Below are 55795 nucleotides of genomic sequence, written 5' to 3'. Positions count from 1 at the left end.
GTCCCGCCTGTTCAGGAGCGCGTGAGGCGTCGCAGCGCGGCGTGGGCGGGTGGGCCCCAGGTGCGCTTGCCGCCCGGACGGCCGTGGACGCCCGCCTCTCCGATGAGGATGCAGACGAGGGCCTTCAGCACCGCCCAGCCGCGGGCGCGGCGCCGGGTCGCCGCGTCCGGGGTCGGCTCATAGGCGTCGTAGAAGCGGTCGACGGCGCCGTCCGGCAACAGCATCCACCCGGCGGCGAGATCGCAGGCCGGATCGCCCGCACAGAGGTCGCCGAAGTCGATCACGCCGCAGAAGGTGCCGTCCTCGGTGAGGACGTTGGCCGGATGCAGATCGGCGTGCAGCCACAGTGCCGGACCCGTCCAGTGGGGCGCGGCGAGGGCGTCTTCCCAGACGGCGCGGACGGCGTCCGGGTCGGGGATCAGCCCCGACTCGGTGGCCGAGGCCAAAGACCGGGCGAACCCCTCGGCATGGTCGGTCAGCGGCCCTCCACGGTCGCGGCCGGTCGGCGCCCCGTCGGGGGCGGGCCGGTGAAGAGCGGTCAGGAACGCGGCCAGGGTGTCGGCCGCCTCCGCGGCGCGCGTGGCGGGGGCGCGGTCGGCGGGCGTTCCCGGCACCCAGGTGGTGACGATCCAGGGCCGCGGAAACCGCCCGGAGGGCTCGCCCAGGCGCTGCGGTACGGGGACGGGCAGGGGAAGGCGCGGGGCGAGAGCGGGAAGCCAGGCGTGCTCTTTGCGCAGCAGCGCGTCCGCGGACAGCGTCGCCCAGGGCAGCCGGACGGCGAGTTCGCCGCCGAGCCGCCACAATTGGTTGTCCCAGCCACGCGCGCCGAGCCGCACGGGGTGATCGGCCAGGTCGGGGTGCTGGTCGTGCAGCAGATCTCGAACCAGCTCCGCGGTGATCTCGATCTCGCTGTGCGTCATGCGGAGCCACGTTAGCCGACGGTGGCCTGCCCGTTTCCTCAGCCGGTGGCGGTCGGCGGTTCCGCGATGCCGACAAAGTGCCCGGCCATGGTCCGGATACGGGCCGACCACCCCAGAGCGGTGAGGTCGGCCGCGAGGGTCTGGGCATCGTGGAACACCTTCACGATGCGGTACTGGCTGCCGTCATCGAGTCGGCGCAGCGCCGCCGGGGCCGGTTGGTTCGGGAGGACTTCCTCATACGCGGCCGCTTCGGGGCCGTCGTCGATGAAGATCGCTTTGCCGCCCGGGGCGAGCGCGGCGGCGACGGTGTTCCAGAAGTCGGGCAACCGCGCCGGCGGGACATGGGAGAGCCAGAAGGCGAAGAACACGGTGTCGTAGCGGCGCGGCGGCCGCCACTCGAACAGGTCGGCCTCGACGAACCGGACGGAGGGGGATGCGGTGCGCGCCCGGGCGAGGGCCAGCACTTCGGTTGCCGCGTCGACGGCCGTCACCGAACGTGCCCGTGCGGCAAGCCTCGCGGTCCACTGGCCCGTGCCGCAGGCCAACTCCAGCACATCCCCGGTGATCGGGAGGTCATCGACGACAGTCAGCAATTCCCGCAGGGCTTCGTGCTCCCCGTAGGGCCGGTCGTATTCGGCCGCGCCGGCGCTGTAGTAGGCCCTCTGCTCTGCCAGGAGAGCGTCGTCGTCCATGCGGGGTCCGTACCTTTCCTCTCGTCCGAGGCCGGTCGCGGCGCAGCACGCCCAGCTCGCCGGCTTGGTTGCCGCGGACACCGTCGGCCTTCCCCTTTGGGCAAGGTCAAGAGCCGGCCCGTCAGGCGGCGTTCGTCGTCACTCGTCCGTGATGACCACCTTCCCGAAGTGCCCCCGCCCCGCGAAGTACCGGTACGCGGCGGGCGCCTCGGCGAAGGGGAAGGCGCGGTCGACGACGGGGCGCAGACGGTGGTGCTCGATCGCGCGGTTCATCTGCTCGAACATCTCCCGGCTGCCCACGAACATCCCCTGCAGCGTGACGCCCTTGAGCAGTACGGAGGACGGGTCGGCCCCGCCGCCCCGGGCCAGTACGCCGATGAGGCTGATCCGCCCGCCGACGCGTACGGCCTCCAGCGACTGCGGCAGGGTGCCCGCGCCGCCCACCTCCACCACGTGGTCGACGCCGCCGCCGGTCGCCTCGGCCACCAGGCGGCCCCAGTCGGGGGTGCGGGCGTAGTTGACGCCGTCCGTGGCGCCGAGCGAGCGCAGCCGCTCCAGCTTGGCGTCGTCGCTGGAGGTGGCGAGCACCCTCGCCCCACCGAGCGCGGCGAACTGGAGGGCGAACAGGGACACTCCGCCGCTGCCCAGGGTCAGCACCGTCTGGCCGGGGGCGAGTCCGCCGGTGACCGCCACCGCGTGCCAGGCGGTCACGGCGGCGCAGGGCAGCGTCGCGGTCTCGGTGAAGTCCAGATGGGCGGGGGCTGCGACCAGGGCCTCCTCGTCGAAGAGGACGTACTCCGCGAGCACCCCGTCCGCCGGGCCGCCCAGCGCGCCCGCCGTCTTCCGCGCGGCGGGCGGCCCGGAGAGCCAGCCGGGCATGAAGATCCCGGCGACCCGGTCGCCCTCCCGCCACCGGGTGACCTCGGAACCGGCGTCCACCACCTCGCCCGCGCCGTCGGACAGCGGTACGACATCGGGCTTCAGAGCACGTCCGTAGGCGTCCGACGCGATCATCAGATCCCGGTAGTTGAGCGACCAGGCCCGCATCCGGACCAGCACCTCGCGCGGCCCGGGGGCGGGCACCTCGCGCTCGTCCAGCCGGAGGGCGTCCACGCCGGTCAGGTGCGGCAGATGGTAGTAGCGCGTCTTCATCGCACCGTTCCTCTTCCTTTGCTCACGAGGTGCTCACGCGGTCCGCGGGTTCGGTCATCGTCCGGTCCGCGGGATCGGGACGGCCTGGCCGCTGACCCGCGCCCGGGGGTCGTCGGGCGTGACGTCGAGCAGGAGGTCGCTGGGGCGGCCCATGTCCTCTCCCTGGCGGATACGGACCCTGGTCCGGCCGTCGACCAGGCCGAGTACCCGCAGATAGCCGCCGAAGGCGGCGGCCGCGGCGCCGGTGGCCGGGTCCTCGACCACCCCGCCGACGGGGAACGGATCGCGGGCGTGGAAGACCACGTTCTCGGCGGAGTCCTCCGGGGACGGATCCGCGGTCTCGCGCCACACCAGGTGCACCGTCGTCCAGCCGCGCCGCCGCATCACCGCATCGAGCGCGTCGAAGTCGTAGTCGAGGTCCGCCAGCCGCTCGCGGGTGGCCGCGGCGAGGACGAGGTGGTCGTTGCCCGCGAAGGCGACATGCGGGGGCAGGGCCGGGTCCAGGTCGTCCGCGGACCAGCCCAGCGCCGCCAGCGTCGGCTCGATCTCCGTGCCCGGGTCGGCGGGGCGCGACCGGGTGGGAACGCTGGTGAGCGTGGCGCGGGGCGGACCGTCGCCGTCGGCCGTGGTCTCGACGCGGATCTCGCCCGAGGCCGTGTCGAAGACCAGCTCACCGGGGCCGTCGCGCTCGGCGAGGGCCACGGCCGTGGCGATGGTGGCGTGTCCGCAGAACGCGACCTCGGCGAGCGGGCTGAAGTACCGCAGCCGGTAGCGGCGCGCGGCCTCGTCGCGCTCGGTGATGAACGCGGTCTCCGAGTAGCCGACCCGCGCGGCGACGGCGGTCATGGCCGCGTCGTCGTCCGCGAGGGCGGCGGCGTCCAGGACCACACCGGCGGGATTGCCGCCGTCGGGGCGGGTGGTGAAGGCGGCGTAGTGCAGAACGTCGACGTCGGTGGTGGAGGTGGTGGTGGTGAGTGCGGCGGACGCGGTGGGCGTCGGGGGTGTGGTGGACGCGGTGGGCGTCGGGGATGTGGTGGACGCGGTGGCGGACGCTGTGGGTTCGATGGGTGCCGTCATGCCGTCCACGGTTCCACCGGCCCCGGTATCGCGTCCAACGATTCCTTTCGCTCGGGTCGATCGAGAAACCCAATGAGGGCAGGTCGGAGGCCGCCTATCCTGACCGTCGTGGACACACGACTCCTGAAGACGTTCGCGGCCCTGGCGAGAACCGGCAGCTTCACCGCGACCGCCACCGAACTCCATCTCGCCCAGTCCACCGTGACCGTCCAGATACGCACCCTGGAACGGGAGCTGGGCACCCGCCTCTTCGACCGGCTGCCCTCGGGCGCCCTGCCGACCAGCGCCGGCCGCCGGCTGCTGACGGAGGCCGAGGAGGTCCTGGACGCCGAGGCCCGGCTGCGCGCGGTGGCGGCGGCCGGAAACGGCGACGGCGCGGACGGCCCGGCAGAGGGCCCGGTCGCCCTCGGCGCGGGCGAGTCCCTGTGCGCCTCGCACCTCCCCCGCGTGATCGCCTCGCTGCGCCGCAGCCACCCCGGTATCGACGTCCACCTCCACCCCGCGGGCAGCGCGGCGGCGGTCGAGGGGCTGCGTACGGGACGGCTCGACCTCGTCCTGCTCCTCGAAGCGGACGTGACCGACGCCGACCTGGTGGCCCGCACCATCGCCCGCGAACCCCTGGCCTACGTCGCCGCCCCCGGCCACCCGCTGGCCGGACGCGAGGCGGGCTGGGACGAACTGGCCGGGCAGAGCTTCTTCGTCCACGAACAGGGCTGCTCCTACAGCGACCACCTCGTCCGCACCCTCCTCGCCCTCCCCGGCCCGGCGCCGCGCCTGACCCGCTTCGGCAGCATCGAGGCCGCCCGCGCCTGCGTCGCGGCGGGGCTCGGCCTGACGCTGCTCCCCCGCGCCACGGTGGAGCGGCAGCTCGCCGAGGGCTATCTCGCTGAGGTCCACGGCCCGGCCATCCCCCCGGTTCCCGTCCAGCTCACCCGCCACCGCCGACGCTGGACCAGCCCGGCGGCGCGGGCGGTGGCGGACGAGCTGACGCGGCTGCTCGCGGCGTGAGCCGTACGCCAAACGACCGTCGGACGACCGTCAAACGACCGTCGGACGAGCTTCGGACGACCGTCGGACGAGCTTCGGACGGCGAGCCGTACGTCAGACGAGCGTGACGCCGTCGTGGGCGCGGACCGCCGGTGGGGTGGCGGTGTCGAGGGCATCCAGGACGCGCACGGCGTACGCCTCGTCGGCGAGGTCGGGGACCTCGGCGCGGGTGGCCCAGCGCCAGGCCCGGGTGCGGGGGCCGGTGGCGGGGGTGCCGTCGAGGGCCGCGCAGCGGAAGACGAGGGAGACGGTGAGGTCGTTCATGTCCTTGTAGACCCCCGTGAGCGCGGCCGGGAGCGCGATCTTGACACCCGTCTCCTCGAGGATCTCGCGCTGGAGGGCGTCGGGGACGGTGGCGTCGGGGTCGAGCGCACCGCCCGGCGGTTCCCAGGTGCTGCCGTCGCGCCGCTTGATCAGCAGCGCCCGGCCGCGCTCGTCCACGATGACTCCGGCGACGCTGACGCGGTGCGGGCGGTCAGTGGTCACGTTCCTCGGCCCTCTCGGCTGGCTGGGGGTTTCTCACGGTAGCAACGCCCGGACGGGGCCGGGGCCATGACCGAGGAGCCGACCCCACCACGACCGCTGCACGGCAGGGGCTTCGCCCCTGGCCCCGGGGTCTGGGGCGGAGCCCAGCGCCTTCGCGGCCCGCCGTCGTCCGCCCGCCGATTCGGCTTTACGGCTGCTGCGTGGCGGGGGCTTTGCTCCTGGGCCCCTGGGGTCTGGGGCGCGGCCCCGTTTCCTCCGGGGTCTGGGGCGGAGCCCCAGTTTCGGGAAGGGGCGGGGAGGGGGCAGCATCGATATGCGGCTCCGCCGCGTGGCCCGCCGCAGGCGTCACGATCCCTTGGCCCCCTAACGCCCCGCCACCCCCTAACGCCCCGCCAGCCCCCTAACGCTCCGCCGGCCCCCTAACGCTCCGCGCCCGGCGCGCCCATGTCGCGCCGCACCGCGTCCAGGATGGTCAGCCCCTGGCCGACCAGGCCCGCCGCGATCTCGCCCAGCCCGTCCGCCCCGTTGAGGACGTTGATGTTCGCCCCGGACAGCCCGGAGGCGGCCTCCTTGACGATCTGCGGCAGTTGGTCGATCAGCATGCGGTCGAGCGCGACCCGGCCGTGTGAGGCCGCCGCCTCGGCCTGGATCTTCATCCGCTCCGCCTCGGCCAGCGCCACCACCCGGATCCGCTCGGCCTCCGCCTCCGCCGGTTTCACGATCTCGGCCACCAACTGCTGTTGCCGCAGATCGGCCGCCCGCTGGGCCAACTCCGTCCGCGCGGACAGCACTTCCTGCTGTGCGTGCGCCTCCGCCAGCGGTCCGGCCTGGGCGGCCTGCGCCTGGGCGCGGTCCACCTCGGCGTTGTACTGGGCCTGCACCACCGCCGTCTGCCGGGCGTACTCGGCCTGGTTGCGCGCCGCCTCCTGTTCCGCCTCGGCCGCCGCCTGGCTGGCCTGCGCCTGGGCGATCTGGGCCTGCCGCTGGATAGCGGCCTTGTGCGGGGCGGACATCGCGTCGATATAGCCGGTGTCGCCGTCGTCGATCGACTGGATCTGCAACGAGTCCACGATCAAACCGATCTTCGCCATCTCCGCCTTGGACGTGTCCAGCACCTCGGTGGCCAGCTTCTGCCGCTCGGTGATGAGCTCCTCGACCGTCATCGAGCCGATGATGGCCCGCAGATGACCCGCGAAGATCCGCCCCGTCAGCACCGCCATCTGGTCCTGGTCGGAGAGGAACCGCTGCCCCGCGTTGACGATGGACTCGGTGTCATTGCCCACCTTGAACGCGATCACCGCGCGCACCGTCAGCGTGATGCCCTGTCGGCTGACGCACTTCTCCGCGACCTCGGCCTCACACATCGCCAGCGTCAGGAAGCGGACCTTGCGGAAGACCGGGAGCACGAACTTGCCGTGCCCGGTCACCACGCGAAACGGCGCACCCCCATGTCCACGCCTGCCACCCGAGATCAGCATCGCCTGGTCGGGTGCGGGCACGCGGTAACCGAACATCCTTCGTCTCCTCAGCCGGCGCCGCCGGCCCCGCCGGACGACGCGTTCAATGGATCGGTCCACTCGATGACGTCGACCTGGCGGGAGCCGCGGGAGTCGATCACGAGGACGGACGCGCCTTGTGGCAGCGGGTCGGAGGACCAGGCGAGGAACGTCTCCGAGCCGCCTCGGACGCGCACCAGGACCTCGCCGGGACCACTGGCACCACGGGTGCCGAGAAGCAGCACCCCGGTGCGACCGATCACAGGATCATCCGGTGTCATGCGGCAGCCGCCCCCCGTCGTTCCGCTGCTGAAACCCGACATTAGACCGTTTTCACGGCGCCGGATACGGTTGTGCGCAGCGGGGATCGGGCGAACCGCCACCCGCGTGGGCGGCCGCTACGAGGTGGCGTCCTTGGCGTCGGTGTTCTCGGCGTCAGTGTCCTTGGCTTCGTCGCTCTTGGCCTCGGCCTCGGCCCCGCCGTCCTCCGAGTCCTCGAAATACGCGTCGAGCACCGCGTCCAGCTCCGCCGTCCATTCCTTGAGGAGCTTGCGGGCCGGTGCCTCGACATCGGCGGTGTACCAGCGCTGGTTGGTCGTATAGACGGTGATCCCGAAGCGCTTCCCGAACCGCGGGGTGTCGACCTCCACCGCGCCGATCTCGTCCCACCCGAACTCGGCCTTCTCGCCGTCGAGCTCGAACGTGACCCCTCGGCGCCCGGCCCGTATCGCACCGCGCCGGTCGGACACCTCGAAAACGGCCCCGCCGTCCTCCTCGTTGTCCTCGTCCGCGTCGGCGTCCTCCTCGTCGTCCGCTTCCCCGTCGGACGCGACGACGTCCTTCGACGCGCCGGTTTCGCCGTCGGACTCCGCCTCGGCCTCGACGCCCCCGTCCTCGTCGGGCTCCGGCTCGTCCTCGGCGGTGACTTCCTCCGGCGGCCGCTCCGCCGCTGCCTTGTCCGGGGCGTCCTCCTCCACATCGGCAGGGCGCGGGGACGTCAGGCCGGGGATGTACCCCGGATCCGTCCCGGCGGTGTGCATGGGCGGGATGATCGGTCCAGTGCTCTGCTCCACGGCCGGAAGTATTGCCGATAAACCTGTGCTGACGACAGGCAACCCGGGGGCCAATCGAGCCGACGCGGGAAAGCCGCAGGTGACGCGGAGCCGATTTCGGTGCGGGCCCTGGCGGTGGCCCGGCGGGAGCGTAGCTTTACCATCCCTTTACTATGGGTGTGGGCACACTTGACCTACTAGCGCCCTCCCAGCACTTCCCAGCGACGTAAGGAGCACCGGACCCGCAATGGGCGAACCTCCCAGTACCACCCGTGCCACACCCCGCCCGCCCCTCGGCGGAGCACCCGTTATCGGGCACACGGGGGTGGCACGGTGACCGAGATCCTGCTGCTTCTCCTCGCCCTGGCCCTCACCCTCGCCTGCGCGCTCTTCGTGGCCGCCGAGTTCTCCCTCACCACCGTCGAACGCGGCGCCCTGGAGCGCGCCGCCGAAGCCGGTGAGCGCGGGGCCGACAGCGCGCTCACGGCGGTGCGCCGGCTGACGTTCCAGCTCTCCGGGGCCCAGCTCGGCATCACCGTCACCTCCCTGGTGATCGGCATGCTCGCCGAGCCCTCGCTGGCCGCCCTGCTCGAAACCCCGCTCACCGCGATCGGCCTGCCCGAGGGCGCGGCGTCGACGACCGCCGTGGTGCTGGGCGTGGCCCTCTCCACGGTGGTGCTGATGGTCGCCGGGGAGCTGGTGCCCAAGAACTGGGCCATCTCCCGCCCCCTGCACGTGGCCAAGGCGGTCGCCTCCCCGCAGCGCGCCTTCACCGCCGCCTTCGCCCCGCTGATCCACCACCTCAACAACACGGCGAACCGCCTGGTGCGCCGCATGGGCCTGGAGCCCGCCGAGGAGCTGGCCTCCGCCCGTACGCCGGACGAGCTGGTGGCGCTGGCCCGCCACTCGGCCGCCGAGGGCGCGCTGGAGCAGGACGCGGCCGAGCTGTTCGTCCGTACGCTCCACCTGGGCGAGCTGACCGCCGAGAACGTGATGACTCCGCGCGTGGACGTCCAGGCGCTGGAGGCCCACGCCACCGCCGCCGACGCGGCCAACCTCACCCTGGCCACCGGGCGGTCCCGCTTCCCCATCTACCGCGACTCCCTGGACGAGGTGGTCGGCACCGTGCACATCCGCGACGTCCTCGCCCTGGACGCCGCCCGCCGCGCCACCACCCCCGTCACCGACCTGGCCACGCCCCCGCTCCTGGTGCCCGACAGCCTCCCGGTGGACCGGCTGCTGGACCGGCTGCGCACCGCGCACACCATGGCCGTCGTCATCGACGAGTACGGGGGCACCGCGGGCATCGCCACCCTGGAGGACATCGTCGAGGAGATCGTCGGCGACGTCCGCGACGAACACGACCCCGACGAGACGCCGGGCCTGGTGCCCCTCGGCCCCGGCGCCTGGGAGGCGGACGGCGGCGTACGGCTGGACGAGCTCACCGGCATCGGCCTGACCGCCCCCGAGGGCCCGTACGAAACCGTCGCGGGCCTCCTGGCCACGGCCCTGGGGCGCATCCCGGCGGCCGGGGACACCTTCGAGACCGACGACGGCTGGCAGCTCACGGTCCTGAAGGTGGACCACCACCGCGCCGACCGCGTACGGATCACGGAAGCCACCGAGACCGCCGAGACCACCGAAGCCGCCGAGACCACCGAAGCCACTCAGTCCCCTGAGTACCCTGAGTCCCCCGAGGCCACCCGATGACCGTCGTCCAACTCACCATCGGCGCCCTCACCCTCCTCACCAACGCCTTCTTCGTGGGCGCCGAATTCGCCCTGATCTCCGTGCGCCGCAGCCAGATCGAACCGCGCGCGCAGGCGGGGGAGAAGCGGGCGCGCGGTGTGCTGTGGGCGCTGGAGCACCTGTCCGCGCTGATGGCCACCGCCCAGCTCGGCATCACCATCTCCTCCCTCGTGCTGGGCGCGGTCGCCGAACCGGCCATCGCCCACCTGCTGGAGCCCGGCTTCGACGCCGTTCACGTGCCGGACGCCCTGGTGCATCCGATCGCCTTCGTCATCGCGCTCACGGCGGCCACGTATCTCCACATGCTCATCGGCGAGATGGTCCCCAAGAACATCGCCCTCGCCGCGCCCGAGCGCACCGCGCTCCTCCTCGGCCCGCCGCTGGTGGCCCTGACCCGCCTCCTGCGCCCCGTCGTCTTCGGCGTCAACGCGTTCGCCAACGCGCTGCTGCGGCTGCTGAAGGTCGAGCCGAAGGACGAGGTCGAGTCGGTCTTCACCGACGACGAACTCATCCGGCTGGTACGGGACTCCAGCGACGCCGGACTGCTCGACAAGTCCGGCGGCGAGCGGCTGCGCGACGCCCTGGAGCTGGGCACCCGGCGGGTCGGCGACATCCTCGTCCCCCTCGACGAGATGGTCACCGTCGGCCACCGCGTCACCCCCGCGCAACTGGAGCGCGCGGCGGCCGCATCCGGCTACAGCCGCCTCCCGGTCACCGGCCCCGGCGGCGCCATCCTGGGCTATCTGCACATCAAGGACACCCTCGGCATCGCCGACCGGGACCGCCCCTTTCCCGGCGCCGCCGTCCACACCGTCCCCCGCGTGCGCGCCGACACCCCGCTGGACGACACCCTCACCACCATGCGCGCCACCGGCGCCCACCTGGCCGCCGTGACGGCCGACACCGGCGCGGTCCTGGGCTTCGTCACGATGACGGACGTCCTGGACGAACTCGTGGGCCCGGCCACCCCGGCGTAGCCGGGAACGCAGCCGCGCCGCTCAGGACGACGGCCGGGCCGACGGGTGAACCGACGGATGGACCGACGGATGGACCGACGGATGGACCGACGGATGGACCGACGGTCGGTCCGGCCGTACGGAGAACGCCGTGTCCCCGGCCGTCGCCACGATCGCGTCCTTGACGAGCACCACACTCGGCTCCGCATCCTCCGCCGAGGTCCCGGGGTCGTTCAGCGCGGCCGTGCGCCACGCCTCCTTGCCGTCGTCCACGTCCAGCGCCAGCAGACGGCCGAAGCGGTTGGCGAAGTACAGCTGCCCGTACCGCCGGGACAGCACCGGCTCGGACAGGCTCTCCGTTTCCGTCGCCCGCTGCCACAGCTCCCGCCCGCTGTCCGCCGCCACCGCGGTGACCGTTCCGTTGGGACGGACCAAGTAGACGGTGCCGTGCAGCAGGGTCGGCTTGCCGAGCACGGGGCGCTTCAGCGGGATCCGCGTGATCTCGCCGGTGCGCGGATCCACCCGCACCATGGCCTTGTACGGGCGCTCGTACCCCGAGTCGTACACGTCCTTCGCGGTCTGCGGGATCAGGAACAGCGGCTTGCCATGGACCGCGCCGAGCGTCAGCGCCTTCCGCGGGAGGGTGGTGAGGTGCCGCCGCGTGCCGTCGGAGGGGTGGAACGCCAGCAGGTCGTACGGGCCCTCGGCGGCCAGGCCGTCGGAGCCGGTGGGCGCGCACAGGGCGTACGGCGCGCCGCCCAGCGCCGTCGGCTCGCAGAACCTCCCCTCGGGCGCCGGCGACTGCCACAGCCGCGCGCCGGACGGCCCGTAGGCGACGAGCTGCCGGTCGTCCGGCGACAGCGTCAGCACCCCGCCGCGGAACATGCGCACCGAGGCGGAGCCGCTGATGCTCCGCTCCCACCGCTGCTTCCGGGTGACGACGTCCAGGGCCACGACGGACCGCCCGCCCCCCTCCGCGTCCCGGTAGGTGTAGACGATTCCGTCCCGCACCCCGATGGGCCGCGCCAGCTGGGGGCGGGTGCCCCACCGCCACTGGACCCGGCCGGTGGCGGCGTCGACCCTGGCGACCGTGAACCCGTTGCCGCCGCAGTACAGGGTCCGGCCGTCCTCCGGGGCGCATCCGGACTCGTCGTAGACGAGGGGCGGCCCCTCGGCCCCGACCCGCAGCTCCGTCCGCCACGGCTGCCAGCCCTTGGGGAGCGAGGCGGGCTGCTGGGAGTGCGCGGCGTCGGCGGTGGCGGACGTGTCGCCCGACGAGTCCGTTATGTCCGGGGCGAAGACCGCTGCCGCGACGGTCAGCCCGGTGAACGCCAGGGCCACCCCGGCGGTGGTGACGACGAGCCGCCGCCGGGCGCCTCGCCGCGGTGCGGTCCGCTGGGCGGCGGGTGGTTGGGGGCCGCCGTGGGCCGGGTCCGGGGCTGGTGCTGCGTCCGGGGCCGGGGCTGGGTCCGGCGCGACGGGGGGACGTCCAGCGGCGGACGCCGCGGTGCCGCGGGGCGTTGCGGTGCCGTGGACCGCTGCTGGGCCGTGGGCCGCCCGTGAGTCGTGGGCGGCTCCAGGCCCGTCGACCGTCGCGGAGCTGTCGGTCGCCGCCGGGGCCTCGGCCGGGGCCCCGGCCGCCGCCGGGGCCGGGGCCGGGGAACCCGCCGGGAAATCCGACAGCTCGCGCAACATGCGATGCAGCTCGTCCAGCTCCGGCCGGGCCTCCGGCTCCTTGGCCAGACAGCGCTCGGCGATGGGCCGCAGCGGTTCCGGGACCCCCTCCAGCGTCGGATGCTCGTACATCACCTGGTAGCCCGACAGATAGGGGCTGTCGGACTCGAACGGACTGCTGCCCCGCGCCGCGTACACCAGCAGCGAGCCCAGCGAGAAGACGTCCGACGCCGCCGTGACGCCCCGCGGACTGCGCAGCTGCTCCGGCGACATGAACGGCGGGGTGCCGAGTACGCGTCCGATGGTGACGGTGAGCGTCTGGCTGTCGACGGCGCGGGAGATGCCGAAGTCGATGACGCGCGGACCGTCCTCGGCCATCAGGATGTTGGCGGGTTTGAGGTCCCGGTGCACCACCCCGGCCCGGTGGATGTCGCGCAGCGCCTCGACCAGCCCGAGGCCGAGCGTCCGCAACTCCCGCCCGTTCAGGGGGCCGTTCCTCCGTACGACCTCGGAGAGGGTTCGCCCCGGTACGTACAGGGTGGCCATCCACGGCCGGTCGGCCTCCGGGTCGGCGTCCACGACGGGGGCGGTGAACGCCCCGCTCACCCGGCGCGCCGCCACGACCTCCTGCCGGAAGCGGGTGCGGAACTCCTCGTCCTGGGCGTACTGCTCATGGACCAGCTTGATCGCGACCTGTCGCCCCGAGGCCGCGCGCCCGAGATAGACGACCCCCATGCCGCCCGCGCCGAGCCGGTCGAGCAGGGCGTAGCCGCCTATGGATTCCGGATCCCCGGTGGCCAGCGGCATCGCCGATCCCCTCTCCCGCGCCTCTCCCGCGCTGCATTTTTTCGCGTCTCGAACGGCCCTACCGGAGACCTAGATTAGGTCGGCGGGGGGCCCGGCGGACCATGCGGCCCAGGACGTGGCGGAACGGTGATGTGAGCCGCGGTGACGCGCGAGGGCGAACGGGCCGGTGTGGACGGGGAGTTCCGTTAGCGGCGCGTTAGCGGGACGGCGCCGGGACGGCAGCTTTACGCCAGCGGGACACGGAAGGCTCATAGCCAGACCGAGGGCCGGTGCGGAACACCGGCCGGACCGCCGACCCATAGGGGGAGCCCGCCATGAACGTCACCGCTTACCGTCGCGGCCGCACCGTCCGTACGATCGCCGCCTCCATGCTGGCCGTCGCCGCCCTGAGCGTGACCGCGGCGTGCAGCGGGGGCGGGGACGGAGGCTCCGACAACGCGGGCAAGGCGAACTCGTCGGCCTCGGCCCCCGCGTCCAAGGACAACCAGGGCGGCAAGGACAACCAGGGCGGCAAGGAGGAGGTCACGGGGGGCGCCGCGGGCGACGCGGGGGTCAAGGACGCGAAGTCGCAGACCCAGAAGTCCGGGGGCGGCTCCGAGTCCGAGCCGGTCGGCGACTGCGACATCAACAAGACGGCCATCTCCCTCCAGAACGTCAAGAGCCCCGTCAACCACATGCTGCTCAAGGCGACCAACAAGGCCGGCGTGGACTGCAAGCTGGTCGGTTACCCGGGCCTGAAGTTCGGCGCCGAGGCGCAGGCCGCCACCCCGGTGAACGAGGACAGCAAGCCGCAGGCCGTGGTCATGCTCGCGCCGGGCGAGAGCGCCTACGCGGGCATCACCACCTCCGCGGCGGACGGCTCGGGCGCCGAGGGCGGCGAGGTCGACTCGCTCGAGGTCTTCATCGACGGCAGCGAGGACCCCAAGCCGGTCGAACTGCCCGGCGGCTCGGTCTACGTCGACAGCGCGGCGAAGGTCACGTACTGGCAGACGGACGCGCAGACCGCCCTGACCTGGTAACGCCACGCACCACGCACAAGCACCCCTGTGCCGGAAGTTCACTCACCTGAACACTGTCTTGCATAGAAGACAGCCTCCTTGGAGGATGAAGCGGCGCCGCCGACGCGGCGCACAGGGCACGGGCACAGGGGTGGGGAACGGATGGGCATCGGCTCCGCGGCGCTGCTGGTGTCGGCCGGTGTGGCCTCCGGGCTCGCCGGTTCGATCGCGGGGCTGGCCTCGCTGTTCAGCTATCCGGCGCTGCTTGCGGTAGGACTGCCGCCGGTGGCCGCGAACGTGACCAACACGGTGGCGCTGTTCTCCAACACCGTCGGTACCGCGGCCGGCTCCCGCGCCGAACTCCGCGGCCAGCGCGACCGCCTCCTCCGGCTCGCCGCCATCGCGGCGCTGGGCGGCGCGGTCGGTGCCGCCCTGCTGCTGGGCACCCCGTCCTCCGCCTTCGAGGCCGTCGTCCCGTGGCTGATCGCCCTCGGCTCGGTGCTGATCCTGGTCCGCGATCCGCTCCGCCGGCTCATGGCCTCCCGCTCCCGCCCCCTCGCCCACACCGCCCGCCCCACCCTCCCGCTGGCGTGCGCGGTCCTGCTGGTCGGCCTCTACGGCGGCTACTTCGGCGCGGCCTCGGGCGTCCTGATGCTGGCAGTGCTCTCACTGACGGCCACGGAACCCCTCCCGGTCACCAACGCCGTCAAGAACATCGCCACCGGCGCGGCCAACGTCACGGCGGCAGTCGCCTACGTGGCCGTCGCCCCCGTCAACTGGCCCGCCGCCGTCACCCTCGGCCTGGGCGCCCTCGTGGGCAGCTGGCTGGGCCCCCTGGCCGTCCGCCACCTCCCCGAAACCCCCCTCCGCATCGCCATAGCCCTGGCCGGCCTGGGCCTGGCCATCTCCCTGTGGCGCTGACCCCGCTGACGGGCCGACGGCATTACCTCTCACGTCATCGCACCGAGCCGCTGCGCTGGGCAACATGGTGATCGCTTCCCGCAAGGTTTCCGATCGGAGGGATCACCATGTCCTTGGCCGCGCCCGTGACCACCCGCGACCTGGTGGCTGAACTGCTGCGCCGCATCGGTGAGGGCGACCCCGAACGGATCGCCGAGCTGTACGCCGAGCGCAGTGACTGGAAGCTGGACTGGCCGGAGGGTGAGCACGGCCGCGCGGACACCCCGTGGATTCGGCACCGGGCCACTCGCGCGGATGTGGTGGACCACTTCCGGGAGTTGGCCCGGCACCATGTGCCCGAGGAGGCGGCCACCGAGGTCGAGCGGATCCTCGTCGACGGCGACGACGCGGTCGTGCTGGGCGAGATCCGCCAGACCGCCCGGTCCACCGGGCGCGCCTATCGTGCGCGGTTCGCCCTGCACCTCACGTTCGAGGGCGGCCTCGTCACCCGGCACCACGTCTACGAGGACAGCCTCGCGGTAGCGCAGGCATTCAGCCCGTCCCAGCCGCAGCCATGACGCCGGACCACTGAGCGATCAGCGCGCGAGCAGCGGCTCCACTCGGGACAGGGTGTCCAGGATGTTCGCCTCCGTGATCGCCATCCGCGCCTCGTCCGGCGTCAGCCAGCGCAGCGGCGCGTCCGGGTTCTCCGGCCGTACCGCCTCGGGAGCGCTGGTGGCCAGCACGAAGCGCACGTCGGCGTGTTCATGCGCCGGCTCCCGGCTGTTCGCGGGGACCGGAACGATCACCAGATGCCGCACCTCCGCATCCGGCCACGGCGTCAGATCGGGCAGCCCCGTCTCCTCCCGCCCCTCCCGCAGCGCGATGGCGAGCGGGTCGTACTCACCCGGGTCACCATGCCCGCCGACCAGCAGCCACGACTGGTGGCGCTGGTGCCAGCGCAGCAGCACACGGCCGCTGTCGGGGTGCACGATCAGGGCGGAGGCGGTGATGTGAAGGGGACTCGTCCGGTCCCAGGGCGCCCCCGCCTCGATGGCGCCGCGCACCCGCTCGACGTCGGCGCATTCCGCGGTGGTCTTCGGCCGGTAGCCCGTAAGGACATGGAGGACTGAGTGATTGGCTGTGGCCATGCGCGGATCCTAACGACGCGAGGCCGCCCACGGCGCGGGGTTTTCCAAGGCCCAGGTCGGAGACCTGGGCCCGAGTGGCGATCCTAGTTCTCCGCTACGTATGTCTGATAGGTGGGGGTTGCCGGATTGCTGGATGTCCATCCCTTGAGCAGCGTCGGCATACATGCCAAAACTACCCAGAGAAACGTCACTGCGAGAAGCCAACCAGTAAGGGTTTTCAATTTCGCACGGATCCTCGGGGTGAATTCGCTGGAGCGTCAAGATCAACGCCTCACGAGCCTAGCGTCGATCACCTCGAAGATCCAAACTGAAGGATGGTAGACAAGCGTTCGATGCCCGAAGCGAACGCTACCGTCGATTAACTTACTGGCGAGTCGTGAATTCTGTTTCTCCTTGATCGATTCTGGTCAGGATTTTGTGCAGTCTGTTCGCTTCTCGTTCGTCCAGCCCGCGCAGCGTGGAAAGCGCCTGCCGCAGTAGTTCCCGGGCTTCCGCGACGTCACCCGCCGTCGCCCGCACCTCGGCGAGGATCGCCCGCGCCCTGGCTCCCTCGTCGCGGGCGTTGGCCTTGTCCGCGGCGGCTATGGCCGCCTCCAGGTGCTCGGCAGCGGCCTCGAGTCGGCCATTGGCGAGTTCGCTTTGACCCAACCCGCGCAGGGCGCGCGTAATTTCCTGAGTTGTGCCGATGTCGCGGGCGATGTCCAAGGCCTTCGCGTGGTTCTCGACGGATGCGTCAACAGAGCCCTCCTTGAAGTACGCTTCCCCGAGCCCGTTGTACGCTGTCGCCTGACTCTTTCTGTCGCCTAGTATGCGAAAGTCCGTCAACGCTTGCTGGTGGAGTGCCAGTGCCCGGTCGATTTCTCCGGTTTCAGCGAGATTCGCGGCCAAGTTGGTGCGTACCATTGCCTGGGCGTAGGCATTTCCGGCGGACTCCGTCAGGGGAAGTAATTCCTCGAAGGTCTTCCGGGCTTGTGCGTGGTCCCCTCGGCGTGTGTACAGGTCGCCAACATTGTTGAGTGTTCTCACGGCGCTGGCCTCGTCGCCCGCGCTCCGGAAACCCGATATCGCGTTCTGGAAGTGGTCAAGCGCACGATCCAGCTCCCCGAGGGCGAGCAGAGATATCGCGGTGTTGTTTCGAGACCTGGCCTGGTTCAGGACGTTGCCCGACGCCACACCGATCGCCAAAGCCCTCTGGTGCAGCACCACCGCGGTCTCGTTCTCGCCCATATGCCAATGAATCACCCCGAGGATCCGGTACGCCTCCCACTCCGCGTCCCGGTCCCCGGTCCTCCGCGCGATCTCCAGTGCCCGCTCGCCCGCCTCCACGGCCTGCGCGTAGCGGCCCGTGTTGGCGTGGTTGGAGCTGAGGTGGAGCAGGGCGTGGCACAGGGCCGGTTGGTCGCCGGTGCGGGACCAGTGGTCGGTGGTGTGCTGGAGGATGTCGGCGGCGTCCTGCCAATGGCACTCGGCCTCCAGGAAACCGGCCAGCGCATGGGCGAGTCGGGCCGCGGACTCCGGCGAGTCGTGGGTGCGGGCGTGGCGCTCGGCGGCCAGCAGGTTGCCACGTTCGGTGGCGAACCACGCGCGGGCCTCATCGGCGTTCCGCATGCGGGGAAGGGCCGCAAGCTGGTCCGCGCCGTCCGCGGCGAGCCGGATCCTCCGCGGGTATGCCACGCGGTCGGCCTGCTCCGCGGCCCGCAGATAGAAGGTGATCAGCCGGGCCAGAGCCTGCTCGCGCTCGCGCTCATCGTCTTCCGAAAAAGCGAGCATTCGGGCGTACTCGCCCAGAAGGTCATGAAACCGATATCGGTCAGGTGTCGGTTCCCGGAGGAGATGACACTCCAGCAGGGATTCAATCAGCCGCTCGGTTTCCTTGGCCGGGAGGTCGAGCAGCGCGGCGGCCGACTCGGACGTGAAGTCGGTCCCCGGATGCAGACCCAAGCGCCGGAACGTGGTGCGCTGCGCCGCGTCGAGGGCCCGGTAGGAGAGGGCGAAAGCGCGCAGAATCTCCTGGTCCGCGTTGCGGATCTCGCCCAGGGGGCCGGGGCTGCGCGCCAGGCGCTCGCCCAGGGTGGTCAGGCTCCAGGAGGGTCGGGAACGGAAGCGGTTGGCCACCAATTCGATGGCGAGCGGCAGATGGCCGCACAAGCGCACGATGCGGGTGGTCTCCGTGATGTCCTGGGTCCGTGCCGCACCCGCGAAACTCCGGAAGAGAGTGATCGCGTCATCGGTCGGCAGTACCTCCAGGGCAAGCGGCACCGCATGCGGAAGCCCCGTCAGATGGCGGCGGCTGGTGACGATGGTCAGGGCGGGCGAATGGCCGGGCAGCAGCGGTGCGACTTGATCGGGGCCCGCCGCGTCGTCCAGCACGATCACCGCTCGGCGGTCGGCGATGGTGGTCCGCCACAGGGCGATCAACTCGTCCAATCGGACGGGGATGGTATCGGCGGGCGCCCCGAACAGCCGCAGGAGCGTGGCGAGGGCCGCGCTCGGGCTCAGCGGTTCCTGGGAGGAGGAGTGGCCGCGCAAGTCCAGGAAGACCTGGCCGGCGGGGAATCGGGGAGCCAGAGTCCGAGCCATGTCCACCGCGACCGCGGTCTTGCCGACCCCGGCCATTCCGCTGACCGTTTCCACCGTCAGCACTGCCCCTTCGCTCGACTCCGTGCCGATGGACGCCATCAAGACGTCGAGCTCGGAGCGCCTGCCGATGAGCGGGGGCTGGTACGGAAGATTCCGTGGCGGAGGCTGAGCGGCGGAATACCCTCCGGAGGAAGGCTCGGAGGACGCCCCGGCCGCGGTGGTCCGGACGAGCCTGTCCATGGGTGTCCGGTCGAGAACACTCTGGTGGATCCGCTCCAGTTCGGTCCCGGGGCGCGAGCCGAATTCCGACATCAGCAGGTGGCGGGCCTGCTGGTACACCCGTAAGGCGTCCGTGTAGCGGCCACTGCCGTAGTACGCCAGCATCAACTGGCCCGCCAGCGTCTCGTCCTCCGGGTGGTCGCGCACCATGGCCGACAGCTCGCCGATCGAGCCCGCGAAACGGCCGAGCCGGTGCAGAGCCGCGATACGGGAAATGGTCGCGTGGAGACGGCGTTCGGCGAGCATCGCGCGCACGGTTTCGGCCCAGGCGCCGGGGAGCCCGGCGAGGGCCTCTCCCTGCCAGAGGTCCTCGGCTCGGGTGAGGAGGTCCACGACCCGTTCGTCTTCGCCGCTCGCCGCCGCCGCTCCGGCCAGGTCGGTGAGGCGCTGGAAGCGGTTCAAGTCGACCGAGTCGGGGTCGGTCTCCAGCACGTAGGTGTGGGCCCGGCTGGTGATGCGCGGGGCGCTGGGCCCCGTGCCCGCGAGGCGTAGGTGTTTACGCACTCGCGAGATGTACGTGTGCGCGTTCTCGCGGGCGCGCGGTGGAGCCTTGCCGTCCCAGAGCCGGTCCATGAGCGCGTTCATGGAGACGGGGCGGCCCACTTCCAGGGCCAAGGCGGCCAGCAGGGATCGTTCCTTGTCCGAGCCGAGCTTCAGTCGCCGACCCTCCAGCCGAAGCTCCACCGGCCCGAGTAAGTGGATGTCCACCAGCGTCCTCCCGCTGGTCTGTCCGTTTTTCAGCGAGCATGGCACGGGGTGTGGGAGGCCGCCATACGTCGTTCCGGGCGCACTGGCCGATTCACGTCATCGGGCGTTCCCGGGTGCATCGGCGATGCCCCGTTGCGGGTAGGACCGGACTGATCCACACAAACGGCGACCGACTGACCGGGGGGGCAGACGGATGGGCCAGGTACCCGGGGATGCTCATGAGAACCTGATCGGTGGCCGGGCCCGGATTCACGGTCCCGCGGTACAGGCGCGCGATGTGCACGGCGGCATCCATGTGCACACCGGCGCGGCCCCCGCGGTGCCGCCACCTCGGCAGCTCCTTCCGGTCCCCGCCCACTTCACCGGCCGTGGCGACGACCTGGCGGTGCTGGACGGACTGTTGCCCGGCCGTGGGCGGGGCACCACATCCCGCTCGCTCGTCGTGGTCAGCGGCCCGGCCGGCATCGGCAAGACGACATTGGTGTGCAGCTGGCTCCACTCACTCGCGCCCGAATTCCCCGACGGACAGCTTTACGCCGACCTGCGGGGGCACTCGACCGAGGGCCCCGCGAGCCCTGGCGAGATCCTGGGCCAGTTCCTGCGGGCGCTCGGTGCCGGCTCGGTGCCCGCTGATATGGCCGAAAAGGCGTCGCTGTGGCGGTCTTGGACCGCTGATGCCCGGATCGCGGTACTACTGGACAACGCGTTCACGGCCGCGCAGGTCCGCCCGCTGCTGCACGCGGGACCCGGTGGCCTCACCGTGGTCACCAGCCGCCGCAGGCTGACCGGCCTCCGTATGGACGGAGCGGCGACGCACCAGCTGGAGCCGCTGGAACCGGACGCCGGGGCCGAGTTGCTCAGCCGCGCCATCGGTGACGACCGCGTCGCAAACGAGCCGCACGCCGCGCGCCAGGTCGTCGCGCTGTGTGCCGGATTGCCCCTCGCCGTCTGCCTGGCCTCCGCGCGCCTGGCGTCGAGGCCACGACAGTCCGTGAAGACACTGGCCGATGCCCTGACCCGGGACGCGGAACGTCTGGCCGTGCTGCAAGTGGAGGGTGAGACCACGGTGAGCAACGCGCTGGACGCTTCCTACGCCGTACTGACCGAGGGCGCCGCCCTCCTGTACCGCAGGCTCGGCCCACTTCCCTTGCGCACCTTCGACGCGAGAAGCGCGGCAGCGGCCTGTGCCAAGTCGCTGACCTGGGCGGAAGCCCGGCTGGATGAGCTCGTCGAAGCCAACCTGATGGAGGACATCGGCCCGGGCGTCTGCCGCTTCCACGACCTCGTGCGGGTCCACGCCCACGGCCGGGCGACCGCCGAGGAGAGCGCTACGACGCGCGCGGAGGCGCTGCGGCGGGTCTGCGACTGGTACCTGGAGACGGCCACCGAGGCGGAGAAGCTGATCACACCCGCGCAGTTCACCCTCGGCAGGGACCTGGCCCACCCCGCCGGGCTACCCGCCCCCTTCACCGACGACGCGGGCGCGGTCGCCTGGCTGGATACCCACCGTATGAACCTCATGGCGGTGATACGCGCCGCGGCGGCATCCGAGTGGCATGCGATGACCTGGCAACTCGTGGACGCCATGTGGCCGGTTTTCCTCCGGCTGCGCTACTACGACCTGTGGATCGAGGCCCACGAGATCGGCCTGGAGGCGGCCCGAAGAGACGGCGACGCCGAGGCCGAGCGCCAGATGCTCAACTCCGGCGCCATCGGCCTGAGCGCCGCCGGCCGCGTGGACGACGCGGCCGAGTGGTACGAGGAGTCCCGCCGGGCGGCACGCGAGGCGGGCGACGTACGGGATGAGGGGCAGGCGTTGCTGGGCCTCGGCGGCTGCCACCGCGAGGCCGGGCGAATGACGCGTGCCGTGGAGTATCTGCACCAGGCCATCGCCTTATGGGAGGCATGCGGCTATTCACGCGGCGTGGCCCTGGCCAGGATCGTCCTCGGTGAGATCGCACTCGTCCAGGACGACACCGGCCGGGCCGTCGAGTACTTCACACAGGCGCGCGCCGGCCTGCTGGCCGTCAACGACCCCCATGACGCGGCACGTGCCTTGGTCTTCCTGGGGCGCGCCCGTGCGCGCGCCGGCGAGCACCTTGAGGGTGTGGCGGCGATGGAAGAGGCGCTCGCGGTGTTCACCTCGTCCGGCGCCGCCCACTGGCAGGCGCGTGCCCTCGAAATGCTCGGAGACAGCGCCCGGGACCGCGGCGAAGAGGCGGCGGCACGCGACTACCGCGCCCGGGCGCTTGCGCTGTTCGAGGCCACCAGCCCCGCCGACGCGCGTCGGCTCAGGGAATCGCCGGGCGGTACGTGATCCGCGGGCGTACCTCCAGCATTCCGCTCAGCGGGAGCCCCGCCACCAGCCAGGCGTGCAGACAGGACACGAAGAGCCATTGCTCCGGTGGCACCCGGCACGGCAGGGCCACCACGCCCGGGTCCGTACCGCCGCGCGCCACCCAGCCGCCACCGGTCAGCGGTACGGCGGCCAGGCGGCACCCCGGTCCGGCGGGCCCGATCTCCGCAAGCCACCGCGCCGCCTCGGCGGGCGGCCGCGGGCGGCTTCCGCGCAGGACGTCGGCGCAGTCCAGCCCGCGTGCGTCGGCGCAGACATCGGCGTCCACCGTCAGGTGCTCGTCGAGGACAGCCGCCCGGTGGGTGCCCGCGAGACCGGTACGGGCCAGCAGGACGCCTCCGCCTGCCGCCGGGCCTGTCCAGAGACACACGGACGGAGTCGGTACCGGATCCGGTGGCGCCTGCTCCCACCACTCCACGGTGACGAAGCAACCGGCCGGGCCCCTCATGCCGATGCCTCTCCACGATCGGACGACCATGTTCGCAGCGTCGGCGGCTCCGGCAGCGGCATGGCCCGCGGCTCGTGGGCGGGCTGGCCCAATCCCATCAGCCGATACATCAGCCGCCGCATGTTGCGGTGGAAACGGCCGGGCTCGGAGGTGATGCGTGCGGCGATCGCGGCGTACTCCTCCGGGCGGTATTCGGCGGCGGCGTAGTCGAGTTGCTCAGGGAGCGGATGAGCCGGGGACAGCGCCGGTGCGGTGACGGCGAGCGTGGCGGCCGGAGAGCTCGGGTTGATTTCCGGCTCCGGCGACCCGGTGAGAAGGATCGGCACTCCGGTGAGCGTTCCGTAGAGAGTGACCGAGCCGTGGTCGCCCATGATGTAGTCGGCGGCGATCAGGACGCTGCGCCAGTCGGCCTCCGGCGGCACCACGCTGACCCCGAGCCGGCGGCACCACGCCAACCACGTCTTGACCTGCCAGGGGCCATGGCCCGACCAGACGTTGGGGTGGACGAGGACGGCCATACGGTACCGCTCGGGTGGAAGCTCCCCGACCATGCGGGGCAGCAACATCTCGAAACGGCCGAAGAAGGAGTGGGGACCCCAGGTGGAGACGGCGAGCACCAGCCGTTCCCCGTCCGCGAGACCCAGCGCACGGCGGTACGCGGTGCGCCGCGACAGGCTCGCGGTGATCCGGTCGTGCGCGGGGTCGCCAACCACATGGGCCAGCTGAAGCGCCTCCGGGCAATGGCGGCCCAGCTCTTCAAGGTCAGCCTGGTGCGGTACGACCACGGCCGCCGGAGGCTTGCCGCCGGGCATGAGGTCCCGCCTGCGCAGCCCGGCCACGCCCGCATCCGGTGCCCCGGGCAGGCGTTTGAGGTAGTTGGCACCGTGCCCCATCGTGATCAGGGGCGCTCGCACCTGCTCCACTCCGCGCGGACCTGCCGCCACGGCGAGGTCGAACGTCATGTGGGTGGCCTCTGACCAGGGGAGCACGGGGCTTCCCAGCTGTTGCAGGAAGTGCGGCACTTCGTCCCCGAAGGCGTGGGGTGGCGTAGTGAACACCACTTGGAGCCGGAAGTCGGCCTCCAGGAGCGACAGGACATCGAGAAGCCGCTTGGCGTAGGTGACGGTGTGGACGACGGCCAGCACCTTCTTGCGTCCCACCAGCGTGAGCCACTGGCGGGGCTCGTCCGACGAATACTCTGCGATCGTGCTCAACGCCGACATGGCGTCCCCCCGTTGATCTCTTGTGCGGGTTTCGGACACGGACGTTCGTGGACCTCGCGTCGGTCCTCTCCCCGGCCGGCCGGACAGAAGGCTTGCCGACCCCTTGCCGAAACCTTGCGGGGCCCGAACCGTGACGGGCACGGGGAGCGTGGAGCGGTCCGTGTGGTCCGGACAGGGAAGAAGCCCCAGGCCGCCTGCCTGGGGCTTCCGGAGGAGCGGGTCAAGCGAATTGGCCCGTGTTCGGTCGGGACGTTCACCCACTCACGGTGAGATTCGAATTCCCGCTGCTCTGATATCCCTCGGTCGCGAGGATCATGTAGTACTTGAAGGTGCCCAGACCCATTCCGGAACGGGCCCATGCGTCGAAGTGATTGCCCGTGGTGATGGTTCCGCCCGTTTTCTTCGACTGCCGGACGCTCCAGTACTGGTTGAAGGTCCGGATGCCCTCGACCGAGGGGGCGTTGTAGCGCGTCGTCTGGTAGATGTCGTACGTGCCGCCATCGCTGGTGACGCTGCCCTTGTACGTCCCCGTGGGGCGGTATGTACCCCAGTTGTCGACGACGTAGTATTCCACGAGCGGGTTCGAGGTCCACCCGTAGAGACACAAATATCCATTGCCGGACGGGTTGAAGCTGCCCGAGTACTGCACGCTCCTGCGTCCGCCGTTGGTCCAGCCCTTACCGCAGACGAAATTCCCGCAGTTGGTCCACGAGGTGCGGTAGCTGCCGCCCGACGACAGCGTCATGGAGACCGACCCACCGCCGTCGGTCCAGAACGAATAGTAGAAGCCGTTGTTGGTGCCGGTTTGGTTCGTGGTGATGGTCGTGTCGGCGTTCGCGGTTCCGATACTGGGCAGCGTCAGCCCGGACGTGACCAGCGTCAGGGCGCCGGCCCGGCCGAGTAAGCTCCTGCGGCTGATCGGTCGGGCGGGGGTGTCGTCCCGGTGCATGCTTCCTCCTCCTGGGGCGTGGTGGGCCTGTTGGTGCGGACAGTGTTGGACCGGCAACGTGGGGTGTCAACAGTTTCCGCAAGGATTACGGAAGCTCCGCTGTGGTGAGCGATCGCTTGGGGATATGTAAGTCCTGGTCACCGCCTCTCCTTATTGATCCAATCCGTCGTTGATCGATGAGGAGGTGGAGGTGGAGATCCTTTTCCGAGTGCCGGTCGGCGAAAATTTTCGGAGTGCTTCCGCAAGACCTCGCGGCTGGGCTTCAGCAGCTCGCACGGCATGGGTGAGGGCACCCTGATCGTCAACCTCAAGAACAACGGGTCCGCCGCCTGCGCCCTCCAGGGCTTCCCCGGCGTGGACCTCAAGAGCAAGCCTGATCGATCGAACGTTCAACTTCCGGCGCACCGGCGTGCGCCCTCGCCCGCGACGGCGGACCCTGGATGGCAGGGGCGGTGGAGCGTGGACCGGACCGGAACCGGACTGGAAGGTGAACGTCACCATGGAAACACCCCCGATCGTTTCGGCGCAGGAGTGGGAGGCCGCGCGCCAGCGGCTGCTCGCGGAAGAGAAGCAGCTGACCCGCGCCCGTGACGCACTGGCCGCCAAGCGTCGGCGGATGCCGTGGCTGGCGGTGGAGAAGGCGTACGCGTTCGACGGACCCGAGGGCAGGGTGAGCCTGCTCGACCTGTTCGCGGGGCGTCGCCAGCTGATCGTCTACCGCGCCTTCTTCGAGCCCATCGTCTACGGCTGGCCCGAGCACGCCTGCCGCGGCTGCTCCATGGTCGCCGACCACGTCGGCCACCTCGCCCACCTCAACGCCCGCGACACCACCCTCGTCTTCGCCTCGCGCGCCCCGCAGCCGGAGATCGAGCGGGTGAAGGCGCGGATGGGCTGGACGATGCCCTGGTACACGATCACCGACGACTTCGACGCCGACTTCGACGTGGACGAGTGGCACGGCACGAACGCGTTCATCCGCGACGGCGACCGAGTGTTCCGCACCTACTTCATCAACGCCCGCGGCGACGAGGCGCTGGGCAGCACCTGGAGCTACCTCGACATGACCGCGCTCGGGCGGCAGGAGACGTGGGAGGACTCGCCCGAGGGCTACCCGCAGACCCCGCCGTACGAATGGTGGAACTGGCACGACGCGTACGGCGACCCCGAGCCGGCCCCGGAATGGCTGGCCCAAACCCGCCGGGGCCCCCGAGGCCAGCCCGCCTGACCCCTACGTCGCCCGGAGATCCGGCTCCACGCCGACGACGCGCCGCCCAGGGGCGTCGGCACGCCGCGTCCAGTCGCCCACCGAACTCGTCACCGTGAGCCTCCCGCCCAGCTCCGCCAGTCGCTTGCGCATGCCGTCGAGTCCGAAGCCCGTCGACTCCCCGGCCAGGAACCCGGTTCCGTCGTCGGTGATCTCCAGCTCCACTCCGTGCGGACGCCGCGCCAGCACCACGCCGACCATGGACGCGTGCGCGTGTTTGCGCACGTTGGCCGGGACCGTCGTCACCAGGCCGACGGCCCTGGCCCGCACCGTAGTGACGACCCGGCCCTCGGCGGACGCCGCCGGTGCCCAGAGGACCGGCGGCGCCCCGTCGTGGTTAAGGATCAGGAGCAGGGCTCGTAGAACTGCTTCCACCCGTCGCCGGGCATGGCCGGCGGCTCGGCCCTGGACCCGAACTCGCCGTACTTCTCCTTCAGCGCGTAGTCGAAGTCCCCCGGGCCGCTGCCCGCGTACGACAGACGCACGTCCCGATCCAGCTGCCCGTCACCGGAGTTGTTGAGGATCGCGAGGTCCGGGTACGGGTCGTCGCCGTAGTTGGCGATCCGGAGCTGCTGGACCTCGCCGTGGTCGCCGATGTCGGAGTGCCGGGAGTCGGCGGAGCCCAGGTCGGACCGCTTGAGCGGGCCGGGGCGGTACTCCGCGAGGCGCGCCGTCGAGGGGTCGTCCCCGCCGGACGGCTCGACGATGTTGACGACCATGTCCAGGGTGCCGTCGTTCCGGAAGTCGGCGACCGCGGCGGACGCGACCTCTCCCTTCTTCGCGCCGAGGAGTTCGCTGACGGCCTTCTTCGCGCCGAACGAGCCGTTCGCCGTCCCCCACTGGATCGTCATCTTGGTGCCGGTGTGCCCAGGATTCACGATCTTGTCCGGGTGGCCGTCACCGTCGAGGTCTCCGATCAGCGTCGTGGCGTCGGCCAGACACGGGCCCGCCGCCTCGGCGACCTTGCCGGACCGTTCCGCGCCACCCGAGGGCGACGACCCGGCCGCACTGGCCTGGTAACCGGCGGCCGTCAGGGTCAGGGCGACGGCCGCGATCGGCGCGGCGATCAGACGTGACCGTTTGCGAAGCATCTACGAACTCCTCAGGTTGTTGCTGCCTTGCTGCCAGAAGACCGCGGCGCAGAGCCCACCCCTTATCGGCTACTGGTCCGTTCCGCCGAAGGGGACGGCATCCGCCGCGGAGGTGTGCCAGTTGGTGACGATGGGCTCGTCGACGGTGATGGTGCCGACCGGCAGGGAGACCGGGTTGGGGTCCTCAGCACCGATCCCGACGATGATGCTGTCCAGCTCCTTGCCACCGTTTTCTTTGGTGGTCTTCGGGTTCACCCCGGCATAGGCGGTCGTTCCCTTGCCCAGCGTGATCGCCGGGCCAACGGCCTGCTCCGCGGGGCCCGCCTCGGTGCCGTCCGACCCGAAGGCCACGGTGGGAAGCGCGGCGGGCAGAACGCAGGTGATCCCCGGCTTGGCCTTCGCGATGACCAGGATGTATCCGCCGGCCTGCGTCTCGGCCCTGGTGCTCCAGGAAATGTCGTTGGCCCCGCACACCTGCCCGACCTTGGCCCGCTCACCGTTCCCGGTGTCGACGCCGGAACCATCCTGGGTCCCCTTGCCCTTCGCCCCGGAGGACTCGCGCGACGAGCCGGAGGCGTTGTCCTTGCCGGCCTCCGCCTCGGTCGTGGCATCAGCCTTGTCCTCAGCCTTGGCCTCCGTCTTGGCATCGGCGGAGGCGGACGAGTCGCCGGACCGACTGCTCGTGTCGTCCGAGTTCTGGCAAGCGGTGGCGAACATCGCGGCCGTCACCAACAGACCTGCACCGGCGAACATCCGGACCCGGGAGCGGTTGATAAGCATGGAATGACCCTCTTCGTCATCAGCGGAGTACTGCGCCCGGCGACGTTTCGCTCGGTGTGCCACCCACCCTGCCGGTGACCGCTACCGTTCCATTGGCGCTCCACTAACGAATCGCTGACGCACCATCAACCAGCCGCCCCGAACGGCCGTTTGGGGGTGTGAGTGCCGGTGTCGCGTACGTCAGCGCAGAGCGGTGGCGTTGGCGGGAGAGCCGACGCCGCCGGTGAGGTTGAGAGGCTTGACGGTCAGGAGGCTGGTCCAGCGGCCGGTGGCCCGGCAGTCAGCCGTCAGAGCGGTCAGGTTCCACAGCTCACCCAGCGGCAGGCCGAGCTTGGCGATCAGTTCCTGGTGCATCATGCCGTCGTCCTCGGGCGCGCTGGCGTGGAAGTCGCTCTCGGGCACCACGGGGAGGACTTCGACGGCGAAGGTGTCCGTGGCCAGCAGCGCGATGCGGTGGTCCCAGCACCAGGCGGCGAAGTCCTGGGACTGGACGAACCCGGTGGCGCGTCGCTCGGCGCGGACCGCGGCCCGTGCGCCGGGTTCGGCGGTGAGGTACCAGTGGGCCCAGCCGGTGTGGACGAGAACCAGATCACCGGGTTCGACCCGGCAGCGCTGTGCCTCGAGCGCCGCGTCGAGCAGTTCGGGGCCGAGGGCGGGGCCCGTCGTGTGGTCGAGCGGTGTGCCGCGGTCGCGGAGGAGGCCGTCGATGTCGATGAGGAGCGCGCGCCCGGCCAGCGGGGTCTCGGCCCACAACTGCACGCCCAGGCGTGGGCTTCGCGGCGCGATCTCATCGTCGGGCACGGCGTTGTAGAAGCCGTGCCCGGAGGCGCGGCGGTGGCGCAGGCCGTCGATCTGGCTGCTGGCCTGGAGGTGGAAGCCCTCCAGGACGTCGTCGCGGGCCTGCTCGTGTTTGGCGGTGATGCGGTGGTGGGGGATGGAGCGGGCCCGGGACATGGGCGGGTCGAAGGCGTCGAGGGCGTGGTCGAGGTTGAAGGCGCGTCCGTCGTGGACCTCTTGCGCCGCCCGCCGGATCTGTTGGGGGCCCGCGAAGTTGGCCATGCCGCGTTCGGGCTGGTCGGTGAAGAGGTACCAGCTGGAGCCGGGCGGGGCATCGGTGCGCTGCAGCAGTTCGTCGTAGGTGAGGTGCGGGGGCGGAACGGGGTGGGACAAGGGGAAGGTCGCTTTCTGTCCGGGGCTTCAAGGGCCTCGAGGGCTTCGGGGGCTTCAAGGGCTTCGGGGGCTTCAAGGGCAGCGGGGGCTTCAAGGGCAGCGGGCGGCGATGGCGTCGGCCGCCCGGCGTACTTCGGTGATGACGCGTGGGTGGTCGGCGGCGGGCAGGTCGCTGCTGGGGCCGGCGACGCTGAGCGCGCCGAGGAACTGTTCGTCGCGGTGGATGGCGGCGCTGATGGCGGTGACGTCAAGGACCCGTTCGCTGAGGGAGACGGCGTGGCCGTCCTTCTTGGTGCGCTGGAGCTCTTCACGCAGGTCCGCGGCGCTGACACGTTCGCCGGAGATCCGGGTGAAGGGGGCGACGCTGTCGACGTAGGTGTCGAGTTCCTCCTCGGGCAGCCAGGCGGCCAGGGATTTCCCGGCGCCCAGGTGCAGGGGGAGCTTTTCGCCGATGGGCAGTTGGTAACGGAGCGGATTGAGGCCCTCGACGCGGGCGATCAGCACGCGGGAGAGGCCGACGCGTACGTACAGGCTGGACGTCATGCAGGTGGTCGCGGCCAGTTCCTGCAGCACGGGCAGGGCGACCTGGCTGAGCCGGTTGTTGACCAGGAAGGCGTGGGCGGTGGCCACGGACGCCGGTCCCGCGACGTAACCGGGTTCTTCCTTGACGGCGTAGCCGCGGTCGACGAGGACGTTCAGGATGCGCTGGGCGGTGGCCACGTGCAGTTCGGAGCGGCGCGCGATCTCGCTCAGGCGCAGGGGGTGGCGGGCGTCGTCCAGCACGGACAGAACGTCGAAGGCTCGGTCGACCGAGCGCATCGGAGAGGCGGGGGCGGCCATGGGTCGGCTCCTGGGTGGTCTGCTCGGCTGCGGAATTTCCTGATAAGTGTTATCAGCATGCGAGCAGCGGCGTGGTGCGCACAAGATCCACCCGGAGCGGTACGTCCTACTCCGGCCGTGGTGCGGTTTCGGCGGTTTGGGGCTCGGGTGTGGTCGTAGCCGTTGCCGTGGTCGCGCCCGTGGTCGTGGCCGTAGCCGTGCCCGTTGCCGTGGTCGTGGCCGTCCCCGTAGCCGAAGTCGTGGCCGGTTCCGGGTCGCCGGGACGGGCGTACGACAGGACGTAGGCGAGCAGGCCGGTGATGCCGGCGGTGATGAAGGTCGGGGGCCCGGCGGTGGTCGCGACACCGTTGACCCAGGCGGCGTCGCCGAGCGCCAGTCCCAGCGTCTGGCCCGCGACGATGAAGAGGCCGCCGAGCAGAAAGCCGAGGACGCCGAGGCGGAAGAGGATTTTGATCAGGTGAGTGGGCATGGCACGACCTCGTGTGGAAGGGCGGATCAGACGGGCAGCACGCCGGTGGCCACCGCGGCGCCGATCAGGAGGATCGGCAGGCAGTAGTAGCCGACGAGGGGGACGAACGTGCGGGCCGGGTTGACTCCGGCGATGCCGCTGGCCACGTAGATCGGGGCGCCGGACGGCGGCGAGGCGCCCTCGGTGGAGGCGAAGATCAGCACGGCGACGCAGGCGGTGGCGGCCGGCACTCCGGCCTCGGCCAGGGACGAGACGGCGACCGGGCCGATGGCGGCCATGGTGGCACTGGCGGTGAGCGGGATGGCGACGGCGACGACGATCACCCCCACGATCAAGGTCATGGCCCACTTCGGCGCGTGCAACTGCCCGAGCACATCGGTCAGCTCTTGGGGCAGGCCGAGCTCACCGAGGACGTTCGAGGCGGAGAACGCGGCCACGATCGTGACGCCGATGACCCCGAATTGCGGCGCGGCCCCCTCCAGCAGTTGCCACCACCCGCGGCCGGCGCGGGGCAGCTGGCGGCGGCCCAGGAACAGCACGATCGCGATGAGCAGGACCGGTATCCAGGTGATCAGGCTGATCGCGTCCGACATCACGACACCGACGTAACGGCCCAGCTCGCCGCCGGTCGGCCCGCGGGTCAGCAACAGGGGAACGATCATCCCGGCGAACAGGAACAGGCTGGTCCACCCCGCGCCCAGGCTGGCCCTGAGCGGCAACAGATCGGCGCGGTCCATGGGCTGGATCTTGTGGCGGCGGACCATCCAGAACGCCGCCAGCAGGCGGTAGCCCAGACACCACAGCCCGCCCAGGAACAGCGGCAGCACGATCTCGTCCTTGGAGACCAGCGCCGCCACCCCGGCCGAGCCCATCAGGATGAACATGGTGGAGCTGAACGGGAAGGTGACGCCCATGCCCGCGCCACCGGCGGCGACGGTGGCGGCGAGTTCACCGCTGACCTTGGAGCGCTTCATCCACGGGATGGTCACCGAGCCGACGGCGGCGGTGACGGCCGCTCCGACGTGGGCGATGGCGCCGAAGACGCCCGCGGCGACGGTCGAGGTGTAGACCGGCCCGCCCCGCAGCCGACCGAGCAGGGAGTTGAGGATGTTCAGCAACTGGTCCAGGACCGGCGTACGGCTCAGCAGGTAGCTCATGAACACGAAGGCCAGGGCGGCGAAAGTGACCTCCTCCTGCATCGCTTCGGCGAATCCGTCCCACATGACGTGAGCGATGTCGCCGCCTGCGAACAGGCCGGTCACCACGAATCCGACGAGGAGGGCTTCGCCGATGTTCCTCTTCAGCACGGCGTTCCAGACGATGATGGCCGTCATGTAGGAGACCAGGGCCCATATCGCGATCATGCTGCTTCTCCTGCGGGTTCTTCTGCGGGTCCGCCCGCGGGTGCTCCGGCCGGTCCGCCCGCGGCCTGTCCGGCGTGTCCGGTCTCCCGGGCCTGTCCTGCACGTCCGGCCTGTCCGGCCCGCTCGGCGTGTTCGTGCCTGTTGTCGCCTCGCCCGGCCCGGATGCTGCTGCGGCGGCGCGCCTCGTCGGCCTCGATCTCACGCGCCGCGACCAGGGTCGACTCTGCCTCTTCGGCGGGAAGGACGGCGACTCCGTCGCCGTCCGCGACGACCAGGTCACCGGGCCCGCACACCGCGCCTCCCACGGCGACGGCGACGTTCACCCTGCCGGGCCCGTCCTTGTAGGGGCCGGCGGGGGTGACCGCGCGCGCCCAGACCGGGAAGCCGATCTCTTCAAGGACCTCCACGTCGCGGGCCGCGCCGTCGAGCACCATACCGACCACCCCGCGAGCCTTGGCGCGCTCGGCGATCAGCTCGCCGATCAGGGCGCGGGAGGTGTCCCCCTGACCGTCGACCACGATCAGGTCACCGGGCCCGGCGATCCGCAGCGCTTCATGGATGGCCCGGTTGTCCCCGGCCCGCGTCAACACCGTCAGCGCGCGGCCCACCGCGCGGGCGCCGGTCCACAGCGGGTTGATGCCGGAGTCGACCAGACCCAGCCGGTCGCGCGCATCGCCGATGTTGGCAGTCGGCAGCCCCGCGTAGGCCGCCAGCAGTTCGTCGGTCACCAGCGGTGCGGCGCTCAGCCCCTCCGGGCGGGCGGCGAGGGTGTGCAGCCTGCTGATGTCGCGGGCCAGGGCCGCGTCCAGGCCGAGATCCGCCATCAGATCGGCCGCGGCGGCCACCTCACCGGCCCGCCGCAGCCCGTGCTTAAACGTTCCTGCGTACAGACGTTCCAATGTGGCCTCGCCGTCGGCCAGCTCCTGTGCGATCTGCCGGCGCACCCAGGGCTCGTCCCCGGCGGCACGGCCCGCTTCCACCGTCTGCACGATGACCGCGCCCAGCCCCTTCATGAACAGGCTGCGCAACAGCTTGCGCGCCGACGCCGCGCCCGGCTCCCCGCCCAGGTCCTCCACGGGCGCACCCAGCGCTCGGAAGTGCTCCGCCACCACCGAGGCCCCGCGGCCGCTGACCACCAGAGCCGTGCGGTGGCGGTACGTGGGCACCGGGCCGATCACGGACACATCCGCGAAGACCGCCCGCCCACCCTTGCCGACGATGCCGTCGATCTTGCGCTTGAGCTCCGGCGCACCGGCGTTCATGTCGGCGAAGACGCCACCGTCCCGCAGATGCGGCGCCGCCTCCGCCGCCACCGCCACGGCGGCCTTGGCCCCCGTCAGCCCCAGCACAAGATCAGCCTCCGCGACCGCCTCCGCCACGCTGCCCGCCCGGACGACGCCGGCCGGCGTCGGCACGTCGCCGGGGTCATACGCCACCACGGACCAGCCGTTTTCCGCGAACCCCACGGCGTACAACGCCCCGGCCTCGCCCAGCCCAAGGATCCCCACACGCATCGATGGCCTCATGTTTCTCGTAGAGTGATAGGTTTTCTCATGCAAGGTGGGAGGATGTTGCCTAGGTGTGAACGCGGAGTCAAGGGTTGAGTGCGAAACCGGTTTCGGGTGGCCGGAAGGGTCGGGCGAAGGGCACCTCGGCATCGCCCAGACCGTCCGCTCCCGCTACCTGGCGCTCGACCTCGATCTCACCGACATGGTGAACGTCGCCCTGGCGGCCGACTACGACACGGACGCGATCCTCACCCTGGACCGCCGGAACTTCCGCGCCGTACGCCCCCTCGGCCATCACAAGGCGTTCCGCGTCCTGCCCGACGATCTACCCCTCTGAAGCCCCCACCCGCACTCCGGAAGACCTCGAGGCCAGTCCGCCTCCTCCCACGCGGAGTTGACGACACGGGCCGGGCCGTGACCCCGCTGGACCCCGGTCTTCCCAGCATTGTGGCCATCAGCGACAACTGGACCATATTTTGTAGCCTGTGGCGTCAGCACAGTGCGGATACGAATGTGCACGGGGGGAAGCCATGGTTGGCATCACGGGTAACCAACTCGGCGGTGTGATCGGGAAGCCGAGGCGCGCGGGTGAATCCGACGGAGTGAAGCCGGGCCAGAGGGCGCGGAGCACCGGGGGCGGAATGGTCGCCCTGCTGAGCAACGCGGAGAAGGAAACAACCACCGGGGCCGGCGGCCAGGACAGGGGCCGGTGACCTGAACAGTGGACTACGCGACGCTGAAGGACCTCAAGCCCAGCGAGTTCGAGGGCGCGGCCGACGGCTACCAAACGACCAGCGACATGGCCGGCCGGGCCAGGCAGGCGCTGGAGCGCCGGATCGCCGCCCGGATGCGAGAGTCCCTGGAGGGTGAGGCCGCCACGGCGGCGTACGACCAGTTACGGAACCTCGCGGAGAACTTCCACTACGTGGAGGTCGAATGCGGCCTGGTCAGCACCGCTCTGAACGCGCTGGCTTTCGATCTGCGAGCGGCGAAGAAGAAGCTGGACGCGGCGATCGAGGGCGCCCAGGCGGAGAAACTGACGGTGAACGCGGACGGCTCGGTGAGCTATCCGCCTGGTGGCGACGAGGTCGACGGCAAGACCCCCAAGGGTGGCAAGGTCACCGGCAGTGCCAGGGCACACGAGTCCGGTGCCCCCATAGACCCGGGCAAAGACGCCAACGACATCGCCGACGCCCTGGACCGGCAAGCCGGGAACCAGCACCCGAACCCGTACTTCAGCCGGGCGATCGAATACGCCGACCGGATCGCCCAGGCTGTCCAGGAGGCGACCGAGGCCGACGAGCGGTGGGCGCCGAAGCTGCGTAAGTTGAAGGCCGACGACGATCTGAACGTCTCTGACAAGGACTGGATCGACGCGGACAAGGACACCGCCGGGGTCAGGTCGGGCGCCAAGGACTACCTCGATCACATCAAGCACCCACCGGAGGACGGCAGCCCCAAGGAAAACGCCGAATGGTGGAAAGGCCTGTCCCAGGACGAGAGGGACGCCTATATCGCCCTCCACCCGAAGGCTGTGGGCGGCATGAACGGGTTGCCCGCCGTCGCCCGGGACGAGGCCAACCGCACCCACCTGGACGTGATGCGTGCCAAGTACCAGGAGGAGCTGAAGGCCATCCCCGAGGAACCGCTGGTCAAATACAAGACGATTCCTGGCAGCGGAGGTTATCCGGTCCAGGTCTTCACCGACGAATACGCGAAGTGGTACTACAAGTACAACGACCGCAGGGACCATCTGAACGCCGCACTGGACGGCATGAAGGCGATCCAGGAGCGTTTCGACGAGACCGGCGGAAAGAAGCACATACCCGAGGCGTATCTACTCGGTTTCGACCCGGAGAAGAACGACGGTCGCGTCATCATGGCCACCGGAAACCCGGACACCGCCGACCACACGGCGGTGTATGTGCCGGGCACCAAGACGCACATTGGCAGTATCGGCGGCGATCTCGACCGCGGGGAAAGGCTCTGGGCGGAGAGCAATAAACTGAATCCCAACTCCAAGGTGTCCACGATCACCTGGTTGGGGTATGACGCCCCGGACGCCATTCCGGACGCACGGCACGACAAATACGCGGCCGCTGCGGCACCCCATCTCCGCCAGTTCCTCGACGGCAACCGGGCGGCGCATGAGGAAGCGAGCGGCAACCATGGCCATACGACCCTCATCGGTCACAGTTACGGCAGCACGGTGATCGGTGATGCCACCAAGTCCCATACCTCCTACGACCCTCATGGCGGTGCCTTGCCCGTTGACGACATCTTCGCGGCGGGCAGCCCCGGCATGCAGGTGGGGCACGCGTCCGACCTCGGCATCGGGAGCGACCACGTCTGGGCCATGGGGGCCGGCGATCCTTGGGGAGACGACTGGTGGGTCCGGGAAGGAGGGCGGAAGGCTGGGCTCGGTGGTGACGGGAGAATTCCCACCGACCCCGAGTTCGGTGCCCATATAGTGAAATCAGGTGTAGAGGGTCACGGTGACTACTGGGACGATGAAACCACTGCGCTGCGGAACCAGGCTGCTGTGATCACCGGCAGCTATGACAGGGTTCAATATTATGATTAAATTGACTTCTGGGAAAGTTTGGTCGGCGCTCTTTGTGATTCCGATCCTCACGTTTATTGCGGGGTGTTCCCAGGTGGACGACAAAAAGGCTGCGGACAAAGTGGATGTCCGTGATGTCGGCAGCATGGAAAAGAAGACGCAGAAAATGTCCAGCACCATTCTGGACATCATTGGCCTGAAGAAGGCGAAGGTCACCGAGCCCGGTCCGGGGACGCTGCCGTGCTCGAAATACCCTGATGACGCGGGAGTGCAGCGCATGCACCATCCCTGGAGCGTCTATGACGTACCTTTCGATGATCTGTCCCGTGGTTTTGAGCGGCTTCGCACGGAGCTTCCCCAACACGACTGGAAGATCGTCAAGGACGGGCCCGACGGAAGTCCCGCTAAGACACCGCAGATCGTCGCGAACTTCACTCGGGACCACTTCTCCGCGGACATCCGACTGCTCGATCAGCGCAAGCATCCCGACAAAACGTCATTGATCGAGGTGACGGTCGTCTCCGACTGCTTCCGCGACACGTCGCACGAGCCCACAGAGCCCAACTGAGGGCGGGCAGACCGCGCCGCCGCACATGAGTCAACCCCACGTGAGCCAACCGCACATGAGTCAACCGCACGTGAGCCGACCGTCCTTGAGCCGACCGTTCTCGCGTCAGTGGTGCCGGTGGCTTTCGCGGTCTTCGAGGGCGCTGATGGCGGTGGCGGTCGGACTTGTCCCACAGGTCGTCCAGGAGGCGGATGAGGATGTCGTTGTGTGACGCCCGGTACAGCGCCTGGTGGAAAGTGCGGTGCGCCGTGAGCGCTTCCTCGCCCCACTGACGGGTGACGGGGAGCAGGTTGTCGACCGCGGCCCGCAGGGCGGCGATGTCGTCATCTGTGCGTCGCGTCGCGGCGAGTTCGGCGGCGGTGGGGTCCAGGGAGAGGCGTACTTCGAAGAGCTGGCGGGCCTCGTCCGAGTTCATGGCGGACACGCGGACGTCGCGATGGGTGTCGACATCGAGGAGACCCTCGCCGCTGAGGCGGCGGATGGCCTCGCGAGGTTCGGACCTGCCATCGCCGCCTGCGCTTCCTTCCCGGGCCGGTGAGCGCGGTCCCCCGGTGACCCCTTGACAGTGCCTGTTCAGGCGCCTCTGGTGGGTGTCTCGGGTGCGTACCGGGCCGTCGCCTCGGCGCGGGCGTTGTGCCGGCGGGAAGACGTGGTGCAACGTCAAAGACGTGGTGCAACGTCAAAGACGTGTTGCGACGCGGATCAGGTCAGCGACTGTACGAAGGCGGCTGTGCGGCGGCCAGGCGATCGCCGTTGTCACGGGCGGAGCGTCCAGGACCGGTACGGCGGCGAGGTCCCGGCGCAGGTCGGCGCTGGCTGACTCGGGAAGGACCACGGTGGTACGGCCGAGCGCGATCAGCTGGAAGAGCTGTGTCAGGTTCCGTACCTCTGGCCCCGGCCCCTCTGGGTAGCTGCCGCTGGGACCGGGCCAGCGCGCCATCGGGAGCTCTGGCAGCGTGGTGACGTCGGCCATCCGGATCTGAGAGCGGCTGGCGAGCGGGTGTGAGCCCGGCAGGATGGCGACCTGTCCCTCGCTGTACAGGGTTTCGGTGTCGAGCCCGGCTGCTGAGTCGAAGGGCAGGTGCAGCAGAGCTACGTCGGCTTGCCCGTCCTGCAGCAGCTGCTGGTGCTGGTGTGCCTCGCAGAGCAGTAGCTCGACGGTGGCTGCGCCGGGTTCCGCGGCGTAGGCGTCGAGCAGTTTCGTCAGCAGTTCGCCGGCGGTGCCGGACTTCACGGCAAGGACAAGGCTGGGGTGCCCTGCCGCGGCCCGGCGGGTACGCCGCTCAGCCGCGGTCACTGCGCTGAGGATCGCGCGTGATTCGGCCAGCAGCACGCCTCCGGCCGCGGTGAGCGTGACCTTGCGGCTGGTGCGTTCCAGCAGTGCGGTTCCGAGCCGCCGTTCGAGCTGGGTAATCGCGCGGGACAGGGGCGGCTGGGCCATCCCGAGACGCTGGGCGGCCTTGCCGAAGTGCAGCTCCTCGGCGACGGCGACGAAGTACCGCAGCTCGCGTAGTTCCATGAGCCCAGGCTAATGACGGCAGACGGCAGATCGATACCGACCGGGTATCGCCGCACTACCGAGAGGGTGTTGGTGCCCGGCCGCGGCACGAGCATGCTCGCTGTCATGAGCGAGAAGATGATCGCGCTGGTCACCGGCGCGAACAAGGGGATCGGGTACGAGATCGCGGCCGGGCTGGGTGCGCGGGGCTGGAGTGTCGGTGTCGGCGCCCGGGACGAGCAACGCCGCCAGGACGCCGTGGCGACGTTGCGCGCGGCTGGCGCTGACGCGTTCGGCGTACCCCTGGACGTGACCGACGGCGAGAGCGTGACCGCCGCGGTCCAACTGATCGAGGAGCGGGCAGGACGGCTCGACGTACTGGTCAACAATGCCGGCGTGGCCGGCGGCTGGCCGGAGGAACCCACGACCATCGACGTCGAGACCGTGCGGCGGCTGGTGGAGACCAACGTCATCGGCGTCATCAGGGTCACCAACGCGATGCTGCCGCTGCTTCGCCGCTCGGAGCACCCGCGGATCGTCAACCAGTCCAGCCACGTCGGTTCCCTGACACTGCAGACCACGCCCGGCGTCGACCTCGGAGGGATCAGCGGGGGCTACGCGCCGACGAAGACCTACCTCAACGCCGTCACCATCCAGTACGCCAAGGAGCTGAGCGGCACCAACATCCTGATCAACAACGCCTGCCCCGGTTATGTGGCCACCGACCTCAACGGATTCAGCGGGACCCAGACCCCCGAGCAGGGCGCGGCGATCGCCATCAGGCTGGCGACCCTGCCGGACGACGGCCCTACCGGCCAACTCTTCGACGACAACGGGGTCGTGCCCTGGTGACCTGACCCTCGGATACGTCCTCGTCGATCAGGCCGCCGCCGGTCGGACCCACGTGCACTCTGCGAAGATCGCTGTCGCTGGGCTGGACGACGTCCCATGGCTTTACGCAGCCCCGGCTGGGTATTCGGTCCCATGCCGGATGGGTGCCTCAGGTGCGAAGCCGTCTTCGGCTCGGCGCGGGAGTGGTGCCGGCGTATGTAGGCGGCGATGGCGGCGTTCTGCTCGTCGTGCGTGCGGTGGTCCGTGCCGTTGAGCGCGAAGTAGCGCAGCGCGGCGAACTCGGATTCGATCCAGTTCGGCCAGGAGCCGTAGGTAGGTAGGAAGACCAGCTCGACGTGCGGCCCAGGGACGGACCTCGGCGCGCTGGTGCGGGGAGAAGTTGTCCAGTACGACGTACAGCTTCTCCTTGGGCCAGCGGGCTCGCGGTGCCGTCAGCAGGCCGAGGAACTCGTGCCACCGCTTGCGCTCGCGGATGCGGTAGTAAATCTTGCCGGTGGCCGGATCGAGGGCGGCGAGCATGTGACGGGAATCGAACCCGCGCTCTGAGCTTGGGAAACACGGGGCGTGTGGGCGCGGAACCGCCTCTCACCTGCTGGAACGGGTGCAGTGCCGAGTCCCGTCCGGGCTGGCCCCACACCGTGATTGACCCTGGTTCGCGGGTCCAGCGGGCACGCATCGGGCACGGCCGAGACGGGGCGACCACCGTGTTACGCCGAGGGGATCGAACGCTGACATACACCAACTTGGTACATGTGTTACTCTAGGTACATGTCCATGAAGCGCACCAATGTCTATGCCGACCCGGAAGACCTCGCCATCATCAAGGAGGCCGCCAAGCGTCGCGGTATCAGTGAGGCCGAGATCATCCGGCAGGGCATCCATCTTGCCGCCATGGCCAATCGCGTGTGGGACGAGCCGTTGTTCTCCCGCACTTTCCCCGGCCCTGGGCGCACTCTTACCAAGGGCGAGGTGCGTGATGTCGTTGCTGACGCTGCCCAGCGCGAAACCGGTTCAGGAACTGCTGCGTGATCGTCGTCATCGCTGACACCTCCGGCCTGTTGGCAGCGCTCGATTCCACGCACCCGGAGCATGCCGCGGCGCAGGAGGCCATCATGGCTGCCGGGCTGCTCGTCATGTCTCCATTGCTGCTTGCTGAGCTCGACCACGTAGCCACCCGCGAACTGGGCCGCGAGGCCGCGGTGAGCGCGATCGACGACATCCGGGGCTGGATGCGCCGCGGCCGGGTATCCGTACCGGAGATTACTGAGGGCCACCTCGGCATCGCCCAGACCGTACGATCCCGCTACCTGGCGCTCGACCTGGATCTCACCGACGTGGTGAACGTCGCCCTGGCGGCCGACTACGACACCGACGCGATCCTCACCCTGGATCGCCGAGACTTCCGCGCTGTACGCCCCCTCGGTCATCACAAGGCCTTCCGCGTCCTGCCTGACGATCTACCCCTCTGAAGCCCCACACGCGCTGCGGAGGGCCTCGAAGGGCAGTCCGCCCTCTCCCGTGCGGAGTTGTCGACCCGTGCAGGGTCGGAGTGTCCACTCGGTTGGAGAGACGAGGCCTTCTGGCACGGATCTGGTGTATGACGCATAGTGCGGTCTAGACAACAAACAAGGCCCAGGTCGCTGACCTGGGCCTTAAGCGTGGAGCGGGTGACGGGAATCGAACCCGCGCTCTGAGCTTGGGAATCGCGTGGTGATCACGGCTGAGTACGCTGCTGACCAGCACAAACGAGGGCTGACGGCAAGCCGCCGACCTTTCGCAGTTCCCGGCATTGACCGCTGTTGACTGTCGTATCCGGTGCGCTTCTGGTGCGGAGGACGCTAGCCGAGCCATGTGACGCGGGTGATCACCACAAGTTCGAGCCGTTCCAGGGCCATGAACATGAAGAAGCCCCGCCCTCCGAAAATGTCCTGTGTCCGCAGACCTCCGCCGTGTGGGTTTCCGCGTCCGACGTCGACGGCGTCGCTGCCCAGGACCGTCAGCTGCTCAGCCAAGCGCTCTACCTCGGCCACGACTTCGTGCGGCAGGCCCCCTACGACATGCTCGGCATCGGGGTCGTAGTCCCAGGTCCAGTTATCGCTCACGCGGAGATCTCGCGCTGCGCCACGTCTGTGATCTGTCGCATCTCGGCGAGTGCGGAGTGCAAGGCCTCGCGGTCTGTTGCTTCTTCCGCTACGGCCTCCAGTTCACGCAGGCGGGCCGCTCGCGCGGGGTAGCGCTCGATGGCAACGAATTCTCCCCACCACAGCAGGAAGGTGCGCAGCGGAGCGATGGTGCTCTGAGTGGCGGCTTGTTCGACCGCACGGTCGAGGTGCTCGGCGAAGGAAGGCAACTGGGCGGGGGCGATCTGGGCGACCGCTGCGCGGAGCGCTGCCGGAGTGAGCGCCGGCATGGGGATCAGGGGCCCGTCGGGGGCAGAGGGCTGCTCGGTCATCGGAACGTCTCCTGGGCGGCGGTCTGAGTGATCATCGTGAGCATGGCCGTTGTTGCGGACGCTGGGCCGAGCCTACGCCCGCACTTCGTCCGCCACACAACACCCGACGCGGCTCGATCGCTTTGGCCCAAGTGTGATCGCGCTGTGCTGGAGCTTGGTGCGTCGCAGGGAGTCGCCGGAGACGCCAGCGGTCCAGGGCAACAAAGAAGCCCCGGGCCGTTGGCCTGGGGCTTTGTGGTGGAGCGGGTGACGGGAATCGAACCCGCGCTCTGAGCTTGGGAATCACGGGGCCCGGCGGGCGCGAAACAGGCTTTGACCTGTGCAAACAACTGGCAGATGGTCGCCTGGTGGGGCTCCGCTAGGCCCGTGAACGACCGTGGTTCGCTGCCTGATCGGGCACGCATCGGGCACGGCCGCCCTTCGTCCCGAACTACGGGTGGGGAGGCTCGGGCCGTGGTTGCGGTAATTGCTGTCCTTTCCTGCCGTACAGGCGCGCGTGCCGTCCTTGCCGTGCGTCAGTGTTGATGTTCCCCTGGCCTCCCCGAACGGCATCGCCTCGCAGTTGGCCAACACTCTTCGCCGATGGGTCGGACCGTTTGGCCTGGCATGCCGACCGCCCGGATGCGATGTAGAATTCCCACTCTTGATGACTTTCTTTACCCGCTCTGCGTCACATGCGTGAGTCGACTAGCATGGACAAGAGATCTAATCTGGGTCTACTCATTAGCGGGGTGAAAGTCATGCGCCTCGGGAATCTACTGGATGGCGCCGTCACTGTAATAGACCCAACGGCATCCTTGGAACCTCCTCCCAGGGGACTCAAGGACTATCCGCTTCCATCCATGGCGGAACAAGCGGAAGTCCTCATGGAGACCCCTGGAGCCTTTAGTGCACTGGGAGATAGTGAGGCCGTCGCGGAATTCATCGCGGCCACCAAGGAAATGGCTCGAATTGAAATTGAGCAGCGGAAGGCGCGCGAGAAAATAAAGCGGAGACTGGTGCTCGCGTTGGCAATTGCGGGGACTGTTTTGATTTATGGAGTAGTAGGGCGAGAGTCCGTTGTTGCTGCGATTGCCGCCGTTGGTTCGCTGGTTTCCTGTGAAGTCTATATGTTTTTCGCAGCCAGGATGCGTGATCGCCGAGCGGACGATGAGGTACTGAAAATTCTGGCTGTGATGGGTGAGCAAAATTCCGAAAAGGCCGCCGTGTTCAGTAGGCTTCTGCAGCGCCCCTCTCCGGGGGGTAGTCGGGCTAGCGGGTCAGGTTGCCCAACCCAGGGATGAGCCATGGTCTCAGAAATTGAGGAAGATGGAGCTCGGCGGGAGAGTATCGTGGAGTCCGCAAATGCGGTCAGGATGCTCGCAGACAAGGATGTCGAGCTAGCGGTAAACTTTATACAAATTATAAGAGAGCGAGAAAGTAATGGCTCTCGGCATCTCCAGAGAATCATGGCAGAGCGGAAATTGGGTCAGTGCCTAAGCGTCATAATAGTGGCTATCTTGGCAGTGGTTTCGTGGCATTTGGGTGACCTTGGAGACACGGCTGCCGCTGCCTCGGTCGCCTCGGTGCCTACTGTCTCGCTAGCGGTGGTGTATGTTTTGCGTAAGATTCCTCGCTTCAATGCTCCACGGTCGTCCCCTTCCCCTTAGATGCCGTGGCTGCCGTGAGAGGGATATATCTTCCGCTGGTGTGCGTACCTATCTGCTCTTCCTCGGAGATTTCAAGAGATCCTTACCGTGTACTAAACTTTGGCGGAATGCCGCGTGAGGATCCAATTGATTTGCTTCACGGATAGGGTATTGCTATGTGGCGCAGAGGAAATTGTTTAGGGCTAAGTTGGTCTCCTCTGTTGTCCTGAGGTTTATGGTCGAGTGCCGTCATCGTCCAGAGCAATTTGGGCGTCAATCACGAACTCTTGCAAATGATTAGAGACGGCATGTGATGATTCCAGGAACGCCTTTTGGAGTCTGCTTAGGTGTTCGGTGTACTCGCGGAACAGTGCGTCTTGGTGCGCATCCGTTGCCTCGTGTCTGTTCGAGAAGGAAAGCCAGTGGGCTGCTTGCACCGCTCGCCCAGCGGAGCGCTCTATCTGTGCCGCAGACTCACTCACGGTCTTCGGTCCAGCCAATGCCACCTCCAACCACCGTGACCTGACGCCTTCCGCCAGTTCTTCTGCTCTACTAATAAAGTCGGGGGTGAAAGCAGAGGTGGGTATGAGGTCGAATCCTGCGAGTAAGCGGAGATGATCGCTGAAAGCCGAGGCCGCAGATATGAAATCTCTGTAGACGCCCTCTCGCGGCTCACGTCGTTGTCGACGGTGTTCGGCACGGGCCGCGATCTCGGCTTGCATACGGCTCGCCCTCCCAGTGGCGATTGCTGCCCCAATTGTGGCTGCGGCGCCAGCTAGAGCACCGAGTACGGCCGATAGTCCTGCATCCATCCCATGAGTGTGCCGAACCCTGCGCTGCTTCTGAACGGGCCAGAGCGGGGTGGGTCCCTCCTCGGTCGGACAGCTTCGCCGGACCAGGGTTCTCCAGGGGCCGCCAAGGCTCACATCGTGACGCTTGCGCTTGGCCTTGGCGGCCCCTGGAGGTTCCTGGTACGCCTCCGGGGGCCGACCGAGGAGGGACCCACCCCGCGACTCACCGACCCCAACCAACCGCGTTTCCGCAGATAACGACGAGCCGCCCCCCTCCGAGAGAGGGCCGGGGTGTGGGGCGGAGCCCCGCATCGTTCTGACCTCTGACGGGTCAATCCGCTGTTGCCGTGCGGCGTCGGTCGGGCCGCGCGCTGGAGCGGGGCGGAGACAGGAGCGGCGGCGCGCGGGCCGGGCGAGCGCCGCGCGCCGCGTTTGCGCGGCGCCTTGAACCCGTAGAGAAGGTTGTAACTCAGTGGCCGTTGGCCTGGTGTCGGGCGATCTTGTGCGTGGTGGGGCAGGTGAACTGTTCGGCGCATGCCGGAAGACGTCGGGATTCGCGGTGGGCTAGGGGTAGGAAGATGACCGGCCGGAGGATCCATTCGATGTGGGTGTCTTGCTGGGTGAGGGCGAACGTGGCTGCTTGCCCGTTGGTGAGGGCGTCTTCGGCTTCCTTGTAGCCGTGCGTGACCCAGTCCCATGCCTCGTGGGCTGTTTTCCGGTCGAGTGCTGAGGCGATGGTTCGCACGGTGACGCGGATCCATCGGGTGGCCTCGCTGGGGCTGGCGGTTTCGATAGAGGCGAGCAGGGCCGAGCGGGGTCCTGTGGCTGGTGAACGCGTCCAGCACTCGCACCAGTAGCCGGGGCGTAGCAGGGGCCTCAGCATGTGGTGGCTCCTGTCTCGGGCGCTACGAGCTGGGCGGTGACGGTGCGGCCGTACTGGCCGCCGGTGATGTCCAAGCGGCGGGCGAGTGCCATGACGATGGTTAATCCGCGGCCGTGGGTGTCGTCTGCGTCGGCCTCCGTAGGGCTGACTTCTTCGGGGTGGCCTCCCTCGTCGGTTACGGAGATCGCGACGGTGCGGGGTGAGAGCGACAGCGTGAGCTGGAAGGTGCCGTAAGCGGTGCCGCTGGCGGTGTGGGTGAGGGCGTTGCTGCCGAGTTCGCTCACGATCAATTCGGCGTCGTCGGCGCAGGGATGGTTGCTGAGGATGTCGCGGGTCCAGCGGCGGGCGCGGGTGACTTCTTCTCGGGATCCTGGGCACATCAGGCCCCAAACTCGCGGAGCACTCATATACTCGTCCATACAAGTTCCTTCGTGCTGGTAGGGGCTATGGGTCGCGGGTTCGTGCTAGATGAGTCGTACGCCGTCGTGGGCGCGGACGGCCGGCGGGGATGTGTTGTCGAGCGCGTCCAGGACGCGGATCGCGTATGCCTCGTCGGCCAGCTCGGTGACCTCGTCGCGGGTGGCCCAGCGCAAGGCGCGGGTCTCCGTCCCGGTGGTCGGGGCGCCATCGATGGCCTCGCAGCGGAAGACCATGGAGACGATCAGGCCGGTCATGTTCTTGTAGACGCCGGTGAGGGTCGCGGGAAGCGCGATCTTGATGCCGGTCTCTTCGAGGACTTCGCGCTGAAGCGCGTCGGGGATGGTTTCCTCGCGTTCGAGCACGCCGCCGGGTGGTTCCCACTTACCGTTGTCGCGTCGCTTGATCAGCAGCGCACGGCCCGCGTCGTCGACGATGACTCCGGCGACGCTCACGGAGTGCGGGCGCTCAGTGCTCACGTTCCTCGGCCCTCTCGGCTGGCTAGGCTCTCCACCGTAGCAATCCCGGTCAGCCGCTCGTCTAGATACCTAAAGGAGTATGTGCACATGCCTTCTCTGACTTCTGTCCTGGGTGTATTGGATCCGACGAGCGACCGGGCGGTGTTCCGGCAGATCGCCGATGCGCTGCGGGAAGCGATCGACAAGGGGCGTTTCCGGGAGGGTGACAAGCTGCCCTCGGAGACTGAGCTGGTCGACCACTTCGGCGTCTCGCGGATGACCGTGCGCAACGCTCTGTCGCTGCTCCAGCAAGAGGGGCTGGCCGTGTCCGAGCATGGCAAGGGGGTCTTTGTGCGGCCCCGTCCTCCTGTGCGGCGGCTGGCCTCGGACCGGTTCGCGCGGCGGCATCGGGATCAGGGGAAGGCCGCTTTCACGGTGGAGGCGGAGGCGGCGGGCAGTCGTCCGGAGGTGGACAGCTTGGAGGTGAAGGAGGAGCGGCCATCGCCGGACATCTCGGCCCGGCTGGGTTCGCCTCGTAAGGTGCTGGCTCGGCGGCGGCGGTATCTGTTGGATGGGCGGCCGGTGGAGTTCGCCACGTCGTATCTGCCGCTGGATCTTGCGCGGAACACTCCGATCGCGCAGCCGAACCCTGGTCCTGGTGGCATCTATGCCCGGCTGGAGGAGATGGGGCATCGCCTGGATCACTTCGATGAGGAGATCCGGGCCCGGATGCCCTCGCCTGCCGAGGTGCGTACGCTCCAGCTCGCTTCCGGGGTGCCGGTGATCCATCTCGTTCGGACTGCCTACGACGGCGAGGGGCGGGCGGTGGAGGTGTGCGACACCGTGATGGCCGCCGACGCGTACGTCCTCGCCTACCAGCTTCCCGCCAACTGACGCATGGCCGGGGCGTGGTGGCCCCGGGCTGCTTCTTCTGACTCGTACGCACGAAGACGCATACTCGTATAGACGAGTGGCCAACCCGTGTGGCATGGTGGTCCCCGTTCCCGCTCGTTCGGGTTCGAAGGCCGCAACTCATCTACATAAGTAGGTGGGTTGGATGAGAGATTAGGAGAAGTAGTTGCGTTCCATCCGAGTTGAGACCTCTGGCGCCACGGTTCTGCTGACCGAGGCGCCGGAGCCGAAGGTGAAGGACCGGCAGACTGGCGAGATCGCCAAGGACGCGCAGAGCGGGTGAAGCGCTGATGCGGCTTGGCGTCGTCTACATCGACGGCGGGGAGTCCTCGCTGCTTCAGGTCACCGTGCCGGAGAGCGGGGTCACGGAGGGGTTGGCGCTCGGGGCGCCGGTCACGCTGATCGGTCTGATCGCCCGGCCCTGGGAGTCCGTGTTCAACGGGCAGCAGCGGCACGGCATTGCCTTCCGGGCCGAGGCCATCGCCCCGGCCGCCATATCGGTGGGTGCGGAGGCCTGAACCTGATGGCTGACGTCATGACGCTGATGGAGGTGGGTGGTCCAGTCGCCGCTACGGTCGGCGGGGCCGCCTACCTCCGGGCCCGGCACCCGGCCGCCTACTGGTCGACCGTCGGGATGCCTATTTCGACGGCCCGGTTGCTGGGGTCGTACGGGTCTGTAATGGACGCGTGCGGGCTGACCGTTCCGCCGTCGCGGCTGCGGGCCTGGGCGATACAGGCGCTCACGCATCGGGAGGTGCGGCCGGTTCCTCCGCGTCGGGGGCTGATCCGGCCTACGTCGACCGGGCTGCGGGTTCGGCTGCGGCTGGCGCTAGGGCAGGAACCTGCCGACGTGGCCGCCTCCGCCGAACGGCTGCGACATGCCTGGGGCGTTCACGGCGCGTATGTGGAGGAGATCAAACCGGGCGTGGTCGAGCTGCGGCTGATCGGCTTCGATGTGCTCCGGAAGGTCCGGATGCCGCGCAAGACCGGTGGCGGGTTCCTCAAGGTGCCGGTGGCGCTGCGGGAGGACGCGACGCCGTTCGTCCGGGACTACCGGGCCATCCCACACCAGCTCACCTTGGGCGCCACGTTGTCGGGGAAGTCGATGTTCCTGCGGCATCTCATCGCCGGGCTCGCCCGGCAAGGGGTAGCTCTGGTGGGGATCGACTGCAAGCGGGGTGTGGAGCTGGCGCCGTTCGCTTCACGGCTCTCGGCCCTGGCGACGGATCCTGTGCAGGCGGCGGAGTTGCTGCCTGTGTTGGTCGGGCTGATGGAAGACCGGTACGACCTGATCAAAGCGCGGCAGGGCATCGCGTCCAGCACTCCGGATGAGGAGATCACCTCTGACATCTGGGGGCTGCCGGAGGAGGAGCGGCCGGTGCCGGTGGTGCTGGTTGTGGACGAGGTGGCCGAGCTGTTCCTCGTCGCCACGCGGAAGGATGAGGAACGGCGGGATGAGATGGTCACCCAGCTGATCCGCCTCGCTCAACTCGGCCGCGCGGCAGGCATCTATCTGGAGGTGTGCGGGCAGCGGTTCGGCGCCGAGCTGGGCAAGGGCGCAACCATGCTGCGGGCTCAGCTGACCGGCCGGGTCTGCCACCGCGTGAACGACGAAGCCTCCGCCAAGCTGGCGCTGGGCGACATCGCCCCCGAAGCGGTCGGTGCGGCCTGCGCCATCGCCCCCGAACGGCCCGGCCTCGCGGTCGCTGGCGACACGTCCGGCGGCTGGTCCCGCATCCGTCCGCCCCATCTCTCGCTCGCCGATGCTGCGGCTGTCTGCCGCGACCATGCCCATCGCGTGCCGGACATGCCCGCGCTGGAGCCGTTCCGGCCAGACGTGCCGGCCGTTCCGGCGAGCGCTCCAACCTCGCTGCTCAAGCCGCTTCCGGCCGCCGAGTAATCAACGCACCTGACGGCTGGCGCGACTGCATCGCGCCGTGTCCCTACCCCCGCCATGCCTGAAACCTAAAGGGAGTACCTGTGTCCCGTCCCACCATCTCCGAGGTCTCCGCGCTCCTGGCCGACCTAGCCGACCGCGCACACGCGGGACCGGGAGCCGCGCCGAGCTGATGAACCGCAAAGCGGACCTGTTGGAGCGCATCGCCGCTGCCCAGCCCGATGACGCCCAGGCCGCTGAGGTCGCCGCTGCCGCTCGCGCCCATGCCGACGAACTCACCGCAGACGGCTGACCGAACCGGAAGGAGTCCCTATCCATGCGCGCTCATCTGGCGCGGGTTGACGCGGTGCTGGTGCAAGCGGTCATCGCTGCCGCGCTGTCCTTCGCCCACCTGCATGACCTGGCCTCGGCGGCCGGGCAGGACGGGTGGAAGGCGTGGGCCTACCCGGTCTCCGTTGACCTGCTGCTTGTGGCGGCCTGGAAGCGGCTGCGGTCGGGGGGCGTCCAAGGCGGCGGGCTGGTGCTGGTTCGTCGTCGCACTGGCCGCGTCGCTCGGGGCGAACGTCGCCACTGCCGGGCTGCTCGACCTGGCCGACGTGCCGGACTGGCTGCGCATCCTCGTCGCCGGATGGCCAGCCGTTGCCTTCCTCGGCGGAACGCTCCTCGCCCACACCACACCAGCACCCGAAACCGCCTCGACATCGGTCGAGCCTGCTGAAGCCGTATTGGCCTCGGCCTCCCCGGAAACGGCGGGGGCATCCGTCGCCCCGGAGCCCGAGCCGGAAACGCCCGCGCCGCACGTTCCGGCTGCGCTGGTGAACCACGCGCGGAAGCTCGCCGACGACCACTACGCCCGTACCGGATCGCCCATCGGCCCCGAGACCCTGCGTGCTCGCCTCGGTGTCCCGGCACCGCTGGCCGATGCCATCGCTTCCCGTCTCTGAAGGAGTCCACCATGCTCCGCCGCTTCCGCAACGTCGCCCGTATCGGTCCTGTCCGGGTCGGCACCGCCAACGATCAGCGGGGCCGGGTGAAACACACCGCCGTATGCACCGCTCCCCGCTGCAACTTCTCCGCCGACTACGACACCCGCGCCGCCGCCGAGCTGGCCGCCCGTACCCACCGCTGCCCCATCCGCTGAAAGGAGATCGCCTGTGACCGTCAGCCTGCCCCTGGTCCTCGTCCTCGGCGCCGTTGCCTGGATCGCGATCAAGTTCATGGGCGTCCGCCTGTGGGTCGCCGTCGTGATCGCGCTGTTCGGCTTCTGGCTCGCCCACACCGGCATCGCGCCGTCCGTGGAGTCCGGTACGCACTCCGGCGTCGACTCCGTCAACGAACAACACGACTAGACGAGTAGCTGAGAGGAGATCGCAGTGTTGCGACCGAAGTACCCCGAAGCCCCCACGCCGTCGATCGTCCACGTGCCCACCGCCGTCCCGACGGCCCAACACAGTCACGCCCCGGCCTGCTCCTGCCAGCACGCCCCCGCACTCGCTTTTGCTCGCCCAGCCGGGCCCTTGAGCGGGATCAACGCCGGAACGGTCGGCGCCGTGGTCACGGTCGGCATCGTCCTCACGGCCCTGCTCGCCGCCGTCGCCGTCACGGCCATATCCGTCGCCGTGGCCGCCGTCGTCATGCGCTCGCTGCTCACCAGCCAGCGCCGCCGCTGATCCACACCGCACGACTGCCGGGGCGGCCTCGATACCGCCAAGCATCCGCCGCCCCGGCAGCCCCACCCCTCTCGACCACAGCCGAAAGAGGAGACCCCATCATCACCCGCACCACCCCGCCACCGCTGCCCGAACTGGGCACCCTGGCAGCACTCGGCACCATGCCCGCGCTGCTCCGCCAGCTCTCCGGCCTCGGCGGCTGCACCAACCCGATCCGCCTCGACGGCCACCGCACCGAACACCATCTCAACCGCGACACCGGCGAGATCGGCCGCATCCTCCACCACCTCGACTCCGCCGAGCTGCCCGCCGGGCATCTCCTGGTCCGCTGCAACAACCGCCGCACCACCCGGTGCCCGGCCTGTGCTGAGGCCTACCGCCGCGACACCTTCCACCTCATCACTGCCGGACTACGCGGCGGCAAAGGCACCCCCGGGGAGGTAGCCACGCACCCTCGCGTCTTCGCCACCTTCACCGCACCCGGCTTCGGCCCGGTGCACAACCGGCCCACCGGCCCGGCAGGCACGGTCCGCCCGTGCCGGTGCGGCGTCCGCCATGACCAGGACGACGACTCGCTTGGTACGCCGCTCAACCCGGACACCTACGACTACGAATCCGCGGTGCTCTGGAACGCTCACGCGGGTCTGCTGTGGCGGCGGTTCTCGATCTACCTGCGGCGGGAGGTCGCCAAGCGGGCCGGGCTCACACAACGGGCCTTCCGCGACCATGCGCGGCTGTCCTTCGCCAAGGTCGCCGAGTACCAAAAGCGCGGCGCCGTCCACTTCCACGCCGTGATCCGCATCGACGGACCCGACGGTGGCGACACCCCGCCTCCGGGCTGGGCCACGGCCGAGCTGCTGGCCGATGCCATCCGCGCTGCCACAACCACCGCCACGACCAGGGCCCAGGTCGTCGGTCCCGTCATCGACGGCCGGGCTTACACCTTCGCCTTCGGCGGGCAACTCGACGTACGGCCTATCCGGGGCGCGGACTTCAACGGCGGTCAGGAGCTGACCGACAGGGCTGTCGCCGCGTACATCGCCAAGTACGCCACCAAGGGTGCCGAGACAGCGACCGGGGCCCTGGACCGGCCCATACGGCTCATCGCCGAAGTCGCCCAGCTCGACATCAGCGAGCACGCTCGCCGCCTCATCCGCACCGCCTGGGCCCTTGGCGCCCGCAAGGACCTGGAACACCTCCGGCTTCGCGCTTGGGCTCACATGCTCGGCTTCCGGGGGCACTTCTCGACCAAGTCTCGTCGCTACTCCACCACCCTCGGTGCCCTCCGTGACGCCCGCGCTGCCTGGCGTCGTGCTCAGGCTGCGGTCGCCGACTCCGGCCCGGCCGAGACCACGCTGGTTCTCGCCCACTGGGTCTACGCCGGTACCGGCCTCACCCCGGCTGAGGAGTGGCTCACCGCCACCATCACCCCCGCTCCCGGAACGGAAGGAGAACCCACCCATGCGTGACCGGTACCTCAGCGTTGCTCAGGTGGCCGAGCTGCTGGGGACCACCCAGCGCTTCCCTCGACGGCTGGTCGCTGAGCGGCGCATCAAGTACGTGAAGGTGGGCCGCCATGTCCGCATCCCGGAGAGCGTCATTCAGGAGTACATCGACGCGAACACCGTGCAGCCGGTGCAGCCTCGGCGGCGTCACCTCCGGAGGGCTACCTGATGGCCAACAGCAAGGGGAAGCGGCGTCGATTCGGAGCGGTTCGCAAGCTCCCCTCCGGCCGCTTCCAGGCTCGTTATCCCGGTCCGGACGGGGTCATGCGTCCGGCTCCGGTGACCTTCGAGACCGCCGGTGACGCAGACGACTGGTTGGCGGAGAAGCAGACCGAGGTGCGGCGTGGCGATTGGCAGGACCCGGACGCGGGCGCCGTCAGCTTCGAGGAGTACGCCTTGCGGTGGGTGAAGGAGCGCGGCTTGTCGCCCACAACTGACGAGCTGTACAGGCGCCTTCTGCGGCTGCACATCCTCCCCGTCTTCGGCGGGTGGGACCTGGACGAGATCACGCCTCCGCGCGTTCGTACCTGGCGCGCTGAGCGGCTGGAGACCGTGGGGGAGACGACCGTTGCGAAGTTTACCGGCTGGTGAAAGCCATCCTGGAGACGGCCGTTGAGGACGAGTTGATCCGACGGAATCCTTGTCGGATTCGCGGCGCGGGGAAGGAATCGGCGAGTGAGCGTCCCATCGCAACGGTGGAGCAGGTGGATGCGCTCGCTGACGCCATGGGGCCTCGGTGGCGGCTGATGGTCTACATCGCCGCGTACGGCCCTGCTCGGCCCGAAGAGCAGGCGGAGATGCGGCGGCCTGACGTGGACCTCGAAACGGTCGGTGTGTGGGTCCGCCGGGCGGCTCCCGAGCTGACAACCGGCCGGCGGGTGGTGGGCGATACGAAGTCCGAGGCGGGGAAGCGGTTCATTGTGCTGCCCGGCTTCATGCGGAAGGACCTGGAGCGGCATGTGAAGTGGTTCGCGGAGAAGGAGCCGAACGGGCTGCTCTTCGTCGGCGAGAAGGGGGCGCCGTTCCGGCGGTCCTCCTTTGGGCGGAAGTGGCGACGGGCGAGGGCGAAAGTGGGGCTCCCCGACGACTTCCGTTTCTACGATCTTCGTCACACCGGACACACCCTCTCGACCCAATCCGGCGCGACCCTCAAGGACACGATGGTGCGTGCCGGGCAGTCGTCCACGCGGGCCGCGCTGATCTATCAGCACTCGACCCTGGAGCGGCAGAAGGAGGTGGCCGCCGGGATCGATGCCCGCGTCGCTGCCGACCGCCAGGCGGCCAAGGCTTCCGCCGAGAAGAGCGGTGATCAGGCATCTGGCACGGATCTGGCACGAGATGCTTAGGGAGGTCTAGACAATGAACAAGGCCCGGGTCTGTGACCTGGGCCTTCGCTGTGGAGCGGGTGACGGGAATCGAACCCGCGCTCTGAGCTTGGGAAGCTCATGTTCTACCATTAAACTACACCCGCGAGAGGCGCCCGATCTCTGGCGCCGCATCGTCGGACACTTTACCCCATGGCTGACCCCCGGCGCATTCGTCGTGGGGTCTTCGTGCTGTTCGGGGTTCGGGTGGAGGTCCGGTTGGGAGCGGGGCGGGGTTGGGGCGGGGGTTGGAGTGGGGTGGGGGCGGGGGTGTTTTGAGGGGGGATTGCTGGGGTTTTGGGGTGGATTTTCGGGGTGTCCGTGGGGTGGAAGCGGCTGTTGGGGTGCGGGAGTTGGGCGTACGGTGGGGGTGCGGAGTGCCGCGTGGAGCAGGGTGTGGTTGATCCCCTAATGTGGCTTTTGTCGTCCACGCCGTCCACGTTCTTGGGGAAGGGACTCAATGGAGCGCACCGTCGTCCGTTGTGCTGAAGGGCATGTGTTCAGCACCTCCTCGTTCCCGATGCAGCACCTCACCGTCGACCGCATCGGCCCCGGCCGGTTGCTGCGGTGTCCGCGTTGCGCTCGGCTTCGGCACGCGGTGCCGGTGGGAGCCGATAAGCGGTGAGCGGTAGCCGATGAAGCCACAGGGTGCGGGCCCGGTCCGGTGGGACCGGGCCTGTGCCGTGGGGGCACCTGTGATGTGCGTATCCTCTTCAGGTGCTTCTCTCAGACAAGGACATCCGGGCCGAGATCGACGCCGGGCGGGTGCGGATTGATCCGTACGATCCGGCGATGGTGCAGCCGTCGAGTATCGATGTACGGCTGGACCGGTTCTTCCGGGTGTTCGAGAACCACCGCTATCCGCATATCGACCCGGCGGTGGAGCAGCCCGATCTGACGCGTCTGGTGGAGCCCGAGGGCGAGGACGCGTTCATCCTGCACCCCGGGGAGTTCGTGCTCGCCTCGACGTACGAGGTCGTGTCGCTGCCGGACGACATCGCCTCGCGGCTCGAGGGGAAGTCGAGTCTGGGGCGGCTGGGGCTGTTGACGCACTCGACGGCGGGGTTCATCGACCCGGGGTTCTCCGGGCACGTCACGCTCGAGTTGTCGAATGTCGCGACGCTGCCGATCAAGCTGTGGCCGGGGATGAAGATCGGGCAGCTGTGCATGTTCCGGCTGACCTCGCCCGCGGAGCATCCTTACGGCTCCGCCCGCTACGGCTCCCGCTATCAGGGGCAGCGCGGGCCGACGCCCTCGCGGTCGTTCCAGAGCTTCCACCGGACGAAGGTGTGAGCGGCGTGGGTGAGCAGCGCGAGAACCTTACGTACGAGCGGTTCGGGGTCGCGGTCCGCGAGCTGGCGGAGAAGATCGCCGACGATGGCTACGAGCCCGACATCGTGCTCTCCATAGCCCGCGGCGGGGTCTTCGTGGCCGGTGGGCTGGCGTACGCGCTCGACTGCAAGAACATCCACCTGGTGAACGTGGAGTTCTACACGGGCGTGGGGACCACCCTCGACATGCCCGTGATGCTCGCGCCCGTGCCCAACGCGATCGACTTCTCCGACAAGAAGGTGCTGATCGCCGATGACGTGGCGGACACCGGCAAGACGCTGAAGCTGGTCCGGGACTTCTGCCTCGGCACGGTCGCCGAGGTGCGCAGCGCGGTGATCTACGAGAAGCCGCAGTCGCTCGTGGAGTGCGAGTACGTCTGGCAGCGCACCGATCGGTGGATCAACTTCCCGTGGAGCGTCGAACCGCCCGTGGTGCGGCGGGAGGGTCAGGTCCGGGACGCCTGACACGGAGCATGTCGCGTAGATGAGGGGCCCGCCGGTGCGGGCCCCTTGTCATGCGGCCTGTGGTGTCGGCCTTACGGCTTGTGGTGTCGGCCTTACGGCTTGTGGTGTCGGCCTTACGGCTCTTACGGCCCTTACAGCGTTCCCAGCTTCAGCAGGCTCAGCAGCGCGATCAGCTGGAGCGCCGACGCGCCCAGCGCCTTCTGCCACGGCAGGTCGTGCGACTTGCTCACCATCGAGGTGAAGAGCGCGCCCGCCGCCAGCCAGGTCACCCAGCCCAGCACCTTCACCAGCGAGCTGTCCCCGCCCAGGAAGAGCGCGAACACCAGCCGCGGCGCGTCCGTGATCGACATGATCAGCATCGAGAGGCCGATGGTCGGCGCCCAGGTGCCGTCGCCGCCCAGCTGGCGGGCGAGGGTGTGGGTGACGGCGCCCAGGATCAGTCCACTGATCAGCATGGCGACGCCCGCGGTGAGCACCCACGGGATGCTGTTGGACATGGGGGCGTTGAGGACGTCCTTACGGGCGTCATCGAAGCTGAAGACCGCCAGCAGACCGTAGACGAAGGTCACGATCAGCGCCGGGCCCCACACCGCGTAGTCCCGCATCTGCCAGAAGGTGGCCGACGGGCGCAGCACGATGCCGCTCAGCAGCTGCTGCCAGTGCAGCCGGGGGCCGGCGGGCGGGGCCGTGGAGGAGCCTGCGCGGTACGTCTGCCCGCCGTAGCCGTCGTCGTACGAACCGGGGCCCTGGCCGTACGGGCCGTACGCGTCGGGCGCCTCGCCGACGCTGAACTGCTGTGTATGGCCCGAGTTGTTGTCGGCGTACGCGCCGCCGCCCTGTCCGTACGGTCTCTGCCCCTGGCCGTAGCCTCCGGGGCCGGGGCCCTGCCCGGGCCCTTGGCCGTAGTGCGGGTCCTGGCCGCCGAAATACTCCGGCTCTCCCTGTGAGGAGGGCTGCTGCCACTGCGGCTGCCGCTGACCGCCGTACGGGTCGTGCTGCTGTCCGTACGGCGGCTGCGTCGGCCGCTGCTGCCCTTGTTGCGCGGAGTGGGAGTCCCGTCCGCGTCCGATCCTGAATCCAGCCACCATTCGAACGTACCCGGTCGTAGCGGGCCGGGTGCGGGAGCTGTGTGGGCAGCCCGGGCATTGCGGCCGAGCTGTGACATCCCTTAGGGGGTCCCTTATGGGTTTCCCCCCGGTGGTCGGTGGGGGCCGCCGGGGGGTGCCTCTATGTCTTCCGTCAAGGCACCCATGTCTGGTTTGGGGTTGTTCGGGGTTGTTGGGGTTATGCGGCGAGCTCGACATCCCTTGGTGTCCGGGATTCGTAGAAGGTGCCGTCGCGGAGCATGGCGAACA

Annotated in this window: 52 protein-coding genes, 1 tRNA gene and 6 pseudogenes; 28 read left to right on the top strand and 31 right to left on the bottom strand. The window is 69.5% G+C overall.

The annotated features are described in order from the left end of the window. Window positions 1-11: 11 nt before the first annotated feature. The 4 genes from IEJ02_RS24375 to IEJ02_RS24360 all read right to left on the bottom strand — a co-directional run bounded on the left by IEJ02_RS24375 (window position 12) and on the right by IEJ02_RS24360 (window position 3841). The gene (locus IEJ02_RS24375) at window positions 12-920 is read right to left on the bottom strand and encodes an aminoglycoside phosphotransferase family protein (RefSeq protein ID WP_191066816.1); all 909 of its coding nucleotides are present in this window, start codon (window positions 918-920) and stop codon (window positions 12-14) included. A 38-nt stretch (window positions 921-958) separates the two neighbouring features. Then, window positions 959-1612 (bottom strand): class I SAM-dependent methyltransferase, encoded by a 654-nt coding sequence (locus IEJ02_RS24370; RefSeq protein WP_191066815.1) that lies wholly within the window; start codon window positions 1610-1612, stop codon window positions 959-961. A 138-nt stretch (window positions 1613-1750) separates the two neighbouring features. Further along, a complete protein-coding gene (locus IEJ02_RS24365) occupies window positions 1751-2764 on the bottom strand; it encodes a zinc-dependent alcohol dehydrogenase family protein (RefSeq protein ID WP_191066814.1) in 1014 nt (337 codons plus the stop codon). Between the two features lie 54 nt (window positions 2765-2818). Then, a complete protein-coding gene (locus tag IEJ02_RS24360) occupies window positions 2819-3841 on the bottom strand; it encodes a PhzF family phenazine biosynthesis isomerase (RefSeq protein WP_223864335.1) in 1023 nt (340 codons plus the stop codon). Window positions 3842-3949: 108 nt separating this feature from the next. On the opposite strand from IEJ02_RS24360, the gene IEJ02_RS24355 reads away from it, so the two are divergent. Beyond that, a complete protein-coding gene (locus IEJ02_RS24355; RefSeq protein WP_191066813.1) occupies window positions 3950-4849 on the top strand; it encodes a LysR family transcriptional regulator in 900 nt (299 codons plus the stop codon). 93 nt (window positions 4850-4942) lie between these two features. On the opposite strand, the gene IEJ02_RS24350 is transcribed toward IEJ02_RS24355, so the two are convergent. The 4 genes from IEJ02_RS24350 to IEJ02_RS24335 form a co-directional block, all read right to left on the bottom strand. After that, on the bottom strand, window positions 4943-5374 hold the full coding sequence (locus tag IEJ02_RS24350) for an NUDIX hydrolase (RefSeq protein WP_191066812.1): 432 nt from the start codon (window positions 5372-5374) through the stop codon (window positions 4943-4945). 419 nt (window positions 5375-5793) lie between these two features. Further along, window positions 5794-6888, bottom strand: a complete 1095-nt coding sequence (locus tag IEJ02_RS24345; protein ID WP_191066811.1) for an SPFH domain-containing protein — start codon at window positions 6886-6888, stop codon at window positions 5794-5796. An 11-nt stretch (window positions 6889-6899) separates the two neighbouring features. Continuing rightward, a complete protein-coding gene (locus IEJ02_RS24340) occupies window positions 6900-7151 on the bottom strand; it encodes an NfeD C-terminal domain-containing protein (protein ID WP_137978790.1) in 252 nt (83 codons plus the stop codon). 117 nt (window positions 7152-7268) lie between these two features. Beyond that, window positions 7269-7943, bottom strand: coding sequence for a hypothetical protein (locus tag IEJ02_RS24335; protein ID WP_317985897.1), 675 nt, complete (start codon window positions 7941-7943; stop codon window positions 7269-7271). A 312-nt stretch (window positions 7944-8255) separates the two neighbouring features. Between IEJ02_RS24335 and IEJ02_RS24330 the strand changes: the two genes are divergently transcribed. Both IEJ02_RS24330 and IEJ02_RS24325 read left to right on the top strand, forming a co-directional pair. Then, window positions 8256-9632, top strand: coding sequence for a hemolysin family protein (locus tag IEJ02_RS24330; protein ID WP_317985896.1), 1377 nt, complete (start codon window positions 8256-8258; stop codon window positions 9630-9632). Continuing rightward, window positions 9629-10648, top strand: a complete 1020-nt coding sequence (locus tag IEJ02_RS24325; RefSeq protein ID WP_137978791.1) for a hemolysin family protein — start codon at window positions 9629-9631, stop codon at window positions 10646-10648. The genes IEJ02_RS24330 and IEJ02_RS24325 overlap by 4 nt, the downstream gene beginning before the upstream one ends. Before the next feature lie 21 nt (window positions 10649-10669). Here the strand turns inward: IEJ02_RS24325 and IEJ02_RS24320 are convergent, their stop codons facing one another. Further along, window positions 10670-13108 (bottom strand): serine/threonine-protein kinase, encoded by a 2439-nt coding sequence (locus tag IEJ02_RS24320; RefSeq protein ID WP_191066810.1) that lies wholly within the window; start codon window positions 13106-13108, stop codon window positions 10670-10672. 314 nt (window positions 13109-13422) lie between these two features. Here IEJ02_RS24320 and IEJ02_RS24315 point away from each other — a divergent pair, with 314 nt between their 5' ends. The 3 genes from IEJ02_RS24315 (at window position 13423) to IEJ02_RS24305 (ending at window position 15584) form a co-directional block, all read left to right on the top strand. Further along, on the top strand, window positions 13423-14127 hold the full coding sequence (locus tag IEJ02_RS24315; RefSeq protein WP_191066809.1) for a DUF4232 domain-containing protein: 705 nt from the start codon (window positions 13423-13425) through the stop codon (window positions 14125-14127). A 141-nt stretch (window positions 14128-14268) separates the two neighbouring features. Continuing rightward, window positions 14269-15027 carry a sulfite exporter TauE/SafE family protein gene (locus IEJ02_RS24310; RefSeq protein WP_191066808.1) on the top strand — a complete coding sequence of 253 codons (759 nt, stop codon included), beginning with the start codon at window positions 14269-14271 and terminating at the stop codon, window positions 15025-15027. Window positions 15028-15134: 107 nt separating this feature from the next. Further along, a complete protein-coding gene (locus IEJ02_RS24305) occupies window positions 15135-15584 on the top strand; it encodes a nuclear transport factor 2 family protein (RefSeq protein WP_191066807.1) in 450 nt (149 codons plus the stop codon). Between the two features lie 18 nt (window positions 15585-15602). Here the strand turns inward: IEJ02_RS24305 and IEJ02_RS24300 are convergent, their stop codons facing one another. Both IEJ02_RS24300 and IEJ02_RS24295 read right to left on the bottom strand, forming a co-directional pair. Then, window positions 15603-16157, bottom strand: coding sequence for an NUDIX hydrolase (locus IEJ02_RS24300; RefSeq protein ID WP_191066806.1), 555 nt, complete (start codon window positions 16155-16157; stop codon window positions 15603-15605). Window positions 16158-16520: 363 nt separating this feature from the next. Then, window positions 16521-19700 carry an AfsR/SARP family transcriptional regulator gene (locus IEJ02_RS24295; RefSeq protein WP_191066866.1) on the bottom strand — a complete coding sequence of 1060 codons (3180 nt, stop codon included), beginning with the start codon at window positions 19698-19700 and terminating at the stop codon, window positions 16521-16523. Window positions 19701-19917: 217 nt separating this feature from the next. On the opposite strand from IEJ02_RS24295, the gene IEJ02_RS24290 reads away from it, so the two are divergent. Further along, window positions 19918-22041, top strand: coding sequence for a tetratricopeptide repeat protein (locus IEJ02_RS24290; RefSeq protein ID WP_191066805.1), 2124 nt, complete (start codon window positions 19918-19920; stop codon window positions 22039-22041). Here IEJ02_RS24290 and IEJ02_RS24285 read toward each other — a convergent pair. The 3 genes from IEJ02_RS24285 to xynA form a co-directional block, all read right to left on the bottom strand. Further along, window positions 22016-22450, bottom strand: a complete 435-nt coding sequence (locus tag IEJ02_RS24285; protein ID WP_191066804.1) for a hypothetical protein — start codon at window positions 22448-22450, stop codon at window positions 22016-22018. The two genes, IEJ02_RS24290 and IEJ02_RS24285, sit on opposite strands and share 26 nt — an antisense overlap. 74 nt (window positions 22451-22524) lie before the next feature. Continuing rightward, window positions 22525-23751, bottom strand: coding sequence for a hypothetical protein (locus IEJ02_RS24280; protein WP_191066803.1), 1227 nt, complete (start codon window positions 23749-23751; stop codon window positions 22525-22527). A 253-nt stretch (window positions 23752-24004) separates the two neighbouring features. Then, window positions 24005-24700 carry an endo-1,4-beta-xylanase XynA gene (xynA, locus tag IEJ02_RS24275; RefSeq protein ID WP_191066802.1) on the bottom strand — a complete coding sequence of 232 codons (696 nt, stop codon included), beginning with the start codon at window positions 24698-24700 and terminating at the stop codon, window positions 24005-24007. Window positions 24701-24979: 279 nt separating this feature from the next. Here xynA and IEJ02_RS24270 point away from each other — a divergent pair, with 279 nt between their 5' ends. Beyond that, window positions 24980-25291, top strand: a complete 312-nt coding sequence (locus IEJ02_RS24270; protein ID WP_191066801.1) for a DUF4232 domain-containing protein — start codon at window positions 24980-24982, stop codon at window positions 25289-25291. Next, entirely contained in the window at window positions 25200-25925 is a 726-nt protein-coding gene (locus IEJ02_RS24265; RefSeq protein WP_191066800.1) for a DUF899 domain-containing protein, read from the top strand. Before IEJ02_RS24270 ends, IEJ02_RS24265 begins: the two co-directional genes overlap by 92 nt. Window positions 25926-25928: 3 nt before the next feature. Here IEJ02_RS24265 and IEJ02_RS24260 read toward each other — a convergent pair. The 8 genes and pseudogenes from IEJ02_RS24260 to IEJ02_RS24225 form a co-directional block, all read right to left on the bottom strand. Further along, window positions 25929-26195 (bottom strand): annotated as a pseudogene (locus IEJ02_RS24260) (sensor histidine kinase); the annotation flags it as partial. A 113-nt stretch (window positions 26196-26308) separates the two neighbouring features. Beyond that, window positions 26309-27055 carry an FG-GAP repeat domain-containing protein gene (locus tag IEJ02_RS24255; protein ID WP_191066799.1) on the bottom strand — a complete coding sequence of 249 codons (747 nt, stop codon included), beginning with the start codon at window positions 27053-27055 and terminating at the stop codon, window positions 26309-26311. A 69-nt stretch (window positions 27056-27124) separates the two neighbouring features. Continuing rightward, window positions 27125-27835 carry a DUF4232 domain-containing protein gene (locus tag IEJ02_RS24250; protein ID WP_191066798.1) on the bottom strand — a complete coding sequence of 237 codons (711 nt, stop codon included), beginning with the start codon at window positions 27833-27835 and terminating at the stop codon, window positions 27125-27127. A gap of 180 nt (window positions 27836-28015) precedes the next feature. Next, window positions 28016-29005, bottom strand: a complete 990-nt coding sequence (locus IEJ02_RS24245) for a cyclase family protein (RefSeq protein ID WP_223864333.1) — start codon at window positions 29003-29005, stop codon at window positions 28016-28018. Between the two features lie 90 nt (window positions 29006-29095). Beyond that, window positions 29096-29845 carry an IclR family transcriptional regulator gene (locus IEJ02_RS24240; RefSeq protein WP_191066797.1) on the bottom strand — a complete coding sequence of 250 codons (750 nt, stop codon included), beginning with the start codon at window positions 29843-29845 and terminating at the stop codon, window positions 29096-29098. Between the two features lie 106 nt (window positions 29846-29951). Further along, window positions 29952-30314: a hypothetical protein gene (locus IEJ02_RS24235; protein WP_191066796.1), complete on the bottom strand. Its 363-nt coding sequence runs from the start codon at window positions 30312-30314 to the stop codon at window positions 29952-29954. A 26-nt stretch (window positions 30315-30340) separates the two neighbouring features. Further along, a complete protein-coding gene (locus tag IEJ02_RS24230; protein ID WP_191066795.1) occupies window positions 30341-31678 on the bottom strand; it encodes a TRAP transporter large permease subunit in 1338 nt (445 codons plus the stop codon). Continuing rightward, on the bottom strand, window positions 31675-33192 hold the full coding sequence (locus tag IEJ02_RS24225; RefSeq protein ID WP_191066794.1) for an RraA family protein: 1518 nt from the start codon (window positions 33190-33192) through the stop codon (window positions 31675-31677). Before IEJ02_RS24225 ends, IEJ02_RS24230 begins: the two co-directional genes overlap by 4 nt. A gap of 127 nt (window positions 33193-33319) precedes the next feature. On the opposite strand from IEJ02_RS24225, the pseudogene IEJ02_RS24220 reads away from it, so the two are divergent. From IEJ02_RS24220 to IEJ02_RS49955, 3 genes and pseudogenes are all read left to right on the top strand, one after another. Further along, window positions 33320-33523 (top strand): annotated as a pseudogene (locus tag IEJ02_RS24220) (PIN domain-containing protein); the annotation flags it as partial. A 462-nt stretch (window positions 33524-33985) separates the two neighbouring features. Further along, a complete protein-coding gene (locus IEJ02_RS24215; protein ID WP_191066793.1) occupies window positions 33986-35770 on the top strand; it encodes an alpha/beta hydrolase in 1785 nt (594 codons plus the stop codon). Window positions 35771-35843: 73 nt separating this feature from the next. After that, on the top strand, window positions 35844-36317 hold the full coding sequence (locus tag IEJ02_RS49955; protein WP_263407975.1) for a hypothetical protein: 474 nt from the start codon (window positions 35844-35846) through the stop codon (window positions 36315-36317). Window positions 36318-36489: 172 nt separating this feature from the next. Here the strand turns inward: IEJ02_RS49955 and IEJ02_RS50815 are convergent. Both IEJ02_RS50815 and IEJ02_RS24205 read right to left on the bottom strand, forming a co-directional pair. Further along, window positions 36490-36732, bottom strand: a pseudogene (locus tag IEJ02_RS50815) (FadR/GntR family transcriptional regulator); the annotation flags it as partial. Window positions 36733-36996: 264 nt separating this feature from the next. Next, a complete protein-coding gene (locus IEJ02_RS24205; protein WP_191066791.1) occupies window positions 36997-37836 on the bottom strand; it encodes a LysR family transcriptional regulator in 840 nt (279 codons plus the stop codon). Window positions 37837-37929: 93 nt separating this feature from the next. Between IEJ02_RS24205 and IEJ02_RS24200 the strand changes: the two genes are divergently transcribed. From IEJ02_RS24200 to IEJ02_RS24190, 3 genes are all read left to right on the top strand, one after another. Then, the gene (locus IEJ02_RS24200) at window positions 37930-38667 is read left to right on the top strand and encodes an SDR family oxidoreductase (RefSeq protein WP_191066790.1); all 738 of its coding nucleotides are present in this window, start codon (window positions 37930-37932) and stop codon (window positions 38665-38667) included. A gap of 768 nt (window positions 38668-39435) precedes the next feature. Beyond that, complete coding sequence (locus IEJ02_RS24195; RefSeq protein ID WP_086884284.1) at window positions 39436-39696, top strand: ribbon-helix-helix domain-containing protein; 261 nt, start codon at window positions 39436-39438, stop codon at window positions 39694-39696. After that, window positions 39693-40136 (top strand): PIN domain-containing protein, encoded by a 444-nt coding sequence (locus IEJ02_RS24190; RefSeq protein ID WP_138914678.1) that lies wholly within the window; start codon window positions 39693-39695, stop codon window positions 40134-40136. The genes IEJ02_RS24195 and IEJ02_RS24190 overlap by 4 nt, the downstream gene beginning before the upstream one ends. Window positions 40137-40505: 369 nt before the next feature. On the opposite strand, the gene IEJ02_RS24185 is transcribed toward IEJ02_RS24190, so the two are convergent. Then, window positions 40506-40769 carry a hypothetical protein gene (locus tag IEJ02_RS24185; RefSeq protein ID WP_191066789.1) on the bottom strand — a complete coding sequence of 88 codons (264 nt, stop codon included), beginning with the start codon at window positions 40767-40769 and terminating at the stop codon, window positions 40506-40508. After that, window positions 40766-41119, bottom strand: a complete 354-nt coding sequence (locus tag IEJ02_RS24180; protein WP_086884270.1) for a hypothetical protein — start codon at window positions 41117-41119, stop codon at window positions 40766-40768. The genes IEJ02_RS24185 and IEJ02_RS24180 overlap by 4 nt, the downstream gene beginning before the upstream one ends. A gap of 842 nt (window positions 41120-41961) precedes the next feature. Between IEJ02_RS24180 and IEJ02_RS24175 the strand changes: the two genes are divergently transcribed. Next, window positions 41962-42402 (top strand): hypothetical protein, encoded by a 441-nt coding sequence (locus IEJ02_RS24175; RefSeq protein WP_191066788.1) that lies wholly within the window; start codon window positions 41962-41964, stop codon window positions 42400-42402. Between the two features lie 1605 nt (window positions 42403-44007). On the opposite strand, the gene IEJ02_RS24170 is transcribed toward IEJ02_RS24175, so the two are convergent. From IEJ02_RS24170 to IEJ02_RS24160, 3 genes are all read right to left on the bottom strand, one after another. Further along, entirely contained in the window at window positions 44008-44283 is a 276-nt protein-coding gene (locus IEJ02_RS24170) for a hypothetical protein (RefSeq protein ID WP_223864332.1), read from the bottom strand. Between the two features lie 131 nt (window positions 44284-44414). Then, the gene (locus IEJ02_RS24165) at window positions 44415-44840 is read right to left on the bottom strand and encodes an ATP-binding protein (protein WP_191066786.1); all 426 of its coding nucleotides are present in this window, start codon (window positions 44838-44840) and stop codon (window positions 44415-44417) included. A gap of 45 nt (window positions 44841-44885) precedes the next feature. Then, a complete protein-coding gene (locus IEJ02_RS24160; RefSeq protein WP_191066864.1) occupies window positions 44886-45293 on the bottom strand; it encodes an NUDIX hydrolase in 408 nt (135 codons plus the stop codon). A gap of 111 nt (window positions 45294-45404) precedes the next feature. Here IEJ02_RS24160 and IEJ02_RS24155 point away from each other — a divergent pair, with 111 nt between their 5' ends. The 10 genes and pseudogenes from IEJ02_RS24155 (at window position 45405) to IEJ02_RS24105 (ending at window position 52626) form a co-directional block, all read left to right on the top strand. After that, window positions 45405-46190, top strand: a complete 786-nt coding sequence (locus IEJ02_RS24155) for a GntR family transcriptional regulator (RefSeq protein ID WP_191066785.1) — start codon at window positions 45405-45407, stop codon at window positions 46188-46190. Between the two features lie 184 nt (window positions 46191-46374). Beyond that, window positions 46375-46726, top strand: a pseudogene (locus IEJ02_RS24150) (SCO3933 family regulatory protein). Window positions 46727-46731: 5 nt separating this feature from the next. After that, complete coding sequence (locus IEJ02_RS24145) at window positions 46732-48108, top strand: FtsK/SpoIIIE domain-containing protein (RefSeq protein ID WP_191066784.1); 1377 nt, start codon at window positions 46732-46734, stop codon at window positions 48106-48108. Window positions 48109-48421: 313 nt separating this feature from the next. Then, window positions 48422-49049, top strand: a pseudogene (locus IEJ02_RS24135) (DUF2637 domain-containing protein). A gap of 11 nt (window positions 49050-49060) precedes the next feature. Next, entirely contained in the window at window positions 49061-49246 is a 186-nt protein-coding gene (locus IEJ02_RS24130) for a mobile element transfer protein (protein WP_191066783.1), read from the top strand. 13 nt (window positions 49247-49259) lie between these two features. After that, window positions 49260-49454 carry a hypothetical protein gene (locus IEJ02_RS24125; RefSeq protein ID WP_191066782.1) on the top strand — a complete coding sequence of 65 codons (195 nt, stop codon included), beginning with the start codon at window positions 49260-49262 and terminating at the stop codon, window positions 49452-49454. 24 nt (window positions 49455-49478) lie between these two features. Continuing rightward, on the top strand, window positions 49479-49775 hold the full coding sequence (locus IEJ02_RS24120; RefSeq protein WP_191066781.1) for a hypothetical protein: 297 nt from the start codon (window positions 49479-49481) through the stop codon (window positions 49773-49775). 161 nt (window positions 49776-49936) lie between these two features. Beyond that, on the top strand, window positions 49937-51244 hold the full coding sequence (locus IEJ02_RS24115) for a replication initiator (RefSeq protein ID WP_191066780.1): 1308 nt from the start codon (window positions 49937-49939) through the stop codon (window positions 51242-51244). After that, window positions 51237-51449, top strand: coding sequence for an excisionase family DNA-binding protein (locus IEJ02_RS24110; protein WP_191066779.1), 213 nt, complete (start codon window positions 51237-51239; stop codon window positions 51447-51449). Before IEJ02_RS24115 ends, IEJ02_RS24110 begins: the two co-directional genes overlap by 8 nt. Then, window positions 51449-52626: pseudogene (locus IEJ02_RS24105) on the top strand (tyrosine-type recombinase/integrase). Before IEJ02_RS24110 ends, IEJ02_RS24105 begins: the two are co-directional and overlap by 1 nt. 51 nt (window positions 52627-52677) lie before the next feature. Here the strand turns inward: IEJ02_RS24105 and IEJ02_RS24100 are convergent. Continuing rightward, window positions 52678-52751: transfer RNA gene (locus IEJ02_RS24100), tRNA-Gly, on the bottom strand. Window positions 52752-53361: 610 nt separating this feature from the next. On the opposite strand from IEJ02_RS24100, the gene dcd reads away from it, so the two are divergent. Beyond that, on the top strand, window positions 53362-53937 hold the full coding sequence (dcd, locus tag IEJ02_RS24095; protein ID WP_020869751.1) for a dCTP deaminase: 576 nt from the start codon (window positions 53362-53364) through the stop codon (window positions 53935-53937). Between the two features lie 5 nt (window positions 53938-53942). Next, window positions 53943-54440 carry a phosphoribosyltransferase gene (locus IEJ02_RS24090; protein ID WP_191066778.1) on the top strand — a complete coding sequence of 166 codons (498 nt, stop codon included), beginning with the start codon at window positions 53943-53945 and terminating at the stop codon, window positions 54438-54440. Between the two features lie 131 nt (window positions 54441-54571). On the opposite strand, the gene IEJ02_RS24085 is transcribed toward IEJ02_RS24090, so the two are convergent. Then, window positions 54572-55528 carry a Yip1 family protein gene (locus tag IEJ02_RS24085; protein ID WP_191066777.1) on the bottom strand — a complete coding sequence of 319 codons (957 nt, stop codon included), beginning with the start codon at window positions 55526-55528 and terminating at the stop codon, window positions 54572-54574. Between the last annotated feature and the right edge of the window lie 267 nt (window positions 55529-55795).

Source organism: Streptomyces sp. 5-10 (assembly GCF_014712245.1).
In the GTDB taxonomy this organism is placed as follows: Bacteria; Actinomycetota; Actinomycetes; order Streptomycetales; family Streptomycetaceae; genus Streptomyces; species Streptomyces violaceusniger.
This window is presented reverse-complemented; position numbering and strand designations above follow the sequence as displayed.

Bases quoted from the DNA above. Each gene is read 5' to 3' on its own strand.
- IEJ02_RS24175 (WP_191066788.1), top strand. From the start codon at position 41,962: ATGGCGGAACAAGCGGAAGTCCTCATGGAGACCCCTGGAGCCTTTAGT.
- IEJ02_RS24375 (WP_191066816.1), bottom strand. From the start codon at position 920: ATGACGCACAGCGAGATCGAGATCACCGCGGAGCTGGTTCGAGATCTG.
- IEJ02_RS24270 (WP_191066801.1), top strand. From the start codon at position 24,980: ATGGGTGAGGGCACCCTGATCGTCAACCTCAAGAACAACGGGTCCGCC.
- IEJ02_RS24115 (WP_191066780.1), top strand. From the start codon at position 49,937: ATGCCCGCGCTGCTCCGCCAGCTCTCCGGCCTCGGCGGCTGCACCAAC.
- IEJ02_RS24300 (WP_191066806.1), bottom strand. From the start codon at position 16,157: ATGGCCACAGCCAATCACTCAGTCCTCCATGTCCTTACGGGCTACCGG.
- IEJ02_RS24205 (WP_191066791.1), bottom strand. From the start codon at position 37,836: ATGGAACTACGCGAGCTGCGGTACTTCGTCGCCGTCGCCGAGGAGCTG.
- IEJ02_RS24290 (WP_191066805.1), top strand. From the start codon at position 19,918: ATGGGCCAGGTACCCGGGGATGCTCATGAGAACCTGATCGGTGGCCGG.
- IEJ02_RS24145 (WP_191066784.1), top strand. From the start codon at position 46,732: ATGGCTGACGTCATGACGCTGATGGAGGTGGGTGGTCCAGTCGCCGCT.
- IEJ02_RS24365 (WP_191066814.1), bottom strand. From the start codon at position 2,764: ATGAAGACGCGCTACTACCATCTGCCGCACCTGACCGGCGTGGACGCC.
- IEJ02_RS24255 (WP_191066799.1), bottom strand. From the start codon at position 27,055: ATGCTTCGCAAACGGTCACGTCTGATCGCCGCGCCGATCGCGGCCGTC.
- IEJ02_RS24200 (WP_191066790.1), top strand. From the start codon at position 37,930: ATGCTCGCTGTCATGAGCGAGAAGATGATCGCGCTGGTCACCGGCGCG.
- IEJ02_RS24110 (WP_191066779.1), top strand. From the start codon at position 51,237: ATGCGTGACCGGTACCTCAGCGTTGCTCAGGTGGCCGAGCTGCTGGGG.
- IEJ02_RS24215 (WP_191066793.1), top strand. From the start codon at position 33,986: ATGGCCGGCCGGGCCAGGCAGGCGCTGGAGCGCCGGATCGCCGCCCGG.
- IEJ02_RS24225 (WP_191066794.1), bottom strand. From the start codon at position 33,192: ATGCGTGTGGGGATCCTTGGGCTGGGCGAGGCCGGGGCGTTGTACGCC.
- IEJ02_RS24325 (WP_137978791.1), top strand. From the start codon at position 9,629: ATGACCGTCGTCCAACTCACCATCGGCGCCCTCACCCTCCTCACCAAC.
- IEJ02_RS24180 (WP_086884270.1), bottom strand. From the start codon at position 41,119: ATGACCGAGCAGCCCTCTGCCCCCGACGGGCCCCTGATCCCCATGCCG.
- xynA (WP_191066802.1), bottom strand. From the start codon at position 24,700: ATGCACCGGGACGACACCCCCGCCCGACCGATCAGCCGCAGGAGCTTA.
- IEJ02_RS24155 (WP_191066785.1), top strand. From the start codon at position 45,405: ATGCCTTCTCTGACTTCTGTCCTGGGTGTATTGGATCCGACGAGCGAC.
- IEJ02_RS24230 (WP_191066795.1), bottom strand. From the start codon at position 31,678: ATGATCGCGATATGGGCCCTGGTCTCCTACATGACGGCCATCATCGTC.
- IEJ02_RS24195 (WP_086884284.1), top strand. From the start codon at position 39,436: ATGTCCATGAAGCGCACCAATGTCTATGCCGACCCGGAAGACCTCGCC.
- IEJ02_RS24310 (WP_191066808.1), top strand. From the start codon at position 14,269: ATGGGCATCGGCTCCGCGGCGCTGCTGGTGTCGGCCGGTGTGGCCTCC.
- IEJ02_RS24130 (WP_191066783.1), top strand. From the start codon at position 49,061: ATGCTCCGCCGCTTCCGCAACGTCGCCCGTATCGGTCCTGTCCGGGTC.
- IEJ02_RS24315 (WP_191066809.1), top strand. From the start codon at position 13,423: ATGAACGTCACCGCTTACCGTCGCGGCCGCACCGTCCGTACGATCGCC.
- IEJ02_RS24265 (WP_191066800.1), top strand. From the start codon at position 25,200: ATGGAAACACCCCCGATCGTTTCGGCGCAGGAGTGGGAGGCCGCGCGC.
- IEJ02_RS24345 (WP_191066811.1), bottom strand. From the start codon at position 6,888: ATGTTCGGTTACCGCGTGCCCGCACCCGACCAGGCGATGCTGATCTCG.
- IEJ02_RS24280 (WP_191066803.1), bottom strand. From the start codon at position 23,751: ATGTCGGCGTTGAGCACGATCGCAGAGTATTCGTCGGACGAGCCCCGC.
- IEJ02_RS24305 (WP_191066807.1), top strand. From the start codon at position 15,135: ATGTCCTTGGCCGCGCCCGTGACCACCCGCGACCTGGTGGCTGAACTG.
- IEJ02_RS24250 (WP_191066798.1), bottom strand. From the start codon at position 27,835: ATGCTTATCAACCGCTCCCGGGTCCGGATGTTCGCCGGTGCAGGTCTG.
- IEJ02_RS24320 (WP_191066810.1), bottom strand. From the start codon at position 13,108: ATGCCGCTGGCCACCGGGGATCCGGAATCCATAGGCGGCTACGCCCTG.
- IEJ02_RS24165 (WP_191066786.1), bottom strand. From the start codon at position 44,840: ATGGACGAGTATATGAGTGCTCCGCGAGTTTGGGGCCTGATGTGCCCA.
- IEJ02_RS24085 (WP_191066777.1), bottom strand. From the start codon at position 55,528: ATGGTGGCTGGATTCAGGATCGGACGCGGACGGGACTCCCACTCCGCG.
- IEJ02_RS24360 (WP_223864335.1), bottom strand. From the start codon at position 3,841: ATGACGGCACCCATCGAACCCACAGCGTCCGCCACCGCGTCCACCACA.
- IEJ02_RS24235 (WP_191066796.1), bottom strand. From the start codon at position 30,314: ATGCCCACTCACCTGATCAAAATCCTCTTCCGCCTCGGCGTCCTCGGC.
- IEJ02_RS24340 (WP_137978790.1), bottom strand. From the start codon at position 7,151: ATGACACCGGATGATCCTGTGATCGGTCGCACCGGGGTGCTGCTTCTC.
- IEJ02_RS24370 (WP_191066815.1), bottom strand. From the start codon at position 1,612: ATGGACGACGACGCTCTCCTGGCAGAGCAGAGGGCCTACTACAGCGCC.
- IEJ02_RS24240 (WP_191066797.1), bottom strand. From the start codon at position 29,845: ATGGCCGCCCCCGCCTCTCCGATGCGCTCGGTCGACCGAGCCTTCGAC.